Annotated in this window: 56 protein-coding genes and 2 tRNA genes (2 of these 58 cut by a window edge); 22 read left to right on the top strand and 36 right to left on the bottom strand. The window is 55.7% G+C overall.

Going from position 1 to position 56,201, the window contains the following annotated elements:
• Window positions 1-42: the start of a MarR family winged helix-turn-helix transcriptional regulator gene (locus ACZ1G5_RS08450; protein ID WP_472732416.1), read on the bottom strand. 465 nt of this gene lie to the left of the window's left edge; only the first 42 of its 507 coding nucleotides appear in the window; the start codon lies at window positions 40-42; its stop codon lies beyond the left edge, outside the window.
• 147 nt (window positions 43-189) lie between these two features.
• Here ACZ1G5_RS08450 and ACZ1G5_RS08455 point away from each other — a divergent pair, with 147 nt between their 5' ends.
• A complete protein-coding gene (locus ACZ1G5_RS08455; protein WP_472732417.1) occupies window positions 190-1,059 on the top strand; it encodes a branched-chain amino acid aminotransferase in 870 nt (289 codons plus the stop codon).
• A 600-nt stretch (window positions 1,060-1,659) separates the two neighbouring features.
• Here ACZ1G5_RS08455 and ACZ1G5_RS08460 read toward each other — a convergent pair.
• On the bottom strand, window positions 1,660-1,845 hold the full coding sequence (locus ACZ1G5_RS08460) for a hypothetical protein (protein ID WP_472732418.1): 186 nt from the start codon (window positions 1,843-1,845) through the stop codon (window positions 1,660-1,662).
• Window positions 1,846-2,072: 227 nt separating this feature from the next.
• On the opposite strand from ACZ1G5_RS08460, the gene ACZ1G5_RS08465 reads away from it, so the two are divergent.
• Window positions 2,073-2,705 carry a hypothetical protein gene (locus tag ACZ1G5_RS08465; RefSeq protein WP_472732419.1) on the top strand — a complete coding sequence of 211 codons (633 nt, stop codon included), beginning with the start codon at window positions 2,073-2,075 and terminating at the stop codon, window positions 2,703-2,705.
• Here ACZ1G5_RS08465 and ACZ1G5_RS08470 read toward each other — a convergent pair.
• Complete coding sequence (locus tag ACZ1G5_RS08470) at window positions 2,702-3,622, bottom strand: DMT family transporter (protein WP_472732420.1); 921 nt, start codon at window positions 3,620-3,622, stop codon at window positions 2,702-2,704. The two genes, ACZ1G5_RS08465 and ACZ1G5_RS08470, sit on opposite strands and share 4 nt — an antisense overlap.
• 114 nt (window positions 3,623-3,736) lie before the next feature.
• On the opposite strand from ACZ1G5_RS08470, the gene ACZ1G5_RS08475 reads away from it, so the two are divergent.
• Window positions 3,737-4,762 carry a fatty acid desaturase gene (locus ACZ1G5_RS08475; protein WP_472732421.1) on the top strand — a complete coding sequence of 342 codons (1,026 nt, stop codon included), beginning with the start codon at window positions 3,737-3,739 and terminating at the stop codon, window positions 4,760-4,762.
• 50 nt (window positions 4,763-4,812) lie between these two features.
• On the opposite strand, the gene ACZ1G5_RS08480 is transcribed toward ACZ1G5_RS08475, so the two are convergent.
• From ACZ1G5_RS08480 to ACZ1G5_RS08515, 8 genes are all read right to left on the bottom strand, one after another.
• Entirely contained in the window at window positions 4,813-5,964 is a 1,152-nt protein-coding gene (locus tag ACZ1G5_RS08480) for a PQQ-dependent sugar dehydrogenase (RefSeq protein WP_472732422.1), read from the bottom strand.
• Window positions 5,965-5,966: 2 nt separating this feature from the next.
• A complete protein-coding gene (gene queG / locus ACZ1G5_RS08485) occupies window positions 5,967-7,004 on the bottom strand; it encodes a tRNA epoxyqueuosine(34) reductase QueG (protein WP_472732423.1) in 1,038 nt (345 codons plus the stop codon).
• A 50-nt stretch (window positions 7,005-7,054) separates the two neighbouring features.
• Window positions 7,055-7,720 (bottom strand): FtsZ-binding protein FzlA, encoded by a 666-nt coding sequence (gene fzlA, locus ACZ1G5_RS08490; protein WP_472732424.1) that lies wholly within the window; start codon window positions 7,718-7,720, stop codon window positions 7,055-7,057.
• 64 nt (window positions 7,721-7,784) lie between these two features.
• Window positions 7,785-8,549 carry a monofunctional biosynthetic peptidoglycan transglycosylase gene (gene mtgA, locus ACZ1G5_RS08495; protein WP_472732425.1) on the bottom strand — a complete coding sequence of 255 codons (765 nt, stop codon included), beginning with the start codon at window positions 8,547-8,549 and terminating at the stop codon, window positions 7,785-7,787.
• Between the two features lie 82 nt (window positions 8,550-8,631).
• Window positions 8,632-13,164: a glutamate synthase large subunit gene (gltB, locus tag ACZ1G5_RS08500; protein ID WP_472732426.1), complete on the bottom strand. Its 4,533-nt coding sequence runs from the start codon at window positions 13,162-13,164 to the stop codon at window positions 8,632-8,634.
• A gap of 53 nt (window positions 13,165-13,217) precedes the next feature.
• On the bottom strand, window positions 13,218-13,889 hold the full coding sequence (locus tag ACZ1G5_RS08505; protein WP_472732427.1) for a hypothetical protein: 672 nt from the start codon (window positions 13,887-13,889) through the stop codon (window positions 13,218-13,220).
• Entirely contained in the window at window positions 13,886-14,557 is a 672-nt protein-coding gene (locus ACZ1G5_RS08510; RefSeq protein ID WP_472732428.1) for a hypothetical protein, read from the bottom strand. The genes ACZ1G5_RS08505 and ACZ1G5_RS08510 overlap by 4 nt, the downstream gene beginning before the upstream one ends.
• Before the next feature lie 97 nt (window positions 14,558-14,654).
• Window positions 14,655-16,082, bottom strand: a complete 1,428-nt coding sequence (locus tag ACZ1G5_RS08515) for an NAD(P)-dependent oxidoreductase (protein ID WP_472732429.1) — start codon at window positions 16,080-16,082, stop codon at window positions 14,655-14,657.
• 220 nt (window positions 16,083-16,302) lie between these two features.
• Here ACZ1G5_RS08515 and ACZ1G5_RS08520 point away from each other — a divergent pair, with 220 nt between their 5' ends.
• Window positions 16,303-17,106, top strand: coding sequence for an undecaprenyl-diphosphate phosphatase (locus ACZ1G5_RS08520; protein ID WP_472732430.1), 804 nt, complete (start codon window positions 16,303-16,305; stop codon window positions 17,104-17,106).
• Here ACZ1G5_RS08520 and ACZ1G5_RS08525 read toward each other — a convergent pair.
• Window positions 17,103-18,083: a complex I NDUFA9 subunit family protein gene (locus tag ACZ1G5_RS08525; protein WP_472732431.1), complete on the bottom strand. Its 981-nt coding sequence runs from the start codon at window positions 18,081-18,083 to the stop codon at window positions 17,103-17,105. The genes ACZ1G5_RS08520 and ACZ1G5_RS08525 overlap by 4 nt on opposite strands.
• A 155-nt stretch (window positions 18,084-18,238) precedes the next feature.
• Between ACZ1G5_RS08525 and ACZ1G5_RS08530 the strand changes: the two genes are divergently transcribed.
• Window positions 18,239-18,325: transfer RNA gene (locus ACZ1G5_RS08530), tRNA-Leu, on the top strand.
• Window positions 18,326-18,405: 80 nt separating this feature from the next.
• Here the strand turns inward: ACZ1G5_RS08530 and ACZ1G5_RS08535 are convergent.
• From ACZ1G5_RS08535 to ACZ1G5_RS08600, 14 genes are all read right to left on the bottom strand, one after another.
• Window positions 18,406-20,628: an NADP-dependent isocitrate dehydrogenase gene (locus tag ACZ1G5_RS08535; protein ID WP_472732432.1), complete on the bottom strand. Its 2,223-nt coding sequence runs from the start codon at window positions 20,626-20,628 to the stop codon at window positions 18,406-18,408.
• 148 nt (window positions 20,629-20,776) lie between these two features.
• The gene (locus ACZ1G5_RS08540; protein WP_472732433.1) at window positions 20,777-22,216 is read right to left on the bottom strand and encodes an alpha/beta hydrolase; all 1,440 of its coding nucleotides are present in this window, start codon (window positions 22,214-22,216) and stop codon (window positions 20,777-20,779) included.
• A gap of 32 nt (window positions 22,217-22,248) precedes the next feature.
• Window positions 22,249-23,376 carry a M56 family metallopeptidase gene (locus ACZ1G5_RS08545; RefSeq protein WP_472732434.1) on the bottom strand — a complete coding sequence of 376 codons (1,128 nt, stop codon included), beginning with the start codon at window positions 23,374-23,376 and terminating at the stop codon, window positions 22,249-22,251.
• On the bottom strand, window positions 23,366-23,761 hold the full coding sequence (locus tag ACZ1G5_RS08550; protein ID WP_472732435.1) for a BlaI/MecI/CopY family transcriptional regulator: 396 nt from the start codon (window positions 23,759-23,761) through the stop codon (window positions 23,366-23,368). Before ACZ1G5_RS08550 ends, ACZ1G5_RS08545 begins: the two co-directional genes overlap by 11 nt.
• Before the next feature lie 81 nt (window positions 23,762-23,842).
• Complete coding sequence (locus tag ACZ1G5_RS08555; protein WP_472732436.1) at window positions 23,843-24,121, bottom strand: DUF2160 domain-containing protein; 279 nt, start codon at window positions 24,119-24,121, stop codon at window positions 23,843-23,845.
• Between the two features lies 1 nt (window position 24,122).
• A complete protein-coding gene (locus tag ACZ1G5_RS08560) occupies window positions 24,123-24,920 on the bottom strand; it encodes a carbohydrate ABC transporter permease (protein ID WP_472732437.1) in 798 nt (265 codons plus the stop codon).
• Complete coding sequence (locus ACZ1G5_RS08565) at window positions 24,917-25,780, bottom strand: carbohydrate ABC transporter permease (RefSeq protein ID WP_472732438.1); 864 nt, start codon at window positions 25,778-25,780, stop codon at window positions 24,917-24,919. The genes ACZ1G5_RS08560 and ACZ1G5_RS08565 overlap by 4 nt, the downstream gene beginning before the upstream one ends.
• Complete coding sequence (locus ACZ1G5_RS08570; protein WP_472732439.1) at window positions 25,777-26,853, bottom strand: ABC transporter ATP-binding protein; 1,077 nt, start codon at window positions 26,851-26,853, stop codon at window positions 25,777-25,779. Before ACZ1G5_RS08570 ends, ACZ1G5_RS08565 begins: the two co-directional genes overlap by 4 nt.
• Window positions 26,853-27,926, bottom strand: coding sequence for an ABC transporter ATP-binding protein (locus tag ACZ1G5_RS08575; RefSeq protein ID WP_472732440.1), 1,074 nt, complete (start codon window positions 27,924-27,926; stop codon window positions 26,853-26,855). The genes ACZ1G5_RS08570 and ACZ1G5_RS08575 overlap by 1 nt, the downstream gene beginning before the upstream one ends.
• A gap of 90 nt (window positions 27,927-28,016) precedes the next feature.
• Window positions 28,017-29,753: an ABC transporter substrate-binding protein gene (locus ACZ1G5_RS08580; protein WP_472732441.1), complete on the bottom strand. Its 1,737-nt coding sequence runs from the start codon at window positions 29,751-29,753 to the stop codon at window positions 28,017-28,019.
• Between the two features lie 190 nt (window positions 29,754-29,943).
• Window positions 29,944-30,019 (bottom strand) — tRNA-Thr (locus ACZ1G5_RS08585).
• Window positions 30,020-30,063: 44 nt separating this feature from the next.
• Window positions 30,064-31,512: a heme biosynthesis HemY N-terminal domain-containing protein gene (locus ACZ1G5_RS08590; RefSeq protein ID WP_472732442.1), complete on the bottom strand. Its 1,449-nt coding sequence runs from the start codon at window positions 31,510-31,512 to the stop codon at window positions 30,064-30,066.
• Between the two features lie 11 nt (window positions 31,513-31,523).
• On the bottom strand, window positions 31,524-32,624 hold the full coding sequence (locus ACZ1G5_RS08595; RefSeq protein WP_472732443.1) for a COG4223 family protein: 1,101 nt from the start codon (window positions 32,622-32,624) through the stop codon (window positions 31,524-31,526).
• 182 nt (window positions 32,625-32,806) lie between these two features.
• Complete coding sequence (locus ACZ1G5_RS08600) at window positions 32,807-33,514, bottom strand: uroporphyrinogen-III synthase (RefSeq protein WP_472732444.1); 708 nt, start codon at window positions 33,512-33,514, stop codon at window positions 32,807-32,809.
• Between the two features lie 70 nt (window positions 33,515-33,584).
• On the opposite strand from ACZ1G5_RS08600, the gene tsaD reads away from it, so the two are divergent.
• The 5 genes from tsaD to ACZ1G5_RS08625 are packed head-to-tail and all read left to right on the top strand — an operon-like array spanning window position 33,585 to window position 36,773.
• Window positions 33,585-34,667, top strand: a complete 1,083-nt coding sequence (tsaD, locus tag ACZ1G5_RS08605) for a tRNA (adenosine(37)-N6)-threonylcarbamoyltransferase complex transferase subunit TsaD (RefSeq protein WP_472732445.1) — start codon at window positions 33,585-33,587, stop codon at window positions 34,665-34,667.
• On the top strand, window positions 34,664-35,626 hold the full coding sequence (locus tag ACZ1G5_RS08610; RefSeq protein ID WP_472732446.1) for an NAD(P)H-dependent glycerol-3-phosphate dehydrogenase: 963 nt from the start codon (window positions 34,664-34,666) through the stop codon (window positions 35,624-35,626). The genes tsaD and ACZ1G5_RS08610 overlap by 4 nt, the downstream gene beginning before the upstream one ends.
• Window positions 35,627-35,899 (top strand): YciI family protein, encoded by a 273-nt coding sequence (locus ACZ1G5_RS08615; protein WP_472732447.1) that lies wholly within the window; start codon window positions 35,627-35,629, stop codon window positions 35,897-35,899.
• Window positions 35,899-36,318: an EVE domain-containing protein gene (locus ACZ1G5_RS08620; protein ID WP_472732448.1), complete on the top strand. Its 420-nt coding sequence runs from the start codon at window positions 35,899-35,901 to the stop codon at window positions 36,316-36,318. The genes ACZ1G5_RS08615 and ACZ1G5_RS08620 overlap by 1 nt, the downstream gene beginning before the upstream one ends.
• Before the next feature lie 59 nt (window positions 36,319-36,377).
• The gene (locus ACZ1G5_RS08625; RefSeq protein ID WP_472732449.1) at window positions 36,378-36,773 is read left to right on the top strand and encodes a DUF1761 domain-containing protein; all 396 of its coding nucleotides are present in this window, start codon (window positions 36,378-36,380) and stop codon (window positions 36,771-36,773) included.
• A 236-nt stretch (window positions 36,774-37,009) separates the two neighbouring features.
• Here the strand turns inward: ACZ1G5_RS08625 and ACZ1G5_RS08630 are convergent, their stop codons facing one another.
• Window positions 37,010-37,351, bottom strand: a complete 342-nt coding sequence (locus tag ACZ1G5_RS08630) for a DUF2853 family protein (RefSeq protein WP_472732450.1) — start codon at window positions 37,349-37,351, stop codon at window positions 37,010-37,012.
• Between the two features lie 268 nt (window positions 37,352-37,619).
• On the opposite strand from ACZ1G5_RS08630, the gene ACZ1G5_RS08635 reads away from it, so the two are divergent.
• Entirely contained in the window at window positions 37,620-37,781 is a 162-nt protein-coding gene (locus tag ACZ1G5_RS08635; RefSeq protein ID WP_472732451.1) for a hypothetical protein, read from the top strand.
• Window positions 37,753-37,938: a hypothetical protein gene (locus ACZ1G5_RS08640; RefSeq protein ID WP_472732452.1), complete on the top strand. Its 186-nt coding sequence runs from the start codon at window positions 37,753-37,755 to the stop codon at window positions 37,936-37,938. The genes ACZ1G5_RS08635 and ACZ1G5_RS08640 overlap by 29 nt, the downstream gene beginning before the upstream one ends.
• A 22-nt stretch (window positions 37,939-37,960) precedes the next feature.
• Here the strand turns inward: ACZ1G5_RS08640 and ACZ1G5_RS08645 are convergent, their stop codons facing one another.
• Together ACZ1G5_RS08645 and ahcY are read right to left on the bottom strand one after the other, a co-directional pair.
• The gene (locus ACZ1G5_RS08645; RefSeq protein ID WP_472732453.1) at window positions 37,961-38,719 is read right to left on the bottom strand and encodes an extensin-like domain-containing protein; all 759 of its coding nucleotides are present in this window, start codon (window positions 38,717-38,719) and stop codon (window positions 37,961-37,963) included.
• Between the two features lie 30 nt (window positions 38,720-38,749).
• Window positions 38,750-40,135, bottom strand: coding sequence for an adenosylhomocysteinase (ahcY, locus tag ACZ1G5_RS08650; RefSeq protein WP_472732454.1), 1,386 nt, complete (start codon window positions 40,133-40,135; stop codon window positions 38,750-38,752).
• 268 nt (window positions 40,136-40,403) lie between these two features.
• Here ahcY and ACZ1G5_RS08655 point away from each other — a divergent pair, with 268 nt between their 5' ends.
• The 9 genes from ACZ1G5_RS08655 (at window position 40,404) to ptsN (ending at window position 47,921) form a co-directional block, all read left to right on the top strand.
• A complete protein-coding gene (locus tag ACZ1G5_RS08655; protein WP_472734301.1) occupies window positions 40,404-40,967 on the top strand; it encodes a YfbR-like 5'-deoxynucleotidase in 564 nt (187 codons plus the stop codon).
• A gap of 90 nt (window positions 40,968-41,057) precedes the next feature.
• Complete coding sequence (locus ACZ1G5_RS08660; protein WP_472732455.1) at window positions 41,058-43,100, top strand: putative bifunctional diguanylate cyclase/phosphodiesterase; 2,043 nt, start codon at window positions 41,058-41,060, stop codon at window positions 43,098-43,100.
• 67 nt (window positions 43,101-43,167) lie between these two features.
• Window positions 43,168-43,779 (top strand): ribonuclease D, encoded by a 612-nt coding sequence (locus ACZ1G5_RS08665; RefSeq protein ID WP_472734302.1) that lies wholly within the window; start codon window positions 43,168-43,170, stop codon window positions 43,777-43,779.
• Window positions 43,779-44,747, top strand: a complete 969-nt coding sequence (locus ACZ1G5_RS08670) for a KpsF/GutQ family sugar-phosphate isomerase (RefSeq protein WP_472732456.1) — start codon at window positions 43,779-43,781, stop codon at window positions 44,745-44,747. Before ACZ1G5_RS08665 ends, ACZ1G5_RS08670 begins: the two co-directional genes overlap by 1 nt.
• A gap of 2 nt (window positions 44,748-44,749) precedes the next feature.
• Window positions 44,750-45,352 carry a hypothetical protein gene (locus ACZ1G5_RS08675; RefSeq protein WP_472732457.1) on the top strand — a complete coding sequence of 201 codons (603 nt, stop codon included), beginning with the start codon at window positions 44,750-44,752 and terminating at the stop codon, window positions 45,350-45,352.
• Between the two features lie 17 nt (window positions 45,353-45,369).
• Window positions 45,370-45,855 carry an LptA/OstA family protein gene (locus ACZ1G5_RS08680; protein ID WP_472734303.1) on the top strand — a complete coding sequence of 162 codons (486 nt, stop codon included), beginning with the start codon at window positions 45,370-45,372 and terminating at the stop codon, window positions 45,853-45,855.
• Complete coding sequence (lptB, locus tag ACZ1G5_RS08685; RefSeq protein ID WP_472732458.1) at window positions 45,855-46,616, top strand: LPS export ABC transporter ATP-binding protein; 762 nt, start codon at window positions 45,855-45,857, stop codon at window positions 46,614-46,616. The genes ACZ1G5_RS08680 and lptB overlap by 1 nt, the downstream gene beginning before the upstream one ends.
• A gap of 236 nt (window positions 46,617-46,852) precedes the next feature.
• Window positions 46,853-47,428 (top strand): ribosome hibernation-promoting factor, HPF/YfiA family, encoded by a 576-nt coding sequence (hpf, locus tag ACZ1G5_RS08690; protein WP_472732459.1) that lies wholly within the window; start codon window positions 46,853-46,855, stop codon window positions 47,426-47,428.
• Window positions 47,429-47,456: 28 nt separating this feature from the next.
• Window positions 47,457-47,921 (top strand): PTS IIA-like nitrogen regulatory protein PtsN, encoded by a 465-nt coding sequence (ptsN, locus tag ACZ1G5_RS08695; RefSeq protein WP_472732460.1) that lies wholly within the window; start codon window positions 47,457-47,459, stop codon window positions 47,919-47,921.
• On the opposite strand, the gene ACZ1G5_RS08700 is transcribed toward ptsN, so the two are convergent.
• The 7 genes from ACZ1G5_RS08700 to cysQ all read right to left on the bottom strand — a co-directional run bounded on the left by ACZ1G5_RS08700 (window position 47,918) and on the right by cysQ (window position 55,738).
• Window positions 47,918-49,351 (bottom strand): sulfotransferase family 2 domain-containing protein, encoded by a 1,434-nt coding sequence (locus ACZ1G5_RS08700; RefSeq protein WP_472732461.1) that lies wholly within the window; start codon window positions 49,349-49,351, stop codon window positions 47,918-47,920. The genes ptsN and ACZ1G5_RS08700 overlap by 4 nt on opposite strands.
• Complete coding sequence (locus ACZ1G5_RS08705) at window positions 49,348-51,051, bottom strand: DUF5927 domain-containing protein (protein ID WP_472732462.1); 1,704 nt, start codon at window positions 51,049-51,051, stop codon at window positions 49,348-49,350. Before ACZ1G5_RS08705 ends, ACZ1G5_RS08700 begins: the two co-directional genes overlap by 4 nt.
• Window positions 51,048-52,007 carry a glycosyltransferase family 2 protein gene (locus ACZ1G5_RS08710; protein ID WP_472732463.1) on the bottom strand — a complete coding sequence of 320 codons (960 nt, stop codon included), beginning with the start codon at window positions 52,005-52,007 and terminating at the stop codon, window positions 51,048-51,050. Before ACZ1G5_RS08710 ends, ACZ1G5_RS08705 begins: the two co-directional genes overlap by 4 nt.
• 90 nt (window positions 52,008-52,097) lie before the next feature.
• A complete protein-coding gene (locus tag ACZ1G5_RS08715; RefSeq protein ID WP_472732464.1) occupies window positions 52,098-53,123 on the bottom strand; it encodes a glycosyltransferase family 2 protein in 1,026 nt (341 codons plus the stop codon).
• A gap of 11 nt (window positions 53,124-53,134) precedes the next feature.
• Window positions 53,135-54,028 carry a UTP--glucose-1-phosphate uridylyltransferase GalU gene (gene galU, locus ACZ1G5_RS08720; RefSeq protein WP_472732465.1) on the bottom strand — a complete coding sequence of 298 codons (894 nt, stop codon included), beginning with the start codon at window positions 54,026-54,028 and terminating at the stop codon, window positions 53,135-53,137.
• Window positions 54,029-54,140: 112 nt separating this feature from the next.
• Complete coding sequence (locus ACZ1G5_RS08725; RefSeq protein WP_472732466.1) at window positions 54,141-54,941, bottom strand: 3-deoxy-manno-octulosonate cytidylyltransferase; 801 nt, start codon at window positions 54,939-54,941, stop codon at window positions 54,141-54,143.
• Entirely contained in the window at window positions 54,941-55,738 is a 798-nt protein-coding gene (gene cysQ, locus ACZ1G5_RS08730) for a 3'(2'),5'-bisphosphate nucleotidase CysQ (protein ID WP_472732467.1), read from the bottom strand. The genes ACZ1G5_RS08725 and cysQ overlap by 1 nt, the downstream gene beginning before the upstream one ends.
• Before the next feature lie 110 nt (window positions 55,739-55,848).
• On the opposite strand from cysQ, the gene ACZ1G5_RS08735 reads away from it, so the two are divergent.
• On the top strand, window positions 55,849-56,201 hold the beginning of the coding sequence (locus tag ACZ1G5_RS08735) for an ABC transporter permease (RefSeq protein ID WP_472732468.1). It continues 469 nt past the right edge of the window; only the first 353 of its 822 coding nucleotides appear in the window; its start codon is at window positions 55,849-55,851; the stop codon falls past the right edge of the window.

Raw genomic sequence — 56,201 nt, forward strand, 5'->3', positions numbered from 1 at the left:
CAGAAGGCTTTGCCCCGTTTGTGGCTGCAACCCGTCACCCATGCGCGTCCTCCCCTATGTCTCACCATCACAATACGTCAGCTTTGTTGACATTCCAAGAATCAACTCTTAGGAAAATGTAGAAACTACGCAATATTATGTCCGAAACGGACCTATCAGCGTAACAAATGCAAAATGGCGGAGGGTATGATGGCCGGTGCATATGACGACAGAGACGGAAAAATCTGGATGGACGGCCAGCTGGTCGACTGGCGCGATGCAAATGTCCACATCCTGACCCATGCAATGCACTATGCATCATCCGTGTTCGAAGGCGAACGCTGCTATTCCGGCAAGATCTTCAAGTCGCGCGAACACTCTGAGCGTCTGATCAAATCAGGCCAGCTGATCGACTTTGAAATCCCCTACACCGTGGATGAAATCGAAGCAGCCAAACAAGCAGCCCTTGACGCGAACGGCCTGACCGACGCCTATGTGCGCCCCGTCGCATGGCGCGGATCCGGCGAAGACATGGGTGTCGCTGCGGCAAAGAACCCGGTCCATCTGGCCGTCGCTGTGTGGGAATGGGGAAACTACTACGGCGACGCCAAGATGAAGGGTGCCAAGCTCGACATCGCCAAATGGAAACGGCCCAGCCCGGAAACTGCACCCTCGCAGGCGAAAGCCGCTGGCCTCTACATGATCGCGACAATGTCCAAGCACGCGGCCGAGGCCAAAGGCTGTTCGGACGCCATGATGTTCGACTATCGCGGCTATGTGGCCGAGGCGACAGGCGCGAATATCTTCTTTGTCAAAGATGGTGAAATCCACACGCCGAACGCCGACGCCTTCCTCAACGGGATCACCCGCCAGACGGTGATCGGGATGCTGAAAGACAAAGGCCTGACGGTGAACGAACGGGTCATCATGCCCGAAGAACTGGAAGGGTTTGAGCAATGCTGGCTCACCGGTACTGCGGCAGAAGTCACACCTGTCGGTCAAATCGGCGACTACAACTTTGAGGTTGGCGCGATCACACGCGAGATTGCCGAAGACTACGAGAAGTTGGTTCGGGCCTGATACTGCACTAACAATTTGCAAGCTGGCGGAATCTGTACTCGAAACCGCCCCATCGTAGGCGCTAACTCCGACCATGGGGCGGTACTCTATTTTATTGCCGATACCGGCGCGTTGTTCCTACCACAACCAAAAGATACAAGGATCTTCGAAAACCAAGACGCAAAGATGATCTTCGTATGGGCCGCAAACGCCGCCGCAATCGTCAGCGTGTGCTGCAGGTGCGATCCCCATTGGGACAACAAAAGTAAGTGCGAAAACAAAATTCTTCATCCGTCATTCCTTTTCAAATATAGACCGAAAACAACACAATTGCGCCATTCAGGCGCGCCGGTGTCAAGCACAACCAAAACGTGCAGGCGCAATTTCGCCGCCTGGCCAGAAATACGACGCGAACGAGAAGTTATCGGCCCGGTCTCCATGCCCCACATTTTCGCGCTATTCATGTTGAATTGGAACACTGGATCATACCGCGTCCATAAACCCAGCATGGAAAACCAAGACGCTATTCAACACACAATTCCGCGGATTAGCCGAAAACTGGTGCGCGGGTGACACGCACTGGCGGGGGTAACAGTTGCGCTCTGACGCCCCTTTTCTTGACTAAACCCGCTCACCTCGCGCTAGTCGTGCATAGAACTTCGCGCGCAATTGCCAGGCACGCTTGCGACTGCGCCTTTGCAGCGCCACGGTCGCTGGATTGGGGCGCTTGCCATGCTCTATCGCGACTGCGCGTGCTGTCATCGCAGTTGTCACAGTCTTTGGTCGGTCTAACGTATGTTTCGTCATGTCATCCTCCGATCTGGAACACCATCATAGCACATATTTGAAAGATTCGCGCGGGCTGAACGCATCGCAATACCCTCGGATGGTTAGACCCCATTCATGTTCAAATCAGATTGTTGAGTAGAATTGTCGCGAAACTGGCAACACTGCCCGCATCATGTTTTTTGTGACTGTCAAAGTTAAGCCGGGTTCTTATGTCAGGTTGCAGCCTGTAATTGATAAGAAGTTTCATGGTATCTTTTGACAATATCAACGCGGCGCCACGGCCAGACAAACCTGCCACATCGGATCACGAGGTCAGCTTGCGCCGCATCCTCAAGTCCGCGTCACAGGACCTGTGGTTGGACACGATCCGGCGCACGCAATGGCCGTTGCACAACAAGCTCGTGCACTGGATGCTGAACCAGACAGAATGCGACTTTGCCGTTGCCTGCCACGCGCTTTATCGCAGCAATCCGGCACATCACCTTGATCAGCCACACCCCCTGCCATTGCGGCCCGACCAATCGGATATCTTTGCGTTGGTTTTGCTGAATTGGGACACCGGGTTTTACCGATCGCACAACCTGATGGTTGAAAGCATCGATGCCAATCCGCGCGTTATCGCGCGGATCAATCAAAAAGTCATGGCACGCCCTGCAGGATCTTTGCCCTTCAAAATACCAGAGGCCTTTCTGTGCCCCGTGGGTGGTATCCCGCTTTCAGTGCCCGACCATCTGTCGCCCGACAACGCCCGTCACCTTTGGCCGATTTACGCAAAACTTGGCCTCAGGGTCGATCCTGCAGCGCCGGGTGTACCGCGACAGGTTGCGCGCGCTAAATCGCTCTTGGTCAAGGTCAAGCAACGCAGCGGCATACCCTAGGTGCCGACATTGCCGGTTGCTTTACGCTGCTGCGCACGTTGCAGCCCCAGCATGCGTTCCCGCCAGATGATCAGAACACCAGCCGCGATGACAATGCCCGCACCCAACAGCATTGTGCCGGTCGGCACCTCATCAAAGATGAAATAACCAATCACCAGCGCAAGGATCATCGACGTATAATCAAAGGGTGCCACCAGCGACGCCTCTGCATAGCGATAGCTGGACGTCAGCAAAATCTGCCCAATCCCTCCCAGTAGTCCGGCCATGATCAACATCAGGGTCACTTGCCAGGGTGGCATGACCCATCCCCACGGGATCGTAAACAGCGACAATCCGGCGGACGTGATCGTGAACCAGAACACAATCGCCGCTGTCGTTTCGGTAGCGACCAGCTTGCGCACAAAGACCTGCGCAAGCGCGGCTAATACGGCCCCCATCAAGACGACAACTGCGCCCAAGGTCTCGGACACATTCAACGACGCACCCACAGACAGGCGCGGCGACAGAACGATCAGCACACCGACCATCCCCAAAGCCACCGCAGACAAGCGAAAGGCCCGTACATTTTCGTTCAGAAACATGGCGGCAAAAACCACAACCAATAGGGGTGCAGCATATCCAATCGCGGTCACCTCTGGCAGTGGCAGCAAACCCAGGCCTGTAAAGCCCAGCCCCATCGCAGAGGTCCCGACCAAGCCACGCCAGAAATGCCCCATCGGGTTTTTTGTCTTCCAGCCGTCGCGCAGCTCGTGACGGATCGCAAGCCAGCCCAGAATAATCGGCAGGGCAAAGAACGACCGAAAGAAAACTGCCTGCCCCGGCGGCACATCTGCGGACGCCGCTTTGACCAGACTGGCCATGCCCATGAACATGCAGACCGACAGTATCTTGAAAATAATGCCTCGAAGCGGCTGCATAACGGTCCCTCTCAAAGGCACACTATGCCGCGAGTTAACCACAATGAAGCCTTTTTCACTTGCTAATGACTGACGTTAGGTTATCCGAAATCAAAGCGATATAAGAAGCGGTATATGCAAGACAAAAATCAGACCCCCGCCAATATGACCCCCCGCGATTGGGTTCAGATTTTAGCAAAGTACCGTGAGCCAAGCAGCATGCGCAGCAGCTTTGAACTCGCGATCAGTTTGATCCCCTTTGTGGTGCTATGGGTGCTGGCCTGTTGGGTGGCACAATACAGCTATCTGGCGGCGTTTTTGATTTCTGCGGCGAACGGTCTGTTCCTGCTGCGGCTCTTTTGTATTCAGCACGATTGCGGCCACGGGTCATTCTATAACAACCGCAACATCAGCGATTGGGTTGGGCGCGCTTTGGGCGTCGTGACCCTCACACCTTATGATGTTTGGCGGCGCACCCATTCGATCCATCACAGTCACGCGGGTGATCTTGATCAGCGCGGCATCGGCGATGTCATGACACTTACGGTTGAGGAATATCATCAACGCACTGCATTCGGACGCTTCCTTTATCGCGCATACCGGCATCCGCTGGTCATGTTTGGCCTTGGGCCGACCTATCTGTTCTTCCTGCAAAACCGTCTGCCGCTTGGGCTAATGGATCAAGGGCGCAAATATTGGATCAGCGCGATGGGCACCAATGCCGCTATCGTCACGATCCTCTGCACCATCGTCTATTTCGGTGGCTTTCAGGCGCTTTTCCTCGTGTTTTTGCCCACAACGCTGATTGCGGCCTCTATTGGCGTCTGGCTATTCTACGTCCAGCACCAGTTTGAGACGACCCATTGGGAACAATCCGAAGACTGGCAATTACACGAGGCAGCGCTGCACGGCAGCTCACACTATGATCTGCCACCGATCCTGCGCTGGTTCACCGCCAATATCGGCATCCATCATGTGCATCACCTCTACAGCCGTATCCCGTTTTATCGCCTGACCGAAGTACTGCGCGACCACAACGAACTGGTCGAGGTCAGCCGCATGAACATCGCCCAAAGCATCAAATGCGCGAGCCTTGATCTATGGGACGAAAAGTCCAAGCGTTTAGTATCCTTCGCCACGGCACGGAAACTGGCAGCCTAACCGCAAAAATGTGGCACGTTCCGGACATGAACCGGAACTTTAACGTCAACCTAGCGGGGGGTCACCCGCAGGACTTCACCGGCGTCCAGCAGCACCAGAACCGCGCCGTCATCCAGAACCTCAACGTCGCGGATGCGGCCCACATCCGTCAGCAGGCGTTCTTCGCCGACCACGCGACCACCGTCCATTTTCAATCGGACCAGACCGCCGGGGTTCAGTGACGCAATCAGCAAATCGCCCCGCCAGTCGGCATATGGCCCGTCATAAAACATCATCCCGCCGGGGGCGATCACAGGATCCCAGTAATAGACCGGCTCCTCATAACCCTGCGCACGTGACAACCCACGCCCCACGTCCGATCCGCGATAATTGACCCCATAGCTGACAACAGGCCAGCCATAGTTCAAACCCGCCTGCGGTTGGTTCAGCTCATCACCACCACGCGGCCCATGCTCAATCGTCCAAAGGTTGCCATCTGTATCAATGGCCGCGCCCTGCATATTGCGATGACCCAGCGACCAGACCTGATTGCTCCCGCTACTGCCGACGAAGGGGTTGTCGCGGGGCTCGGTACCATCAGCGTTCAAGCGGATCACCTTGCCATGGGCCGTTGTGATATCCTGTACCAACTTCCCACTGTCACCCGCACCGCGGTCACCGGTCGTGATCCACACCGTGCCATCCGCCATCGGGATAATCCGGCTGCCAAAGTGACGACCATTGCGGGCAGGCCAATCCTGCACAAAAATATCCGTCGGACGCTGAAGCTCACCATCGCGTCCCAAAGTCGCGCGGGCCGCCGCGGTCACTAGACCACCGCGCACAGGTTTCGCATAAGTCCAGAACACCGTGCGATCACGTGCAAAATCAGGCGAGATCGCAACATCCAACAGCCCACCCTGACCGTCAGCCGCAACCTCTGGCAAACCGGGCAATGGCGCGCTGACTGTCCCATCTTCATTGATGATGCGCATCGCACCGGGGCGTTCAGTGACCAAAAACTGACCGTTGCCCAGGGGTGCGATCCCCCAGAGTCCATCCAACCCTTCGGCAAAAACCTCGACATCGACACGCGTCGTGCGCAATGCTGGCGCGCGGGTCTGGTTCTCAAACGCCGGCCGAAAATCAGCATTGGGGCGCCCTTGGTCCACTTGGGCAACAGCGGCCACAGGTAACATCATCAAAGCAAGAATACGGATCATGGTCAGTCCTCCTTTAATGCCAAGATAGCCCAGCGCGCCGCATCGGCCACCGCCGGATCAGGGTCATCAACCAAAGGTGAGACCGCCGCGACCAGTGCAGGATCACCGGAGTTGCCAATGGCATAAGCCACATTGCGCACAAACCGATCCCGGCCGATGCGTTTGACCGGAGAGCCCGAAAACAGCGTCCGAAACGCGGCATCATCCAACGCGGCCAAATCCGCCAATGGCGGTGCAATTAGATCATCCCGCGCCGCCAGTTTCGCATCACGGCCTTCAACCGCAAATTTATTCCACGGACAAATCGCCAGACAGTCATCACAACCATAAATCCGGTTTCCCATCAAGGGGCGTAACTCTTCCTCAACCGAGCCCTTATGCTCAATCGTCAAATAGGAAATGCAGCGCCGCGCATCCAACTGATAGGGGGCTGGAAAGGCCGCCGTCGGACAAATATCCAGACAGGCGGTACAGGACCCGCAGTGACTTTCCTCTGCCGCATCAGGCGCCAAATCGACCGTGGTAAAGATCGCGCCCAGAAAGAACCAATTCCCCAAATCACGGCTCAGCAAATTGGTATGCTTCCCCTGCCAGCCCAAACCAGCCGCCTGCGCCAACGGTTTTTCCATAACCGGGGCGGTATCGACAAACACTTTAATCTCGGCGTCCGGCACCTGTGCGATCAACCATCGGCCCACCCGTTTCAGGCGTTTTTTTACAACATCATGGTAATCGCGGTTCTGGGCATAAACACTGATCGCCGCACGATCAGGCTCTTCCAACACGGCCATCGGATCATGCGCGGGCGTATAAGGCTCCGCCAACATGATCACAGACCGCGCCGCGGGCCAAAGCGCTGCCGGATCACTGCGCCACGTCATCCGCTCTGCCATCCACGCCATCTGACCGTGCATCCCCGCATCAACAAACGCCTGCAACCGCTCTGGCAACTCCGGCACCGCATCAGGGCGGCACACCCCGACAGAGGCAAATCCCGCCGCGCGCGCATACCCAAAAAGCTCTTCTTTCAAGCTTCTCATGTTCGAAAATACCTCGGGGGGAGGACCGAAGGGACGGGGGCTGGCCCCCTTTAAAAATCCAGATCAGCATAATGCGCGGCGGGCTGAAATCCGGGAACCTCATCCGCCAGAATAGATCGGAATGCAGGCCGCGATTTGATCTTGGCGTACCAGTCTTTCAACACCTCATGGCGGTTCCAATCAACATCGCTGGTATAGTCGAGGCAGGACAATTGGGCGGCGGCAGCAAAATCCGCCATCGTCATATCATTGCCCGCCAGCCACCGGCGTTCATCCAGCAAACGCGCCATATAATCGAGGTGGTATTTCACCGCTTTCGCACCCGCCTTGACGTTCGTGCTGTCAGGATAGCCGGTGCCCATCACCTTGCGATACACCCGCTCACCGATCAGTTTTGCGGTGACCTCGTGATAGAACTTGTCGTCAAACCAGCCGACCAAGCGGCGAACTTCACACCGGGCCTCAGCAGTCTTGGGGAACAATGGCGGGGTCGGATGGGTCTCATCAATATATTCACAGATCGCCACACTGTCCGACATCGTGTGCCCACCCATCTTGAGCACAGGCACTTTCCCTGCCGGGTTGCGACGTAAGAAATCCGCGTCCTGCTCCCAGTACCGTTCCTCGACCAAACCGACTTCGATCTTCTTTTCCGCCAGACACAAGCGCACTTTTCGCGAAAACGGGGACAACGGGTAATGATACAAGGTATTCATGGGACACTCGCGGGATAGACTAGCCCATCAATGCCGCAAGCAGGCGTTCTGATCAATGGGGCGGTCAGTTTTCAAAGCAATCCGCGCGCCCGTCCGCCGCAATCGTCGCCGCACCACTCATGATGGATGCCGCCCGATTGCGGGTAAAACTGCTGGGGTTTGACGCCGATCTGTTCTTGGGTGACGGCAGGATCGCAGCCAGTCGCGCGGCTTGCCGTCCCGATAGTTCTGATGCATCCACGCCAAAGTAGTGGCGCGCTGCCGCCTGCACCCCAAACACGCCCTCATCAAATTCAGCGACGTTCAAGTAAATCTCGACGATCCGGCGCTTGGACCAAACCGCTTCGGTCAACGGCGTCCAAACCGCCTCAATCGCTTTGCGCGCCCAACTACGACCATGCCACAGGAACACGTTCTTGACGACCTGCTGCGATATGGTCGAGGCACCGCCCCGCCCCCGTTCCACCGCCGCCTGGATCGCATTCACATCCAACCCCCAGTGCAGGCAGAAATTCGCATCCTCAGCCGCCACAACCGAGCGCGCCATGACAGGTGCAATATCCTCAATCGCGACCCACTCTTGTTTCACAGTCACAAGGCGATGCGCCTCAGCGCGCATATAAGGTGTCGTTGGCGGATTGATGAACGCGTAAAGCAGCGTCCAAAGCAAGGCAAAGGCAAACACAGCCAAAGCACCCCAAAGAACAACCCTGCGCACAAACCGCCGTGCCCGTTGAATTGGGCCCAGCTTTTTGGTTTTCTTCGCAGGCTTCTTCTTGGGTGCCGGCTTTTTCGCCGGTTTCTTCTTCGCTGTGCTCGTTTCTGCCATCGCCCCCATAAGCCACGGCAGTCGTTAACAGGTCAAGAAGATGGACCGCCCCCGCGCGCATTTTGGCGCAGGGGCGTGTCTTTTACTCCGCAGGGATCGCCGCATCCTCAATGCTCAGCGGTGCCGGCAGATGCACCAGCATCTCTTTCGGGCAGATCTGCACAAAGTTCCCTTTCTCGAGGTCCCAATGCTGCAGCAGATCAGCGGCCTTGCGACTGCCAGTCTCTTCTGCGTGACGCTCAATCAGGCCTTTCAACTGGTCATGCCAGTGGTCCACAGTCACCGGATTTGTCACCAGCGTTTCCATGTTGATCAGATCAGCCGCTTGCCCCTTCGGGTCATACAGATAGGCCATGCCACCGGTCATCCCGGCCCCAAAGTTCGCGCCAATCGTCCCAAGGATCACAGCCACACCACCGGTCATATATTCACACCCGTTGGTCCCGCAGCCCTCGATCACGACATGCGCGCCAGAGTTCCGCACCGCGAAACGCTCGCCCGCGCGACCGGCGGCGAACAGATACCCAGCGGTCGCACCATAAAGCACGGTGTTCCCGATAATCGTGTTCTCGGACGCCACCAGCGGGCTGACCATCGGCGGACGCACGACAATCGTACCACCCGACAGGCCCTTGCCGACATAGTCGTTGGCATCGCCGGACACTTCCAGCTTCAGCCCCGGTGCGGCAAAGGCCCCCAGCGACTGGCCCGCAGACCCGCGCAGTTTCACCGTCAGGTGGTCTGGCTGCAACGCGTTGCGCATCCCGAACTGCTGCACAATATGGCTCGACGTGCGTGTGCCGATGGTCCGCAGCGTGTTCTGCACCGCATAGTCCAGCTGCATCTTTTCGCCGTCTTGCAGGAAGCGTTCCGCGTCCTTCACGATCTGCGCATCCAGCGTGTCATCAACCGGATTGCGCGGCTTGTTGCGATCATAGGTGATCTTGTTGGCCCCATCGACCGTGATCAGCAGCGGGTTCAGGTCCAGATCATCCAGATGCGCCGACCCGCGCGACACCTGCGTCAGCAGGTCAGCACGACCAATCACATCATCCAAAGACCGCGCGCCAATCGACGCGAGGATTTCACGCACCTCGGTCGCATAGAAGGTGATCAGGTTCACAACCTTATCCGCGTTGCCTGTAAACTTATCGCGCAGCGCCTCGTCCTGCGTACACACGCCCACAGGGCAGGTGTTCGACTGGCATTGACGGACCATGATACAGCCCATTGCGATCAGGGCGGCGGTGCCGATACCGTATTCCTCGGCCCCCATCATCGCGGCCATGACAATGTCACGACCCGTGCGCAGGCCACCATCGGTCCGCAGCGTGATCCGCTCACGCAGGTTGTTCATGGCCAGCACTTGATGCGCTTCGGTCAGGCCCATTTCCCATGGCAGCCCGGCGTATTTGATCGACGTACCGGGGGATGCGCCTGTGCCACCATTGTGTCCTGAAATCAGGATCACATCGGCCTTGGCCTTGGCCACACCTGCGGCAATCGTGCCGACGCCTGAAGATGACACCAGCTTGACCGTCACCTTACAACGCGGATTGATCTGCTTGAGGTCATAGATCAGCTGCGCCAGGTCCTCGATCGAATAGATATCGTGGTGCGGCGGCGGCGAAATCAGGGTCACGCCTTTGGTCGAATGACGCAGACGGGCAATCAGGTCGGTGACTTTCATTCCCGGTAACTGACCGCCCTCACCGGGCTTGGCACCTTGGGCGACCTTGATCTCCAGCTCTTCGCAAGCGTTCAGATATTCCGCCGTCACACCAAAACGACCCGACGCCACCTGCTTGATCTTCGCTGATGGATTGTCGCCATTCGGCTCCGGGTTGAAGTGCGCGGGATCTTCGCCGCCCTCACCACTGTCAGACTTCGCACCAATGCGGTTCATGGCCACGTTCAGTGTCTTATGCGCCTCAGGGCTCAGCGCACCTAAAGACATGCCGGGCGTCACAAACCGCTTGCGGATCGCAGTAATGCTTTCGACCTCTTCAATCGGGATTTCCTTGCCCAATGGCTTGATCGCCAGCAGATCACGCAGGTGGATCGGGGGGTTCGACTGCATCGACTTGGAATACTGCTGCCACAGGGCATAGGACGCGTTGTTACACGCAGCCTGCAGCATATGCATGGTCTGCGCTTCCCACGCGTGCTTTTCACCGGACCGGCGGGATTTGTAGAAACCGCCAATGGGCAGCACGTCAGAGCCACCTTTCCAGCCCTTCGCATGCACCTCTTCTACCTTGGTTTGAATGCCTGATGTGCCGATGCCGGAAATACGGCTATGCATACCGGGGAAATATTCAGCCACCATCGCACGGCTTAGGCCAACCGCTTCAAAATTCAGACCACCACGATAGGATGATAGAACAGAAATTCCCATCTTCGACATGATTTTCAGCAGACCGGCATCAACGGCGGCGCGATAGCGGTTCATCGCTTCGGTCAAGGTGCCATCAATCAAGCCACGACGCACGCGGTCCGCAATGCTGTCCTGCGCCAAATAGGCGTTCACAGTGGTCGCACCACAGCCGATCAGCACGGCAAAGTAATGCGGGTCAATGCACTCGGCGGAACGGACATTGATCGAACAGAAGGTCCGCAAACCCTTCGCCGTCAGACCAGAGTGCACCGCAGAAGTGGCAAGGATCATCGGCATCGGCACTTGATAAGGCGATTGGTTCTGATCCGTCAGCACGATGTGACCCGCACCCGAACGGACGGCATCCTCTGCCTCGGCACGAATGCGTTGCAGACCTTTGTTCAGCGCACCGGGACCGGGCTCGAAAATGCAGTCGATCACAGCGACATTGTCACCAAAGTGGCGGACCATTTCGTCAAATTCTGCATTCCCCACAAATGGGCTTTCCAGTTGCAAAATCTCGGTCTGCGAACTGTCCTCATCCAGCACGTTCTTGAGGTTCCCAAAGCGGGTTTTCAACGACATCACCCGGCTTTCGCGCAAGCTGTCAATCGGTGGGTTCGTGACCTGAGAAAAGTTCTGGCGGAAGAAATGCGACAGCGGGCGGTAGGTTTTCGATAGCACGGCCGAGGGCGTATCATCGCCCATCGACGCGATCATTTCCTTGCCGTCCTCGGCCATCGGCGCCAGCACCTGCTCCAACTCTTCGATGCTGTAGCCAGCGGCCACCTGACGCTTGCGCAGTTCTTCGCCCTCAAACAGTGCCTTTTCGGGCACGTCACGCATGATGTCATTCAGGTCGACAACCTTTTCGACCCATGCACCAAAGGGCTGTGCGGCGGCCAGTTTGTCTTTCAATTCCTCATCATGGAACAGGCGGCCCTCTTGCATGTCCACCGCAATCATCTGCCCCGGACCAAGTGCGCCTTTTTCCACAACCGTGGCTTCATCAACCGGCACCATCCCCACTTCGGACCCGGCAACCAGTAGACCATCACCGGTCACAACATAACGCAGCGGGCGCAAACCGTTGCGATCCAGACCACCACAAACCCAACGGCCATCGGTCATCGCCAATGCAGCCGGACCATCCCAAGGTTCCATCACAGCGTTGCAGTATCCGTACATATCCTGCCACGCCTGCGGCATCTCAACCGCCTGCTGGGACCATGCCTCTGGCACCATCATCGTCTTGGCCATTGGGGCATTACGCCCTGCACGGACCAAAACCTCAAACACAGAATCCAAAGCAGACGAATCCGACGCGCCCGACGGGATGATCGGCTTGATATCTTCGGCCTTGTCGCCAAACGCATTCGACGCCATGCGAATTTCATGGGACCGCATCCAGTTGACGTTACCCTTCAGCGTGTTGATCTCACCGTTATGGGCCAACATGCGGAACGGCTGGGCCAAGGACCACTGCGGGAATGTGTTGGTCGAGTAACGCTGGTGATAAATCGCAAAGGCGCTTTCAAAGCGAGCATCCATCAGGTCAGGATAAAACTCGGCCACCTGCTCGGCCAGCATCATGCCTTTGTAGATCAGCGAACGACAGGACAGGGAACAGACATAAACGCCACCAATGCCAGCAGCGGTCGCGGCTTTCTCAATCCGGCGACGGATGATATAAAGCTCACGCTCGAACTGTTCTTCGTCCATATCCTTTTCGCAACGGATCAGGATTTGCTCAATCTCGGGGCGGGTCGCATTGGCCTTTTCGCCCAGCACTTCGGTATTTACCGGCACATGACGCCAGCCATAGATATAGTGGCCCATCCGCAGCACTTCGGATTCCACAATCGTCCGGCAGCGTTCCTGCGCACCAAAATCGGTGCGGGGCAGGAACACCTGACCCACGGCAATCAGCTCACCTTCGCTGGGCTCGTGACCGGTGCGGCGGATCTGATCCTCAAAGAAGGGGACAGGAATTTGCACATGAATACCTGCGCCATCACCTGTCTTGCCATCCGCATCAACAGCGCCACGGTGCCAAACGGCCTTGAGGGCATTAATGCCCTTTTCCACCACGTCACGGGATGGCGTGCCATCAATCGACACCACAAGACCCACACCACAAGAGGCATGTTCGTCATCGTCCTTGTAAAGGCCGTTTTCAGCCATCCACTGACGCTTGGCTTCTTCGGCGGCGACCCAGGATTGATCATAGGTTGTCATTTGTATTTCCTTTCAGAGGAGCCACCGAAAAAGGTGGGCTTGATGTTCAATTCTTAAGAGATCGCGACGCCACACCCATGCTTGGGGCTGCTGCTCAGAAATCCCGGTTCACCGGGAAAGATGAATTCGACAGGTCGACTACTGCGTTCAAACGCACCGTCTGGGGTTGTCACGGTGCTGGTGCCAGACATAAAAATGCGCCAGTCGCGATTGATGAACTCGCGCCCATTGGCCGACCAGACTTCGTTACCTGACGCGTCATATGCGGTGATGTCGAATGTGGTTTCGTCCAGTGTGACGCCATCAATTGTCACCTGACGGCCAGTCAACGTATCCTGGCCGACATAGCGCGTCGTGCCGATCTCATCGGAAAGCGTCCGGAAATCATAGTCGTCAACGCCCTTGTCAAGCAGGTCGGAAAACGAAGCAGGTTCCGCAGGGCTGCTTTCCAAACGCTCCTGATGATCGCTCAATACATGAAAGCTGCTGATCCACTGCGTTTCGCTGTCAATTTCGCCCACATAGGTCATGCCCTGCTCATCAAGGCTGACCCGCCGCTGATGACCGGCTGTATCACCCTGACAGGTAAAGTGGTGATCAACCTGACAGCTTTCGCTTTGCACAGTCAGATAGGCATCACATCCAGCGGGCAAGCTAAAGGTGTGCGGTCCGTCCTGTGCCGCCGCAGGGGCCGCCAGCATGATAAGTGCAAGAACATATCTCATGGCTGAAAACGTGCATCAGTCTGGTTGCATTCATAGATCGGTTGCGCGGCAAAAAAGCCGGGCTCGCCGGGATAGATGAATTCGACCGGCGACATATCCGTGATTTGGTCAGGATCTTCCGCGGTCCACGCCTCACCAAACAGGAAAATCCGGTGCTCTTCGCTCACGTACTGGCGGCCGTTGCTTGCATCAATTTCATTGCCGTCACCATCAAGGGTCCGACCCTGAAATTCGGTATTCAACAAGGTTTCTCCGTCAATGACGGTGGTTTCGCCGGTCAGCATGTCAAAACCGACATTACGTTCGGTACCATCCTCGGTTTCAAGGGTGAAGTCCCACGTATCGACCTGATTGGCAAAAAGCTCGGTCAGTGATGCCGGATCCTCTGACGGGGTAATCAGCCGCTCGGTGCCGGTCATTTTGTAGGACTCAATCCACTGAAATTCAGCGTCGACCTTCTGCACACTGAACAGGCCAACCTGACCAAACAGCGCGATCCACTGATCACCGGGATTGTCAGCCTCGCAGGTCCAGACATTGACCATCACACATCCTTTTTGCTGGACCGTCAGCTTGGCTTCGCAGCCCTCAGGCGCGGAAAAACTTTGCTGGGCGACCACCGGGGTAGCCAAAGTCAGGGCAGTCAGGATCGAGAGCGATTTCATCATTTCTTTACCTTCCAGGTCAGTGAGTGTGACCTATTCGAAAATTCTGTATGTGCTGGTGTATGTACACCGTATGTACAGCATCTGTACGGGATACATATCACTCCGCAGCGACGTTTGCCGCCTGACCCAGATATTCAAGCATTGCGGTCGCCGCGTCACGCCCATCACGAATGGCCCAAACAACAAGCGACGCACCGCGCACGATATCGCCGGCGGCATAAACACCCTCAAGGCTCGTCGCCCCGGTGTTGAAATCCGCCTTCACCGTGCCCCAACGTGTCACTTCAAGGCCATCAACACCCCACAACTTCGGCAGGTCTTCGGGTTCAAAGCCCAGCGCCTTGATCACGATATCCGCGCCTTCAACATAGTCGGACCCTTCAATCAGTTCAGGCGCCTGACGGCCTGTTGCATCTGGCGCACCAAGACGCATCTTTTGCACCTTCACGCCAGTGCAGGGATCACCTTCAAAACCGTTAGGTGCAGAAAGCCAGACGAATTCAACGCCCTCCTCCTCGGCATTCTGCACCTCGCGCTGCGATCCGGGCATGTTGGCGCGGTCGCGGCGGTATAAACATTTCACACTTTCAGCGCCTTGGCGCACGGCAGTACGAACGCAGTCCATCGCTGTATCACCACCACCAATGACGACGATACGCTTGCCTTCGGCATTCAGCTCACCGCTGTCAAATTCCGGCACATCATCGCCAAAGCTTTTGCGGTTGCTGGCGGTCAGATAGTCGATGGCGTCCACAATGCCATCCGCACCCGCATCTGGCAGATCACGTGTTTTATAGACGCCGGTGGCGATCAAAACCGCATCATGCTTACCGCGAATGGCGTCAAACGACAGGTCTTCGCCCACATTGCAATTCAACACAAACTGCACGCCGCCCTCTTCCAGCTGCGCCATGCGCTGCATGACGATATCTTTCTCCAGCTTGAAACCGGGGATGCCATAGGTCAGCAAACCGCCGCCACGATCATAGCGATCATAAACCGTGACCTGCACGCCCTGACGGCGCAGCATGTCAGCAGCAGCCAAACCACCGGGACCAGCACCAATGATGCCAACGCTTTCACTACGTTCTGCATGGGGGCGGATGGGCTTGACCCAGCCTTCCTCAAACGCGGTGTCGGTGATGTATTTTTCGACCGACCCGATGGTCACAGTGCCGTGGCCTGATTGTTCGATCACGCAATTGCCTTCGCACAGACGGTCCTGCGGGCAGATGCGACCACATATCTCTGGGAAGGTGTTGGTTGCCTGACTAATCTCATACGCCTCTTGCAAACGACCTTCGGCGGTCAGGCGCAGCCAATCGGGGATATTGTTGTGCAAGGGGCAATGGGTTTGGCAATAGGGCACGCCACATTGGCTGCACCGGCTGGCTTGCTCGGCGGCCTTTTCGCGGGCGTACTCTGCGTAAATCTCGCCGAAGTCTTCTTTGCGTAAGTTGGGTGGACGCTTCTCGGGCATTTCCCGATCCACATTCGTAAACTTCAACATCTTCTGGCCAGCCATAGCGGAGCCCTCCCATATTCCAGAGCGAGATGCCTTTTAAGATGGTCCAAACGGAATGAAAAGGCAGTTATGCTGACCTATATAAAAGAAATTGATGCGCGTTGGGGTAGTTTGGCACGAAAATTCTTCAAATTTAGGTCCGAAATGTTACCTATATCCCCTCTTCCCCCTAAATTCAGGCAGGTTAGGTTGAACGCGGGCGAGATCAAAGACCGGATCAATGACGACATTTCACCTACTACTTATCGCCTTGATCCAAGGGATCACCGAGTTTTTGCCGGTGTCGTCCTCTGGTCATTTGATCCTTTTGCCGTCCCTGTCAGGGATGGAAGACCAAGGTCAGGTCATCGACGTCGCTGCCCATGTTGGTACGCTAGCCGCGGTCATCCTTTACTTCTGGTCTGACGTCAAACTGGCCCTTGGTGGATTACTCCGCCTGATCCGTGGCAAGATCGACACGCGGGGCGCGTTCCTCGCACTTTGCCTGATTATTGCAACCGTGCCGGTTATCATCATCGGCCTGATCCTGAAAGTCACGGGACTGTCCGATGCGATGCGCGGGATCGCCGTGATCGGGTGGGCGATGATCATCTTTGGGGTCGTGCTATATTGGGCAGATCAGAAGGGGCCAACAGAAAAAACCGCGCCCCAATGGTCACTGAAAGACGCTTTCCAAATGGGGCTGTGGCAGGCATTGGCGTTGATCCCCGGCACATCACGGTCAGGCATCACAATCACCGCCGGGCGGATGCTGGGCTATACGCGTACAGACGCTGCTACACTGGCGATGCTGATGTCGATACCAACAATCATCGCGTCTGCCGCTTTGCTGGGGCTGGATGTGATCAGCACCGGCGATACAGGCGAAATGCGCGATATTGGCATCGTGATGGGCATGTCATTTGCAGCAGCGCTTTTGGCGCTGGCACTCATGATGCGCTTGCTGAAATCGATCAGTTTCACACCTTACGTGATCTACCGGATCGGATTGGGCGTGGTGCTTTTGTGGATCGCTTATACCTAAGCCTTGAGGTTCTTGGCAGACTCTTTGATCGCGTCATATTGCCCGGAAGGACGGAAACGCCACAGGTAGTCAGGCAGCACAGCTTCCATCGCCGTAGGCCGGATGCCCAGCGCGTCAAAACCACGCGCATCGTCAGAAACTACATTATCAACGGCCAGATTGATCACCTGATCTTTGGTCACAGGCCCCTTGACTAACCCAAGCGTCAGCGCACGGCCGATCCCGAACATTGTCGCCATGATCCGCGCCATCCAGAACGGCGTATTCACGATCAAACGACGGCGGCGGATTACACCCAGCATCAGCTGCATCAACGCGCGGAAACTATGCACATCAGGCCCGCCAAGCTCATATACGCCGCCATCGGCCTGCCCCAACACACCTTTAACAGCGGCGGCGGCCACATCATCAACATAGACCGGCTGAAAACGCGTATCGGCACCGATGACAGGCAGCACAGGACCCAGACGGGACATGCCCGCAAAGCGATTAAAGAACTGATCCTCTGGACCAAAGATAATGGAAGGACGCAGGATCATCGCGGCTGGCATATGCTCCAGCACACCTGCCTCACCCGCGGCTTTTGTCTTGGAATACTGGCTGGCGGCCGCAGCATCCGCACCAATGGCAGATATATGCACCATCCGCGCCACACCGTGGGCGGCAGCGACGCGGGCAATCCGTTCGGCACCTTCGGCCTGAACAGCAGAAAACGTATTTTTGCCAACCTCATCCAAAACACCAACACAGTTTACAACCGCATCGGCACCATCGGTCACGGCAGCAACGCTGGCGTCATCGCGAATGTTGCAGAACACAGGCTCGACTTGCCCCACAACACCATATGGACGCACGAACATCGCTTCGTTTGTGTTGCGCACGGCGACACGTACGCGCCAACCCTCTTTGGCCATGCGGCGGGCAATGTAGCGTCCGACAAAACCGGAACCGCCGAAGATGGTGACTAGCTGAGACATCGCTGAACCTTCAGATAACGCGTTGACTTGGTTTACCCCCGGCCCTCAGGCCAGACAAGGCGCAATCCCGGCGATTCAAACACTGTCATGCTCTTTTGTCTTCGAATCGCGTTGACAGCAGGTGGAACCGCGCGTAGATCGCCCGAACGTGACCTGCCCAGGTGGCGGAATTGGTAGACGCGCCAGCTTCAGGTGCTGGTGTCTGTATGGACGTGGAGGTTCGAGTCCTCTCCTGGGCACCATTTCCTTTATTCTTTCGAGACGACGCCCGAAAAGGGGCAGGCCCAGGCCTACCCCTATTTTGTTGCACCCAATTCTAAGCTTAATCAATCAGCGCGTTTAAAGTCTGCGACGGCCGCATCGCAGCTGCAGCAGCATCGGCTGACGTGTTATAGTACCCACCCAAGTCGACTGGCGTGCCGCTGCCCTGTGACAACTCTGCAAGAATTGCAGCCTCTTGCGTTGCCAAACCTTTTGCCAGGGGCGCGAATTTCGCCGCAAGTGCTGCATCAGCCGATTGGGCCAATGCCTCGGCCCAGAAGCGTGCAAACCAATAGTGGCTGTGGCGATTGTCTGGCTGTCCCACCTTGCGTTGCGGGGAATGCCCTTCTGCAAGAAGTTTTTCGGTTGCCGCATCAACAGCGTCTCCCATGACGTTGGCCGCCGCGTTGCCTTTGGACGCCCCAAGGAACCGCAGGCTTTCGCCCAAGGCACAGAACTCACCCAACGAGTCCCAGCGCAGATGGTTTTCTTCGACCAATTGTTCAACGTGTTTTGGCGCAGAACCGCCAGCACCCGTTTCAAACAGACCGCCGCCATTCATCAGCCCCACGACAGACAACATCTTGGCAGACGTCCCAACTTCGAGAATGGGGAACAGGTCGGTCAGGTAATCACGCAGGACGTTTCCTGTCACGGCGATGGTATTTTCACCTTTGTAAATTACTTCAAACGACCGCGTTGTCGCGTCACGCGGTGCCATGATTTTTACCTTGTCCGCGACGCCCGCCTTGTCCAGCGCAGGCTCCACATACTTGAGGAGCTCTGCGTCATGCGCGCGGTTCCGGTCGAGCCAGAAGATCGTCTCAAACTCTGTTGTGGCCATCCGATCCAAAGCCAATTGAATCCAGTTTTCAATCGGTGCGCGACGGGCAGAGGCCATGCGCCATATGTCGCCCGCCTCAACCTTATGGCTATGCAGCACATCACCATTCCCCGCGATCATACGCACGGTGCCGCTTTGCGCAATCTCAAATGTGGTCGGGTGTGATCCATACTCTTCGGCCTTTTGGGCCATCAAACCAACGTTTTGCACAGTCCCAGCAGTTACTGGATCAAGCGCGCCGTTGGCTTTGCAATATGCAACTGCCGCATCATAGACCGGCGCATAAGAACTGTCGGGGATGACGCAATTGGTGTCATCTTCGTTGCCATCTGGCCCCCACCCTTTACCACCTGCGCGGATGACTGCGGGCATGGAGGCATCAATGATTACGTCAGATGGGACATGCAGATTGGTGATACCACGATCAGAGTTCACCATGTAAAGCGGTGGACGCTCGCCCAATAGCGCATCAATTTCGGCTTGAATTGCAGTGCCGTTCGGCATGTCCGCAATCGCATCGAACAATGTTCCAAAGCCCGCATTTGGACTAATGCCAGCGGCAGCAAAATCAGCCGCATATTTGTCAAAGATCGGCTGCAAATAAGCGACAACGGCGTGGCCAAAGATGATCGGGTCAGAGACTTTCATCATCGTGGCTTTCATGTGCAATGAAAACAATGTGCCATCCTCAAGCGTGCGCGCGATCTGCTCGTGGAAGAACGCTTTCAGCGCCGCGGCCGACATGAATGTCGCATCAACAATGGTGCCCGCTGGCATCGCGATTCCGTCTTTCAGCTTCGTAACTGTTCCATCGTTAGCGGTCAGTTCGATCCGCAATGCGCCCTCTGCCTGCGCGTCTGACAACGTCACCGAGGTTTCGTTTGAGAAAAAGTCATTGCCACTCATCATGGATACGCGGGTTTTGCTGTCAGGTGACCATGTTCCCATGCGGTGCGGATTTGCCTTTGCATAAGCCTTAACCGAAGACGGCGCGCGTCGGTCCGAATTCCCTTCGCGCAGCACCGGGTTCACGGCGGACCCTTTGATCGCGTCATAGCGTTTGCGCGCCTCGACCTCATCTGCGGTTTCGGGGGCGTCTGGATAGTCGGGGATGTCATACCCTTGGCTTTGCAATTCTTTCACGGCCTCAACCAGTTGCGGCACGGATGCAGAGACGTTCGGCAGCTTGATGACATTGGCGCTCGCCTCTTTGACGACATGGCCCAAAAGCCCGAGGTCATCAGACACCTTTTGCGCCTCGGTCAACTTCTCAGGAAACGCGGCCAGAATACGCCCCGCCAGCGAGATATCTTTGGTGCCAATGGAAATATCCGCCTGAGACAAGAACTTGCGGAGGATGGGCAACAAAGACGCTGACGCCAATTGGGGTGCTTCATCGGTCTTTGTGTAGATGATATCGGGGAGGGTCTGATCTGACATGCGCGTGTCCTCGTGCTTGTATCGTATTGCGTCGCTAGGGACGCCCAGAAACTTAGCATAAATCGCCGGGGTCCGTTTGATTCACATCACTAGTAGAACAGTCTAAGAAAGTGAATGCGTCATGGTGTACAATTGTACACAAAGTTGATCAGACACCGACAAATAAGGGAAAGCTGACGCCCAACGCCCACGCCAGTACGAGGCCTAGCGCTATTCCGGGGGCCACAGGACCAACGCCGACCGCCACCGCACGGCCCATTGTGCCGAACACCAGATAGAACAAAACCAACACTGGTGCGATCATGATCAAGAAGAATAGTCCGCCAAAGTCGAGCGCCACAGCAATGCCCAGCGACACCAAAAAGGCCGCACGTACCACAACACGCTTCAGCACACCGCCCTGTGTCGTCAGCATCGTATCGGCGAGCATGTAAGGCACGCAACCCAATGCCAATGCGGCAACGATCCAGACACGGTCTTTGATCGGCCAAAAGTTGGCGGCATATCTGTCGAGCAGAAACCCAAACAGCGCGCACCAGACAAGAAGCAATGCCACCGCCGCCCATGCGACTGTTCCGCCCCGCGCACCCCACCACCACAACAGCCCCAGCTGCATCATGCCAAAGATGAACATGTGCAGACCAAGGTAGTCGGCCACAAGAACCGGCAGAAATTCGGGCGCCAGAGGGATCGCGACAAGCGGTGTGATAAGCGCGGGCAGCAACAACACAAAAGCCAGTTTCCCATGCGCCAGACTGAAAAGGGCGACCGGCCGGCGTGGTAACCGTGCGGCTATCGGGCGGAACAACAGAACAATTCCTGCCAGCACCCCAAGAATTGCAATCCCGGTTGGTAGGATTTTCTGGTCAGACCGGCGATCATAATATTGATCAAGCCACCTCAACGCTTCGGCCCGTCCGGCACGGCTATGCAAGATGGAAACATGCTCGGTCAGGGGCCCAACGACGGCGCGACGACGGACGCCATCAGCCACGACGGTCTGGCCTTCTGTCGCATCCATGTCGACCATTTGCACCGCCTTTTTCGCGAAGCCACGCAACCCCGGCTCCCAACTGCCCGTCACGAGCAAGAGGTCGGGTGGAACATCCGCATCGATGACCAAAGAGAATGCCGAAATCAGGACGAGCGGTCCGACATCAGATCGTTCTGCCGCGACGCGCACCAAAATATCCGTAGCCATCGAGTGCCCCAAGAGCGCGACAGGTTGGTCCGCTTGCCCCAATACGTTCAGGACAGCATGCGTTTGATCCATCAGCAATCGCGTCGTGCCATCCAGTGCGTTCACGTCGCCCGACATCGGGTCAGAGTGTCGACCATGGCCAAGGAAATCAAACGCAAAGACCTGATACCCCGCGCGGGCCAAGGGCAGGGCATAGCCCTGCATCATTTGCCGGGAACCAGCAAAGCCATGCGCGACAAAAACACGCGGGCCAGTGGCATCCGGCATCGCGTATTTGGTGATAGGCGTTGGGCCAATGTCAGCGCGCGTGATCTCGACGCCGTGCCGCGCGGTTTCCAACACCATGACCGACGCGAGGCTGATCAGAATCGCAAAGATCGTCCTCATGCCACGCAACAACTATTGATCAATGATCGCAATCAGCGTGTGATCTCGCGCGAGTTCAAGCGCTCGAGGTTCACGATCGTCGAGAGCATCAGCCGATCGTGGCTCCAGTCATTTACCGGCCTTAGTGCGATGGTGGTGCAGATGACCGATGCAAAGAGCATCAGCATCATCGCAGCCCCCCAATTGCGGCTGAACGCGGTCGGGCCGCCATCAAGGACCGATACAATTCGTTGCCTGAGAAACCCTTCGGAATGACTGGCATTCGGCCGCCGGTCGATTTGAACGAATGGCACACTGGGCGTGATGATTTGATTGCGACTGTCCCCAATAAGACTTGTCTGGCACACGCGCAAAAGACACTCGCAGTAGGCACGGATGGGGTGCGTCTTGCGGCTCAGGACCTGTTGATCACAGGCAAGTTCGCGGATGCGTTCGACGTCCCGTTTGCAATAGGCGAATGCGGGGTTCCAAAAGAAGAATGGGCGTATCAGCTCTAGCACGATTTCCCACGTCAGATCACGTTGCCGCACATGTTGGATCTCGTGGCTAACCGCAATACGCACATCATTGTTCTGCGCCAAAAGCGCAGTTGGAAGCACAATGTAGTGGCGGAACAACCCACGCGTGGAAAATGGCACGCGTGTTTCATGGGTAAACCGAATCTGGATCCTACCGATACTCCGCAAGACATAGCTGCGGTGGATCATGCCCATCAACGTCAACGTATCGCGGGCATTGCGAATTACCATCGCCACAAACCCCAAGGCCAAGCCACCCAGCACGACGTAGCCAAGCCAGCCTTTGAGCATCACGATATCATGGGTGATTTCACTGCGCATGCTGAGCAGATGCTCAAACGTTGTTGGCGCCATCGCGATGTTGCCATTCAGATATTGCGCAACGAGGAAGTCTGAAAAGCTTAGCCCGTTCGACTGGGTCGTCAGGTAGCCAGATTTCTGAATGGCATCAGTCAAGTAAATGATCACGGGCGACAGGACGACCATTGCAATCAATCCGTATAACAGATGAAGTTGGGTTAAATATGCCGTCTTCAGCGGGGACCGGGCGATAAAGCGCTTTGCCCCAAACCAGACAACCGCAGCAACGAGAAGTAAGATGTTTGCATCGATGTAGGCGCTCAACAGATGTTCAGCTGTCATTGTCAGATAACCTCCTGTCCAGTAACGCCCGTATTTCTTCTAACGCTTGTTCAGACATGCCTTGGTCACTGACAAGACGCGCAACCATCGATGCAGGTGTGCCATCAAACAGCTTGTTTGACAGGTCTTGCAAAGTCTTTGATTGGTAGGTGTCTTTGGCCAAGGTCGGCCTATAGAGGAAGGTTTTGCCCTGCTTTTCGCTGGTGACAAATTCCTTTTGCTCCATAATCCGCAGGATCGTCGCAGCAGAAGTGTACGCAAGGTTCCGGTCCGGGGCCAATCTGTCCAGCACATCGCGCACAGTGCCTTCGCCCATTGCCCAAAGCTGGGTCATGAACTCCAGTTCGACCTCGGTTAGAAACTCGCTTTTCTTTTTCTGCCGCATGTTTGCGTCCCGTCACGTTTGAAGTGCTCGCCCCAAAGCACAGTAGATACTAAGGTTTTCGTAACACCAAGCCTTTTGTCGTTACACCTTCCAAAAACAGAACACACCCCATGCGATGCTGATCCCCAGTGGCGCCCAAAGCGGCATCCCAAAAAAGAACAACCAAGCCAGAAAGATATAGGCAGTCCCCAAAAGTGATAGGAACAGTCGGTCACCACGCGTTGTGGTCAGGCCGAGCGCGCCCTTGCGCTCTGACGTGCCAGGGTTTTTGATTTCAATAATGGTAATGAGGCCCATCGTTGCGAACAGGCCGACAAAGAACAGCGCCGTCGGCCATGTCCATGCCATCCAACTTAGCATATTAAACCCTTCCCAGGGCAAAGCCCTTTGCAATGTAGTTGCGGACAAAATAGATGACGATGGCACCGGGAATGATGGTCAGCGTGCCAGCGGCAGCCAACAAGCCAAGTTCGTATCCGGCAGAGGACGCCGTTTTCGTCATGGTCGCGGCAATCGGTTTTGCCTCAACCGCGGTCAGTGTCTTTGCCAGCAGCAGCTCCACCCATGAGAACATGAAACAGAAGAATGCTGCGACGCCGACCCCTGCCTTGATTGCAGGCAGGAAGATCGTCACGAAAAACCGGGGGAACGAATAGCCGTCAACATAAGCTGTCTCGTCCAACTCCTTTGGCACGCCACTCATGAACCCTTCAAGGATCCAGACCGCCAGCGGAATATTGAATAGGCAATGCGCCAGTGCCACTGCTAGATGTGTGTCAAACAGGCCAACTGCCGAATAAAGCTGAAAGAATGGCAGTGCAAAAACGGCAGCGGGGGCCATCCTATTGGTCAGCAGCCAAAAGAACAGTGTCTTATCGCCCAAAAACCGATACCGGCTGAAGGCATAGGCCGCTGGCAACGCCACCGCCAAAGAGATCACGGTGTTCAGCGACACATAGATAATCGAGTTGATATAACCCCAATACCACGTCGGATCGGTGAAGATCGTGGCGTAGTTGTCGAGCGTGAACGTCTGCGGAAACAGGCTGAACCCGGCGAGGATTTCGTTCGTGGTCTTAAAGCTCATCGCAACAAGCCAATAGATCGGCAACATCAGAAACAAGATGTAGGTGATCGGGATCAGGCTACGCTTTTTCATTGCGCATCATCCTTCGTCATAAGTGTGTAGAACAGCCAGCTCACCAGCAGTGTGATGGCAAAATAGATCAGTGACATTGCCGCCGCTGGGCCAAGATCAAATTGTCCAAGGGCGATCTTGACCAGGTCGATGGATAGCAACGTGGTAGAGTTGCCGGGGCCACCGCCGGTAAGAACGAACGGCTCAGTGTAGATGTTGAAACTGTCCATGAACCGCAGCAGGATCGCGATCGTCAGCACCTGCTTCATCTTGGGCAATTGGATGTAACGGAACACTTTGAAAGGCGATGCCCCGTCAATCTTGGCCGCCTGATAATAGGCATCCGGGATCGACACGAGCCCTGCATAGGACAGAAGCACGACAAGCGACGTCCAGTGCCAAACATCCATCGTGATAATGGTGGCCCATGCCGCAAAGGGGCTTTGCGTCATGTCATAATCAATGCCCAATGTCGTGTTCATCAGATAGCCAAGCAAACCAATGTCAGGCAGTGCAAAGATGTTCCACATCGCGCCAACCACGTTCCACGGAATCAACATGGGCAGAGCCATCAGAACAAGGCAAACCGGTACCCACGGCCCCTTGCGCGGCATCGATAGGGCAATGATGATGCCCAACGGCACCTCAATCGCGAGAATGATGCCCGTGAACAGGAATTGTCTGCCAAGTGCGGCGTGAAAACGCTCTGACGCCAGCAGTTCTTCGAACCAGCGCAATCCTTCCCAGAAGAAGACGTTGTTCCCAAAGGTTTCCTGAACCGAATAGTTCACGACGGTCATCATGGGGATCAGCGCGTTGAATGCGACCAGGACGAGGACCGGGGCCACAAAGAACCATGCTTTTTGGTTTTCGGTTTTCATGTGCTTGCTCCTGTCGTAGCGAGCCAACCATCACGGTAGAGACGCGTCTGATCTTGTTTGAAATTCAGGTGAACAGCCGCACCCTGTGCGGGTGCTTCGCCTTCTGTCACGGCCTTTATGCTGACGTCCCCGATCATGGCCTCGACAACATTGTGGCGCCCAATATCTGAGACCTTGCGCACCGTTGCGGGCAGGCCAGTATCACCCAGCGATACAAACTCTGGCCTGATGCCAATTTGTGGCGTGCCGTCTTGGGCGCTGATAACACCCTCAAGCGCGATGTTGTGGCCATGTAGAAACGCACCGCCATCACGGACTTCGGCAGGAAGCACATTCATCCCCGGAGACCCAATAAAGTGACCAACAAACGTATGCGCGGGCCGCTCGAAAAGTTCGACGGGTGTGCCAATTTGCACGACTTCACCGTCCTGCATCACAACCACTTGGTCCGCGAAAGTCAGCGCCTCGGTTTGGTCATGCGTCACATAGATCATCGTCGCTTTGACCTTCTGATGCAGTTCTTTCAGCTTGGACCGCAGCTTCCATTTCAGATGTGGGTCGATCACTGTCAGTGGTTCGTCAAACATCACGGCATTCACGTCCTCACGCACAAGGCCGCGACCCATCGAGATTTTTTGCTTGTTGTCCGGTGACAATCCCGCCGCCTTTGTCGACAGCATCTCGGTGACTTCCAGCATCTGGGCAATTTCGTTGACTCGGTTGGCCACAATATCCTCGGCCACGCCGCGATTGCGCAGGGGAAAGGCAAGGTTATCAAACACCGTCATCGTGTCGTAGATGACCGGGAACTGAAACACCTGTGCGATATTGCGTTGGTCCGGTGGCAGTGCGGTGACGTCCTTGCCGTCAAACAGGATCTGTCCTTGAGATGGAACCAGCAGGCCTGAGATGATGTTCAGCAATGTAGATTTGCCACAACCAGACGGCCCCAAGAGCGCGTATGCGCCGCCATCAGACCAATCCAGATCAATTTCCTTGAGCGCATAGTCGTCGGGTGACATTGGCTTTGGCATATAGCTGTGCCGCAGCTTTGAAAGCGTAATTTTGGCCATCAGGCAGCTTCCCCCATCACAAGCGACCCGTCGGGTGCGAAGTAAAAACATGCAGATGGATCAAGGTAGAACGCATGATCTTCCCCAATCTCGTACGGGTGAACGCCGTGAGCCAGTGACACCCAGTCCGCACCCGGCATCTGGAAGTGCGCAGAGCTTTCAGAGCCAGAAAGTTCGGTCACCAAAACGGTACCCGTGAGGGGGACAGAATGGCGCGGACTGGCCACGGGCGTTACATGATGCGGGCGGACGGCAAGAGTGTAGCTTCCATCTTGCAGCCCAATCGCTGCACCGGTGGCGGGCCAGGTGGCATCACCCATCTGGATGGTATCGCCAGTCTTGGTCACGTCGGCGGTGTTAATCGGTGGGTCAGAGAAAACAGCCGCAGCCATCAGCGACCCCGGTGTTCGGTAAATGTGGGAGGTCGTGCCAAATTGAACAACATTGCCGTCATCCATCAGGCCAGTCACACCACCCAACAGCAACGCCTCTTCTGGTTCTGACGTGGCATAGACCACGACCGCACCGCGCCCGGCAAAAAGCTCTGGCAGCTGTTCGCGCAACTCCTCACGCAATTTGTAGTCGAGGTTGGCAAGCGGTTCGTCCAAAAACACCGCCCGGCTTTCTTTTGCAATCGCACGGGCGAGTGCTGTCCGTTGCTGCTGACCACCCGACAATTCATGCGGGCGACGGTGCAACATGGGGCGAAGCTGCAGAATGTCCGCGGCCTCCTCCACCCGACCCTGAATTTCCGACTTCGCCATCCCAGCCACTTTCAGCGGCGAGGCGATGTTGTCGTAGACGGTCATGTGCGGATAATTGACAAAGAACTGATGCACGAGGCTGATATTACGCTTTTGCGTCGTCAGCTTGGTCACGTCCTGACCATCCATCGTGATCTGCCCAGCGGCAACCGGATCAAGGCCCGCCATCAATTTGATCAGGCTGGTTTTCCCCGACCCCGTTTTACCAAGCAGGACATTGAAATGTCCGGTCTCTAACGTCAAAGTGGTGGGCTTGATGTGGGTCTGGCCCTTCACCACTTTGGTAATATTCTGAACTTGAAGTGTCATTGCGGCCCTTGCCGATAAGATGTGTCGCGAGTGGCTGAAGCCCATCATGAAAGGCTTCAGCCGAAGTCGGGCAAGCGCCCAACAGGGAGGTTACTCAGACGCCCAGCGGGCAACGAGCTCGTCATAGTTGACGGTCTGACCTTGCGGTTTTTCGTTCTCAAGCGGCGGCTTTGCACCACCATTTGCGAACCAATACTCCGCTGTCTGTTCTTCATTCAGACGTGGACCACACCCGCCATAGACATTGGCGGCTTCATCAGCGGCCTGCATCCGGGACATCGTGATATCCATTTCCTCAGCAAGACGATCCATCGCTTCTTGTGGGGTGAAGGCACCCGAGTTCACGTCACCGATTTGCTGCCACCAGATCTGGGCCAGCTTTGGATAATCAGGCACGTTCACACCAGTTGGTGACCAAGCGACCCGATCAGGTGAGCGGTAAAACTCGACCAAACCACCCAACTGTGGGGCACGCTCAGAGAAGCTTTCGTGGTTCACCGTGCTGTCACGAATGAACGTCAGGCCCACATGAGACTTTTTGACGTCCACAGTCTTGGACGTGACGAACTGTGCATAAAGCCATGCAGCCTGCGCCCGATCAGACGGCGTAGAGTTCAGGAACGTCCAGCTGCCCACATCCTGATAGCCGACCTTTTGGCCTTCTTCCCAGTATGGACCATGCGGGGATGGTGCCATCCGCCACAATGGCGTGCCTTCTTCATCAACCGTGTTGTTGCCTGCGGATCGCGGGGCAACCATGTCGGCTGTGAACGCGGTGTACCAGAAAATCTGCTGGGCCACGTTGCCCTGCGCCAATGCTGGCAATGACTGATAGAAGTCATAACTGGCCGCACCCGGAGGCGCATAGGCCCGCAACCATTCGTCCCATTTGCGGATCGCATAGACCGCGGCTGGACCGTTAGCCGCACCACCACGTGTGACAGACGCACCGACAGGGTTACAAGTCCCGGCCTCCATACGGATGCCCCATTCGTCGATTGGAACGCCGTTCGGCTCGCCCACCGAACCGGCACCAGCCATCGACAACCAAGCATCGGTCATCCGCCAGCCCAGATCAGGCGCACGTTTGCCGTAATCCATGTGACCGTAGATGCGGACACCGTCGATTTCCTGGACGTCCTCGCTGAAGAATTCTGCGATGTCCTCATAGGCCGACCAGTTGACCGGCACACCGAGGGGGTAGCCGTATTTGGCCTCAAATGCAGCTTTGTGCTCTTCATCATCAAACCAGTCCTTGCGGAACCAATAGAGGTTCGCAAACTGCTGATCTGGCAATTGATAAAGGTTGCCATCCGGGCCCGTCGTAAACTGGATACCCATAAAGTCTTCCAGATCCAGCGTCGGCGATGTTGTCGCCGCCCAATCGCCCGCCATCTGTTCGGTCAGGTTGTAGGCCTGTTGCAAGCGCGAGTGTGTGCCGATCAAATCTGAATCGTTGACGTATCCGTCATACAGGTTCCGGTTTGTCTGCATCTGGGTTTGTACGGCCTGTACAACTTCGCCTTCACCAAGGATCTGATGGTTGACCTTGATGCCCGTGATCTCTTCAAAGGCGCGAGTAAGAACTTCGCTTTCGTAAGAGTGTGTCGGAATGCCTTCTGACAGGACATTGATCTCCATGCCCGCATAAGGTTGCGCGGCTTCGATGAACCACTGCATTTCAGACATTTGTTCGTCTTTGGACAATGACGATGGCTGGAATTCTTGTTCAATCCAACGCTGTGCTGCGGCTTCATCAGCCAAAGCGCTATTGGACCCCGCAATCACGGCTGAAACCGCAACTGCGGAGAGCAGATACTTACGCATCTTTTCTCCTCCCTTGAGATGTTATGAGCCGGTTTTCGCCGACGTCCTACTGTCGTCGGGTAAGGTGTGATTTGTCAAACTAAATTTTTAGTAGTTGAGTATATTTCTATCAAGCCACTGATTTTGCTAAAAATATTTTGGGGATTTATGTGAAGATCTATACAAGAATAGGTCTGGTATTCTTTGGATATGGTGCCGCTGATAGGACTTGAACCTACGACCCCATCATTACGAATGACGTGCTCTACCATCTGAGCTACAGCGGCCAACCGGGCGTTTTACTAGCATCATGCCTGATCGTCGAAAAGTCCTATTTCACCTCTTCGCCTTCGACGACTTCGGCCTCTTCAACCACCTCTGTCAACGGCAAGGCGGGTTCAGCTGTCTGCCCAACAATCAATGGCAGCATTTCTGTTCCGGCCGGCATCGCGACCTCGCTTGCTGGTGGTGTTTTCCATGTCAACGTGTCGAAGGATCCGCAGTTCGTGCATGTCGCACCCCACGTCGCGTGGATATGCTGGCAGTTGCCACAGATCCACTGCGGGCCGCGTGGCGCCGTCAGTGCTTTGGTCAACCACCCGCGCACAACGGAATCGTCCGCGCCCTCGCCCCGCTCAATTGCTGCCATCAAGGTCAGATTCCGCGCTGTTGGATCTTGTTCCACCAGATCACCCAGCGCGCGCTTTGCTGCAGGAAAATCCTCGGCGCTGATATGCAATTCCGCCATCAGCATTTTGGTCTCTGGATGACCGGCGGTTGCTTTGGTCAGCGCCTTGAAGCGTTTGAGCCGCGCGTCCGATGTCTCATCCGGTGCGATCTCTGCAAAGGCGGCGGCAATGTCTGGGTGCGGCTGCGCATTCCATGCTTTGGTCAAAACACGTGTGGCATAGCGCGCATTGCCTTCACCAATATAACCACGGGCTGCCATAATCGCGGCCGGGATCAAGTCGGGTGACAAACGGTTCGCTTCAATCGCTGCTTCGCGGGCTTCGATTGTTTTGCCATCGCTGAGGATATCGCGTGCTTCTGACAACGCCAGCACCGCATCGCGGCGCGTATGCACATCCCGTGGCAAGCTGCCATATTTCAGCTTGGCACCCAGTGTTTTGCGTGCGCCTGACCAGTCAGATTTTTCTGCCTGCAAGCGCAACAAGACATCCTGCGTCTCTTCGTGTTTCGGCTTTATCGCAAACGCTTTTTGCGCCAATGCAAATGCCGTCTCGGTATCCCCATCCGACAGCTTTTGCTTCATAATCCCACGCACACCAACAAAGCGGGTTTTGTCGTCGGCCAGCAATTTTTTGTAGGTTTCTTCGGCCTTCTGACGGTCGCCGGTCATCTCTGCGGCCTGCGCCGTCAGAAGATTAGTCAGCTGCGGTTGTTGCAGGTACTTGTCCGCCCGCGCAGCCTTCGTCAGCGCCAAATGACCCTCGCCAGACGCCAGCGCCATCATTCCCTCGCTCAAGGCTTCGTAACCTTTGCGTTCGCGGTTCCGATCAAAATAGCGCGAAATCGCAGTTTCGTCACCATTGAGAAATTTGAAAGTGGCCACACAAAACGTCAACAGCTTGAGCCCTAGCCAAACCGCAACCACTAACGCAACAAAACCAAAGACCATCTGCAACGGGCTGAGGGAAAATTCCTGACCTGCGACATCAACTGTCGCGCCGCCATCCACCTCCATCAGCTGGGTGCCACCATAGGTCAGTGCGGTGACTGCGAGGACGAACGCCATAATTTTAATGAGGGACCAAAGCATAAGGTTCGCCTTTAATTATCGGAAAGGGATGTAGACAGAATATCAACAGCGGCAATTGCGTCAGCGCGCGTTTCGGCCAGACCAAGCCATTCGGACATCTCTGCACGGGACACTTCGGGCAGTGCGCTGATCTCTGCCAAAGCATCGGACAGTCGCCCCGTACGCACGGCCGCTTCGGCGCGCGACAGCACTGCATCCGCGCTATCGCCTTCTTGTGGCGTGGTTGAACGCACATCGAATTGGCTGCGCATGAAAGCACCAAGGCCTGTGGTCTCTTCGCCGGATACACCTTCGGTACGGGCCGTTGCCAAAGCCACACGCGCAACATCGGGGAACGTATCCTGCAGACTGGCCAGCGTGGGAACGCCATCTTGGACTGCAATCAATGCATCTGGTGCGCTTTCGCCTAAAGCGTCTTCCAGATCGCCAAGTGCTGCGCCGATGGGTGCCCCGCTTTCAAGCGCCGTTTGTATCCGTGCCAAGGCTGCACGCGCCGCAGCATTGCGCGCTGCCGCTGCAGCGTTTTCCTCGATCGACGCAGCTTGCGCGCGCGCTTCGGCCAATTCGGTCTGTGCCGCACCGGCCATTTCAGCAATTTGCGCGCGCAGCACATCCAATTCGTCAGAGACGCCTTCGCCCGCTTCTGACGAAACGACAGAGGTGGCCGGGCGCTCTTCCAAGGCAGCGACTCTTGCCGAAACGTCCGACATCTGCCCCGTCAGAGACGCCAAGGTCGCTTCAACCCCGCTCAAATCCACCGTAGGTAAATCAGTCAATTGTTGTTCAAGCGCTGAAATCTGCGTCGATTGCGCAGCCAATTGGTCAGACAGGGCCGTATCAGCCGGTGGGGTGGTGAAGGTTGCCACAGCAAAACCGATCACGCCGGCAACCAGTCCACCCAATATCAGCGGAAACAAACCGCCGTTTTGCGTGGGCGCAGGTATAGGGGCAGGCTTCGGCGCATCAGGTGTCTTGGGTGTGTCTGACACCGGGACAGGTTCAGGTTTTTCCGCTGGAGACGGTGCCTCGGGTTTCGTCGGTTTTGGTTCTTTGAGGTCTGCTTTCGCGTGCACTTCCGCTGGAATTGCGTCAATCACCGGTTCCTTCGGCATGACCGATTCGGGCTGAGCGACCTCTTTTTTTGTCGTATTTTTTGGTTTTGCTGGTGTCTTGCGACCCTTGGCAGGCTGTTTCGCCACGTTTTTTACCCTTTCAGCACCCGCACCCGCCAATCTGGCAGGTGATAGCATAGACTATCGCGCATCTGCCTGACCCTCAAGCAATGCGCCGACACTTAACTGCGACCAATTTGCGCGCGCATCACACTCAAAGTTGCGTCGCGCATTGCGTCACCGTCAGGTCGCTCTGTACGTCGGATCGTACCGACCAACCCAACCGCCAGCGCATCTTGAACCGCCTCGCTCAGCACAATGGCGTGTACAGGTGCCACAAACGGTCCTTGTTTGCTGAGTATCGCCGCTGTTCGTGGCGAAAACAGGGGGAAAATGAGCGGTTCAGACGCAGAAAGGGCCGTGGTTGCCGCAGCCGAAAGTGGTTGTTCCCGCTGGTCATAGGCAATGACGTCCCGACATTGCACACCGGCCTGACCCAATCGGGCGCACACATCCCCACGCGCATGTGTGCCACGAATATGCGCAATCATCCCGCGGGGTTTGGCGGCAATGATATCGGCAACCAAACCATTTGCATCGCCCGGACCAGTGACCGAGGCAAAGCCAGCAGCACGGGCTTTCACTGCCGTCTTTTCCCCAACGCACCATGCGGTCAGCCCCTTCGGCATACCCAATGCGGCGGCAGCAGCGACACCGTTTGCGGACGTGAAGATGACAGCGTCAGGACTGGTCCATTCTGCATCGACAGGAACAATCTTTATCAGTGGCGAATGAATGATCCTTATCGGCCTGTCCCAAACCGCCGCGATGTCAGCGGCAAAGCGTTCGCTTTGTGCGGCAGGACGGGTCAGGATCAGTGTGGGCGTCATCGGGGGCACCATTGTTTGCGCGCAAATGCAATGTTACCTGCCAAAGACCAACACGCAACCGGAAGCGCCAATGACGTCCTCTTTGACCATTCTTGGGATCGAAAGCAGCTGTGACGACACAGCCGCCGCTGTCGTGCGCGGCACCGATGTGCTGGCATCTGTCGTTTATGGACAGACGTCCTTGCATGCAGACTTTGGCGGTGTCGTTCCCGAAATCGCAGCGCGGGCGCATGCAGAAAAGCTGGATCATTGCGTGGAAGAGGCGCTGGGAAAAGCGGGTCTAACACTGCGCGATATGGATGGTATTGCTGTTACGGCGGGGCCCGGCCTGATCGGTGGTGTGCTGTCCGGCGTGATGTGCGCCAAGGGTCTGTCTGCGGCAACCGGTCTGCCACTGATTGGTGTGAACCACTTGGCCGGTCACGCGCTGACGCCGCGGCTGACCGATCAGGTGGCATATCCCTATCTGATGCTACTGGTGTCTGGCGGGCATTGTCAGTTCTTGATTGTCCAAGGGCACGACCAATTCAAACGCATTGGCGGTACGATTGACGACGCGCCGGGCGAAGCGTTCGACAAAACAGCGCGTTTGCTTGGCCTGCCGCAACCGGGTGGACCCTCCGTCGAAGAATCCGCCAAATCGGGCGATCCCAAACGCTTTGCCCTGCCGCGTCCGCTGCTGAGCCAGCCGGGGTGCGATATGTCGTTCTCGGGTCTCAAAACCGCGATCCTGCGGGCACGTGACGCTGTGGTCGTAGAGGCCGGTGGGTTGACGGTGCAGGACCAAGCGGATTTGAGCGCAAGCTTTCAGGCGGCCATCTCTGATGTCCTGGTCGAAAAAACGCGACGCGCGCTGGATGAATACCTTGGCTTTAGCCCCGCAAAACCCACCTTTGCGATCGCGGGCGGGGTTGCTGCGAATGGGACGATCCGATCTGGATTGATGCAGATTTGCGCTAAATTGGACACTGATTTTGTAGCTCCTCCTTTACACCTTTGCACCGACAATGCCGCAATGATTGCTTATGCAGGTCTCGAACGCATGGCAGCCGGTGAACGTGATGATCTGACGCTTTCTGCCCGTCCGCGTTGGCCTTTGGACCAGCGGGCCGCGCCCATGCTAGGGTCAGGCAAAAAAGGAGCAAAAGCATGAAGATCGGTATTGCAGGAGGCGGGGCGTTTGGCACGGCGCTGGGCGTCGCACTGGCGCTGGATGGCAACCAAGTACAGCTTTGGGCGCGCAATCCTGATGCGATTGCGCAGATGCAAGATCGGCGTAGCAATCCAAAGTTGCCGGGAGTGGAATTGCCCGAAAACATATCGTTTTCTGCTGTGTTAGAGCCGCTTTTTGCTTGCGATACGATCCTGCTCGCCATTCCTGCGCAGACCCTACCCGCCTTCCTGACAGAACACGCGGATAAACTGGATGGCAAGTATCTGGTCGCCTGCTGCAAAGGCATTGACTTAAAGCGGATGACCGGCCCAGCCAGCACGCTCCGCGATTTGGTGCCGGATGCAGTGGCCGCGATGCTGACAGGGCCGAGCTTTGCCGCTGATATTGCAAGGGGGCTGCCCACTGCCCTAACGCTGGCCTGCGCTGATGATGAACTGGGCGCGATCCTGCAAACAGCCCTTTCAACGACCAGCCTGCGTATTTACCGCACAACAGACACTGTTGGGGCGGAATTGGGTGGCGCGCTCAAGAACGTCATGGCCATCGCATCGGGTATCGCGATCGGGGCCAAGCTGGGCGAAAGCGCGCGTGCCGCCCTGATCACGCGCGGCTTTCCCGAAATGCAGCGATTGGCGCTGGCCGTGGGCGCACAGCCCGACACGCTTGCGGGGTTGTCGGGGTTCGGTGATCTGGTGTTGACCTGCACCTCTGATCAATCGCGGAACTACCGCTATGGACTGGCGCTTGGAACGGGCGCGGATTTTGATCAGAACACCACTGTCGAAGGGGCAGCCACAGCGCGCGCCGTGCGTCAGTTGGCGCAAGAACTGGACATTGATATGCCGATTTGTAGGGTTGTTGCAGATCTGACAGAAAGCAAAACCGATGTCGCGACCGCGTTGAACACATTGCTGTCGCGCCCACTCAAGGAAGAATAAATGCGCTTTGCCCTGATGACAAAAGACAAACCCGGCGCGCTGCAAACACGCATGGACAATCGCGAGGCGCATTTGGCCTATATCGCGGAAACCGGCGTGGTCGAAATGGCGGGCCCGGTTCTGGACGATGACGATCAGATGTGCGGATCGCTGATTGTGCTGGAGGTTGCGGATCTGGCTGCGGCACAGGCCTGGGCCGACAATGACCCCTACGCCAAGGCGGGGTTGTTCAGCGATGTCACACTGCGGGCATGGAAAAAGGTGATCGGCTGATGGCCTACTGGCTGTTCAAATCAGAACCGGATGTCTGGGGCTGGGACGCGCAGGTCGCCAAGGGTGACGCGGGCGAAGAGTGGGACGGCGTGCGGAACTATCAGGCGCGCAACAACATGCGGGCAATGAAGTTGGGCGAAAAGGGGTTCTTCTATCATTCACGCACCGGGTTAGAGATTGTGGGCATTGTTGAGGTTTGCGCCGAGGCGCATCCTGACAGCACGACAGATGACGCCCGTTGGGAATGTGTGGATATCAAGGCGGTTCGACCTTTCAAGGCGCCTGTAACACTCGAAGCAATCAAAGCGGAGCCGCGACTTGCCGACATGGTGCTGGTCAATAACTCGCGGTTGTCTGTCCAGCCGGTAAGTGATCAGGAATGGCAGATCATCTGTGAGATGGGCGAAACAAACCCCTAGCCTGCGACAATCTGTCAGGCGATACTGATCCCGCAAACCAATGACTTTGGGAGGGTTCAATGGGTCTTGTTTCAGTAATCGTCGCGGCCATTGCCGCATTCGCCTTTGGCGCAGCCTACTACATGGCGCTCGCCAAACCTTGGATGGCAGCGGCGGATATCGCAGTTGGGGAAGATGGCAAACCGGTTGATGCCGAAAGTCCGGTCCCTTACGTCATCTCGTTCATCTGCATTCTTCTGGTTGCCGGCATGATGCGGCACACCTTTGCCTTGTCAGGAATTGAGACCGTCGGGAAAGGCTTTCAGTCGGGTCTTGGCATCGGACTATTCTTCATCACGCCTTGGATCTTTATCAATACCGGATATTCCAACCGGCCGTGGAAGCTCGCCATCATTGACGGTGGCTACGCAACCGCGGCTGCAACCATCATGGGTATTGTCCTGACCGTGCTGTGAACAAAAAAGGGGCTCGGACGATGTCCGAACCCCTTTTCACCCCGCGTGCTCCTTTACCACCGCACGCAACTGAATTCTGGTTCGAACCATTCTGGCCCGCATCTTTGCTTAACGGATTATGGCACGCTCAGGCAATCATTAAGCGCTTCGAAAGCAATTCAAATTAACCCTAACTGCGGCAATAGAACGCAAAACGCCCGCCAAATGGCGGGCGCTTCGAAAGCTGTCTGAGCAACTTAGCCGTAGACGGATTCTTTGCTAAAGTGCTTTGTCAGCATGTAGTACACCACAGCGCGGAATTTATTGCGCTCTGACTGGCCGTAGGTGTCAAGAACGGACGCGATAGCGGAATCAAGTTCCGGGCCATCTTTCAAGCCAAGCTTCTTCATGAGGAAATTATTCTTCACGGTTTCCAGTTCGGCAGGTTGGCTGCCGGCCACGGTCGAGGCGTCTGCGTTGTAGATTGCGGGACCGCACCCGATGGTTACCTTTGTCAAAAGGTCCATATCTGGCGTCATACCACATTTATTTTTGAGGTCGTCCGCGTACTTTGCAATCAAATCGTCTCTTTTACCCATGAGAATGTCCCCGATGTTCCAGTTTTTGTTTCACGCGCGGCGCGATTGGCCGCGGTAGCAGCACGTTAATGTGACTGGCTACGGCAGGTAAAGAAAAAACCCTAAAGACGGCAATCTTTCGCTATCCGCAGTCGGCGGATCACCACGAAATCGCAAGCAACGACCACGCTATGCACGCCGTGGTCACGCAATCGTTCACGACCTCGCCGATCTGTTTGAAAGACGCTCCCGCAATCACTTGTATCGTAACAAAAACAGGCCAACGGGAATGCAACTGAACTCTTTGATCATCGCAGCACTGGTTGGAACAGCGCCTGCCGCGACTGTCGCCCAAGACTGGTCTGACCCCTACGCCGGATTTCAGGTTGGTGGCTCCGATATCGACGTTGATGGCCCGTCCTTTGGCATCTTTGCCGGAGCTTGGCGATGACGATGGCTACCTCTATGGGATCGGGTACGATGTCCCGGTCATAACAAACATGCGTTTTGGCGCCGAAGTTCTACAGCATAAATTTGAGGATTATGTAGGCAGTGGCCGCGATGTGAATGTGACGATCTTCAAAGCACGGGTCGCGTTCAGCTTTTGATCACAGGGGGCTAGCGCCACCGCTATCGACATAGCCCCCAACCACGCGATTGCAGATGAAAGTGATCAGCGTGCAGGCGGTTATAATCAGGCGACAAAGTCAGACTGAACCACTTGCAGGCGCCATCACGCACAGCCCGCAAAAAATCGGCCTTAGGACCCACCGGCTCCCAGTCTGACAACAGCCGGATCCGCGTACCATCCGCCAAACCAAAGCCGGAAATATCGACCGCATCGGCCGTGGCATGTGTGCTCATCCGTGTTGAAAGGCCGGAAGTGGTTCGCATTGCCCGACAGCTGTAACTGCCAAAATGCGAAATGCTACTGACCGAAGTGCCCAGAAATTCCTGCGCCGCCGGTTGCAGACTATGGCGTTCCCACATCGCCATACGCAACGCGATTGCACAGCGCGTCTCAATAGGTGCCAAACGGGCATCGCCTACCGCACGCAGATCGACCCGATCGCGGATAAAGCACTGTTCGCTCTCTTCCAGCGGCGTCAGCGGCTGCAAAGCGGCTGAACCTTGCAAAGCAGCCAGACATTGGTTGGCGGATGCCACGGCCCTATTCAATTTCCAGCCCGTCAACGGCGTCACCGGGTCGCTGATCAGCAGCGGCTGTATTGGGTTCCATTCACGCGGCAACGGTGTGTCGGGGTGCACAACGGCCTGATACCCGCCAAAGGCCAGCATGCTGGCAAATAGAAACGCAGCCAGACCGCTGATCAGGGCCCAACTGCGTGTTTTCTGCTTGGTCTGCGTCTTTGCGGCCTGCTGCGCCATTTGTTGTCGCTTGGCATGCCGCATTGGCGTTTAGTACCGGTAGTGCTCTGGCTTGAACGGGCCTTCGACGGTGACGCCGATATAGTCCGCCTGCTCTTTCTTCAGTTCGGTCAGTTTCACACCGATCCGTGCAAGATGCAGACGCGCAACTTTTTCGTCCAGATGCTTTGGCAGGATGTGAACACCAATGTCATAGGCGTCGCCATTGTTCCACAATTCCATCTGCGCCAGCACTTGGTTGGTAAAGGACGCTGACATCACAAATGACGGGTGCCCGGTGGCATTGCCAAGGTTCAGCAAGCGCCCTTCGGACAGCAGGATCAAGCGGTTGCCAGACGGCATTTCGATCATGTCGACCTGTTCTTTGATATTGGTCCACTTGTGGTTCTTGAGCGCTGCAACCTGAATTTCGTTGTCGAAGTGGCCAATGTTGCCCACGATCGCCATATCCTTCATCTCGCGCATATGCTCGATGCGGATAACGTCCTTGTTGCCTGTTGTGGTGATAAACACATCTGCGCTGTCCAGCACATCCTCAAGCACGACAACTTCGAAACCATCCATGGCGGCCTGCAAGGCGCAGATCGGGTCAACTTCGGTGACTTTCACACGTGCGCCGGCACCAGCCAAGGACGCGGCAGAGCCTTTGCCCACATCGCCATACCCACAAACAACAGCAACTTTACCAGCCATCATCGTATCTGTCGCTCGGCGGATACCGTCGACCAGCGATTCCTTACAGCCGTATTTGTTGTCGAACTTCGATTTGGTCACACTATCGTTCACGTTGATCGCGGGGAACGGCAATTGGCCGTTCTTGTGCAGATCATAAAGGCGGTGCACGCCGGTTGTCGTTTCCTCGGATACACCTTTGATCGCATCGCGTGTCTTGGTAAACCAACCGGGGCTGGCGGCCATACGCTTGGCGATTTGCTTTTTGATGACTTCTTCTTCCTCGGACTGCGGGACGGGGATGATATCTTCGCCTGCCTCGGCACGGGCACCCAATAGAACGTAGAGGGTCGCATCGCCACCGTCATCGAGGATCATGTTGGGGCCTTCGGGGAACATGAAGGATTTATCCAAGTAGTCCCAATGTTCTTCCAATGATTGACCCTTAATTGCGAATACAGGCGTACCGCCTTCGGCAATTGCCGCAGCCGCATGATCTTGGGTCGAAAAGATGTTGCATGATGCCCAGCGCACATCGGCACCAAGGGCCGTCAGTGTTTCGATCAGAACAGCGGTTTGAATCGTCATGTGCAATGAGCCGACAATCCGCGCACCCTTCAACGGCTTGGCTTCGCCATACTCTTCACGCAGGGACATCAGGCCCGGCATCTCTGTTTCGGCGATGTCCAGTTCTTTGCGGCCGAACTGGGCAAGGGCGATGTCCTTGACGATGTAATCTTTCATTGCTGCCTCCTGGCGCGCTATTGATCCGTTTGCGTGGCTGATAGCAGGGCTTTCCCCCTGCGACAATGGCAGCAATGTCGCGTCTGCCATGCCGAATATTCACTTCCTGATAGGACCGATACAACCGAACACTTAATCATCGGTGCATGATTTTGAACGCAACCACAGCTCGTGTTGGTTTACGACTTAGCCGCGGCAATCTATGTCACGAACAACGGTTTTTCTTGGAGAGCGCATGGCCAAAGCACAACCCAGAGCCTGGCAACGGATGCTATCGGGACGCAGGCTCGATCTGCTGGATCCCACACCGGTCGATATTGAGATCAAGGACATTGCGCATGGCCTTGCGTTTGTCGCGCGCTGGAACGGGCAAACCAAAGGCGACTTTGCATATTCTGTTGCCGAACACTCGTTGCTTGTGGCAGAAATTTTCATGCTTCAGAACCCCAAAGCGCCTGTGAAATGGCAACTCGCAGCACTTTTGCATGATGCACCAGAGTACGTGATCGGCGACATGATCAGCCCCGTCAAAGCGGCGGTTGGTCCGGGCTATGGTGCGCTCGACGATCGGCTGACGGCGGCGATCCATCTGCGTTTTGGTTTACCAGCGCAGGTTCCCGCAACCGTCAAACGTCAAATCAAAAAGGCCGATAAACTTTCTGCATGGTTAGAGGCGACCCAGATCGCCGGGTTCACCAAAGACGAAGCCGACAAGTATTTTGGCAAGCAAGATCCGAACCTGACAGATAGCTTGCAAATCAAACTACGGCCGCCGGTCGTTGTGCGGGACGGTTTTATGGCACTCTATCACGATCTCGCAGCGGGACTCTGACAAGGTCCGTCCAGTTTTAATCGACTTTTCGCAACGCTCCCTTAATCAATCGATGGAAATAATCCCGCAATACTCTTGCAGGATTCGCAAATGTCCACGCTCAGAAGACTGGCCGAAAACGCTTTAGAACGCATGTCATCGCGCAAACCTGAACGTTTGTGGACTCACTATTGTTTTGCTCTGGTCGTGGTTCTTGGGTTGATTATCACAACTCATATTCTGAACCGCACCGTCATCGACCGCGGCTTGGTGGCCGCAGAGAGCATCAGACAAAGCAATACTCAACTTCAGATTGCCCAGGAAATCGTCCGTAAAACGGAACATTTGGCCGATGAAACGCTCCCCGACTTCACATCGTTCAACAAAGCGATCCTACAGTTCGAGGCTGTGCATGAAACCTTGCTCACGTCTCAGGTGCAGTCTGACGACCTTAGCAAACATCTTTTGGGCGGAGACCGGCCAGTGGTACAGGGTGTGCGAGAATTCGTCACTTTGGCAAAACAGTTTGCTACCGGTCCGCCGGAGCTGAGACACGCGTTAAGCACCAGGATCAATACATTTTTTGATGCGGGCGGCCTGCGTGATGATTTGTTGAGAACCGCAGAGCTGTTTGCCGAGCAAGTTGAAGCGGAGGCGGGGTATTTCACGCGGCTTCAGCATGCAATGTTGGTCGCTTCGGCGCTTGTACTTGTTGCAGAAGCCGTGTTCATTTTCTTACCGGCGCAAAGTTCGGTCTATTTCACCATGCGCGAAATGCGGCGCAAAGCTAGCGAGCTTCGAGCCTCGCAAACCAAGCTGACCCATCTCAACAACCGGCTCGAGCATATGGTCAGGCATGATCAGCTGACCGGCCTTCCGAACCGCGCCTTTCTTACGGAATACCTTGCCGATAGTGCCATTGATGGCCTTACAAATGACTGGAGCCTATTTCTTATTGGTCTCGATGATTTTAAGTCGGTGAACGATCATATGGGCCATGAAACCGGCGATGACCTTTTGATCGAAGTTAGCCGGTCTTTGCTAAACTGTGTCGATCACGACAATGTCGTAGCGCGTGTGGGCGGTGATGAATTTGTGCTCATCTCTGGCGAACCATCAAAGCAGTTACTTCAGCGCATCAAGGCATCCTTCGAAGATCCTTTTGAGATTCACGGGCGTCGCGTTGGTATCAACATCAGCATTGGCCACCTGCTTGTTGGTGACGGTAGCAGGCAGCCTATGGATATTCTTGCTGATGCCGAAATCGCTTTGCAGTTTGCCAAAAACGCTGGGGGCAATAAGGTGCAAGCTTTCACTCAGGATCTGCGTGACGATTTGAGCTTAATGCAAAAGCTGCAACTTGATCTGCGCGACGCCATTGACAATGGCGAAATCGAACCTTGGTTTCAGCCCCAGGTTCGGCTTGCAGACGGTAGCCTGCATGGCGCAGAGGTATTGGCACGTTGGCGGCATCCGACACGCGGTTTGCTAACCCCAGATGTCTTTCTGCCTGCCGCCGAAAGAGCGGGGCTTATGGTGGATCTGGACCATGCCATTTGGCAATCCGCGATGGAACAGGCATCACAATGGCAACTGTTGGATCTGTGGCGGCCGTCGATTTCTTTGAACGCCGCCCCTGATACGATCGCCGATCCGCATTTGGTCGAACGTTTCTTGCTGGCTCTTCAGCGGTCGGGTCTGACACCTGACCAAGTCGTTGTTGAAGTGCTGGAAACCACTTTGATCAATGGCAAAGACGACATCGCGGCCATCAACATAGATAGCCTCGCGGATTGCGGTATCGCGCTTGAGCTGGACGATTTCGGAACCGGTTACGCGTCACTGTCGAAGCTGACCCAACTGCCGCTTGCTGGCATAAAACTTGATCGATCCCTGATCTCGCCGCTTCCTGATCAGGCCGCTGACAGCGTCGTGCGGGCTATTCTGGCGCTTGCAACAGAGCTGGGCCTGCATGTTGTCGCAGAGGGTGTCGAAGAAAGCGCGCAAGCCATGCACCTGAGCGATCGGGGCTGCGGCGTCGGACAAGGCTATGGTTTTGGAAAACCAATGCCTGCAAAAGACTTTACATCATGGCTGGCCATCCATGGCAAAACAAGTTTGCAAGCCGGACCAGATATGGCTCGTTTCGCCTGAGCCACTTGAGGATCGCCGTGACAAACCGTATCTGCTGTGGGACAACGGCACAGCAAAAGGGCGTCCTATGGCCAATCACCTCTACCAGAATGATCTGCCGGATGAGCTTGATCTAGGCCCGATTGTTGCGATCGACTGTGAAACCATGGGCTTGAACCCACACCGGGATCGTCTTTGTCTGATCCAAATGTCCGGCGGCGACGGGGACTGTCATCTGGTTCAGGTGGCCCCCGGCCAAACCGCTGCGCCAAACCTTTGCGCCATGCTGGAAAATCCCGACGTCCTGAAACTGTTTCACTTTGGACGTTTTGATATCGCGGCCCTGCTTAACGCATTCGGAGCGCTGACGGCACCGGTCTATTGCACCAAGATCGCCTCAAAGCTGGTGCGAACCTATACCGACCGACATGGGCTGAAAACCTTGCTGCAGGATATGGTGGGCATCGATATCTCGAAGCACCAGCAACAAAGCGACTGGGGTGCCACCGACCTGACAGACGCACAGTTGGACTATGCGGCGTCCGATGTCTTGTATCTGCATCAGCTCAAGGACAAGTTCGACACGCTTCTGGCACGCGAGGATCGCGCCCAAATCGCACAATCCTGTTTCGCCTTTCTGCCAACCCGGGCCAAGCTTGACTTGGCAGGTTGGCCTGACATTGACATTTTTTCACACTGATGGCTGATCACGCAAAATTCCTGTCGGCCGCCCAACGGGTCATCACTCAGGAAGCCGAAGCCCTCAACGTACTCTCGGCCGAACTGGGTGACAGCTTTGCAGAAGCAGTCGAACTCCTTTTGAATGCAAGCGGGCGTGTTATCGTGTCCGGTATGGGAAAATCCGGCCATATCGCCCGCAAAATTGCGGCCACTTTTGCCAGCACAGGGACCCCGGCCCATTTTGTGCACCCTGCCGAAGCAAGCCACGGCGATCTGGGCATGATGACGCGCGGCGATGTTGTGTTGGTTCTGTCAAATTCCGGCGAAACACCTGAATTGGCCGATCTGGTCGCTTATACCCGCCGCTTTGGCATTCCTATGATCGGCGTGGCCAGCAAACCACAAAGCACGCTTTTGCAGCGTGCCGATGTGGCCATCGTATTGCCCAATCTTGGCGAAGCCTGCGGCACCGGTGTCGTCCCCACAACATCCACAACGATGACCTTGGCGTTAGGCGATGCGCTGGCCGTAGCGCTGATGGAACATCGCGATTTCACGCCAGAAAATTTTCGCGAATTTCACCCCGGTGGTCAGCTGGGCGCACAACTGTCCAAGGTGTCGGATCTGATGCATGTCGCAGATGCAGTGCCCCTGGTGCCCGCCCATACACCGATGGGCGACACGCTTTTGGCAATCAGTCAAAAGGGCTTTGGCGTTGTCGGAGTTATCGACGATGGCGGTCGGCTGATTGGTATTGTCACGGACGGTGACTTGCGGCGGCATATGACCGGTTTGCTTGACCGGATCGCAAGCGAAGTCATGACAGCCCAACCGACCACCGTCGCGCCGGATGCTTTGGCCGAAGAAGCCGTCGCCCTGATGAACGACAAGAAGATTACCTGCCTTTTTGCGGTGGATCCTATGGGGCAGGGACAAGTCGCGGGTATACTGCATATCCATGATTGCCTGCGCGCAGGGATTGTCTAGGCGTGGCTATCGCGGGCAATCTTCATTCCCAAATCGTAGGGTGGGCCAAGATCATTCTGCCGCTCTGCGCATTAGCGCTTTTGTCGACGCTTTTCCTTTTTGCGCGCACGACGACCGAACCCTCTGACATCGCGCTGGCAGAGGTTGAGGCCATTGCGCGCGAACAAAGGGTCTCTGCCCCCGAATTTTCAGGCGTCACCGATGACGGTGCGATCATCGTCATCTCGGCCAACGCTGCGCGGCCCGATGTTGAACGGCCGGACACGGTGACTATCGATGACATACAGATGCGCATGGATAGCCCTAATGGTAACACCGTGGAAGTTGCGGCAACCCTTGGGGAATTGGATGGCCGCGCCCGTTTGGCGCGCTTTTTGGGGCTGGCCAGATTGCAAACATCTGACGGATACCAGATGGAAACCAACGGTCTGATTGCAGAGTTGGATACCGGGCTTGTCACGTCGGACGGGTTGCTGGAAATCCGGGCGCCGTTTGGTCAACTCACCGCAGGTAAGGTTGAATTTCAAGTTGCGTCAGAAGGCCGCCCGCAGGAGATGCTGTTCACCAATGGGGTTCGCCTGCTATACACCCCGCAAACCCCGTGACGAAGGATTTCACGCCGATGCTAAGACAGATCGCGATTTGCGCATCTCTGATGATAACCTCTGCGGGGATCGCATTGGCACAAACGAACGTCGATCTGGGCGGCATCGCGGTCGACACATCAGCCGCCGTTGAAGTGACAGCAGACAGCCTGTCGATTGATCAGGATACGGGAACCGCTATTTTCGATGGCAATGTCATCGTTGGGCAGGGCGATCTGCGCCTGACCGCTGGTCGCGTCGAAGTTGTCTACGGCACAGATACATCAGAAATCGCGCGCCTTGTCGCATCAGGTGGTGTCACCTTTGTAACAGCCGATGAAGCCGCCGAGGCTGAGCAAGCTGACTATGATATCACAACCGGTCTGTTGGTTTTAGCCGGTGATGTCTTGTTGACTCAGGGCCCCAGTGCGATCTCGGCGGGACAGATGACAATCAACGTGACCGACGGCACCGCCACGATGGACGGCCGGGTGCGTACCGTGCTGCAACAAGGTGACAACTGATGCAGGACAGCCCGCAACTTTCTGTTCAAGATGGCGATGTCGGCCTGCAGATTGTCAATTTGCGCAAAAGCTATCGCAAACGCCCTGTCATTCGCGACGTCAGCATTGACCTTGGCCGTGGTGAAGTTGTTGCTTTGCTTGGGCCGAACGGGTCGGGCAAAACCACCTGCTTTTATTCCATTGCTGGCCTTGTGACACCCGAAGGCGGACGCGTGGTCATTGATGGGCGCGAAGTAACGACGTTGCCCATGTATCGCCGTGCGCAAATGGGCATCGGTTATCTGCCGCAGGAAATGTCGATTTTTCGCGGCATGTCGGTCGAAGACAACATCATGTCGATCCTCGAAATCAGGGTGCCAAACCGGCATCGCCGCCGCGAGCGCCTTGAAGAGCTGCTGTCGGAGTTCTCGATCGAGCATTTGCGGCGCGCATCGGCCATGGCACTGTCGGGGGGCGAACGGCGCCGGGTTGAAATTGCGCGCTGTCTTGCCGCTGGACCAAAATATGTGCTGCTTGACGAACCGTTTGCGGGTGTTGACCCGATCGCTGTTGGCGAAATCAGACATCTGGTCGCTGACCTCAAGAACCGCGGTATTGGCGTCTTGATCACCGATCATAACGTGCAGGAAACGCTCCAGATTGTGGATCGCGCATATATTCTGCATGACGGAAAAGTACTGATGAGCGGGACAACCGAAGAGGTCATCCAAGACGAGAATGTGCGCCGCGTTTACCTCGGTAACAATTTCCGTGTGAACTGATTCTTTTTGGCACAATGGCCATGCGTCATTGACAACACACCGGGTTTTATCGCCAAATGTTGGGGATGATAGTCCCGATTTCTTTCCCCGCATCGTCGCTGGCACACTGCCGGACAATGTGGATAAGCTTAATAAAATCGGGATGTTATCGTGATCCACTCATATGACATTGCCCAATTTGTTCCATTTTTTGGGCTAGTTTTGTTGGCAATATCATTACCACTTAAGGAGAAACGATGCGTTACCAGATCAGCGGAAAGCAAATCGACATTGGTGCAGCCCTGCAAACCCACGTGAAGACCGAGTTGGACGATATCCTGAGCAAATATGCCGGACGACCGACCGAAGCTTACGTCGTGTTTTCAAAGTCTGGCCATGAATATGTCTGCGAATCTGTTGTGCATCTATCCACCGGTTTGAACGCGCAGGCGACGGGCAAAGCGACTGAAATTTATGCAGCTTTCGATGCCAGTTCCGAAAAAATGGACAAGCAGTTGCGCCGTTACAAGCGCCGCCTCAAAGACCACCACAAAGAGCGTTCACAGCCAGTTGAACTTTCAGACGCGGGGTCATATATCCTCGAATCAAGGGAAGAGTCGGACGAAGCTGAACACGACTCGGTCAGTGGAATGATCGTCGCTGAGATGGAGACGAAAATCCCGTCGTTGTCTGTTGGCGAAGCGGTCATGCAGATGGAAATTGCGAGTGCTCCGGTTTTGGTTTTCCGGAACGAAAAACATAGCGGAGTAAACGTCGTGTATCGGCGTGACGACGGAAACATCGGCTGGATCGACCCACGTACGTCGGGCTAACCAGACTATCAATTGAAAGACACGATCAATGCAACTTGGCACCATTCTGAAAACGAATGCCGTGAAGACGATTTCTTCTTGCACAAGCAAGAAGCGTCTTTTCCATGATCTGGGTGAATTGGCCAACACAAGCTATGGGTTGGATCCGACGACAGTCATCGAAGCATTGATCGAACGCGAAGGCCTTGGACCGACGGGTGTTGGACAAGGCATCGCCCTTCCACATGCGCGACTGGAAGAAGCCAAAGAAGTGTTTGGCCTCTTCCTGCGTCTTGAAAAGCCATTGAACTTTGATGCCGTTGATCGTCAGCCTGTTGATCTGGTTTTTGCATTGATCGCGCCAGAAAACGCCGGCGTGGACCATCTGAAAGCGCTGGCATTGGTGTCGCGGACGCTGCGTGACCAATCTATTTGCGCGAAACTGCGTGCCAACAGCGACGCAAGCACCCTGCATACAATTTTGACAGAGGTTGAAGCGTCGCAAGCCGCCTAAGCCCAATTCGCAAAACCAAATGCCGCATAGTCACGCGCGTAAGCGTCGCGCGCGGCCTCTTCGACATCTGCATCATAGATCGACATCAAACGCGCCTGCCAACGGTGCGACGGATCTTGCAGCGCGGGTGACTTTTCTATGTCCAAAGTCTTGGCAAGATGCCGAAGCTCAGCGGCCAGGCTGTCCTCACGCATCACAATATCCGGCACAGCAAACTGCGCCATGCCTTGCAAAAGTGTCAGCTGGCTGGCCCATGATGGATCAACCCGAATGCTGGTTTGACCTGCAAGATTGGTTTTCAGAAACTTCAAAAACCCCACAAAGGCCCGTTTGTGCGCCTTGTCCGAATATGTGCTCTGATCGCTGAGGTCGGGGGCCGTTTCCGGGATTTTCAGCTTATGCACTCTGATCAGGTTGGCGCGAATTTCCGGCAGGCTACGCGGACCATCCAGCAGAATGCGGTCGCAAAAGGCGGCATGAGCGCGCGCCATCGGATGCCGCAAAACTGCAAAGCTGCGATGCATACCTTTTGTCTCTTGCCACTGACGCAGTGACTTCTGAGAAAATTTTTCAATCAAAGCATCAACTGCGACGCCGTCCAAATCAGCCAACCACTTTTTGACCGCTTTGTCCGGGCCAGACCGCAACGGCATATACAACACACCGGACCGCGCGGCAGCCACGTAGGTTGGAATGGCCGGACCGCGATTTGGTTCAAAGTTGGGGGTGCGTCCCAGATCGAACCGATCCAGACGAGACAGCGCCGTTTTCATGTCGTCAAAGTTGCTGACCTTCTGGTCCAACGGCTCCGGGTTTTGTTTCTTCAGCTTCTTGTTCACATTCGACAGGCGCGCATCGGTGCCCAGAAACCGTGCCAACCCGTTCAAAACATCAACATCACGCAAGTCATCATAGTTGATGTGAAACGCGGTTTGCCCGCTGATCTGTAAAGCATGCTGAATACGGACCTGAAAGGCTTGGATGGCCTCCAGATGAGCCTCAAAATCCGCTGGATGAAACTCCACCGACATTGATTTGGAATGGGTTGCGTTTGTCAGTTTCCATTGGCCCGTCGCCTGCGCGATTTTCCAACTGACAAAGCTGTCCAAAGGGTTGCGTGTCAGGATGATCTTGGCACAGCGCGGATCATCAATGCAGACGTGCAGCACGCGCGGATCATGGTCATGAAAGAACCGAAAACCGGCAATACTATCGCTTAACTTGATTTTCTCGAGTAACGCGATTGGGTCCTTCTCGCGTGCATCGCGATCCACACCCAGCAAGGCATCAATCTTGGGGTAGGCCACGAAAGATGGATTGAAGGCCTCGCCGTGGCAGCTGACGCCGTCCAGCATGTTGATGTTTGCCTCAAGCAGGTTGGACCCGGTCCGCATCTCTGCCAGCAAAACAAAGTAGTCAAATCTGCTCATTCGCCACTGATCACATAAGGTTTGCGACGCGGTTCCGCCGTCGACTGCCGCGTATTCGAGGCAGTGATATCCCCGGTCAGAAACGGATGCATCCCTTGGTTTTTAAGATCCTGCAAAAAGTCAGGCAAACCGGTCAAATCCGGCATCTTGGGTACCTCTTTCAGTGCATTGCCCCGGTGCCCGGCAATATCGTCAATGATAGTTTGCAGCACTTCCATCGGTGCCTCGATAAAATCCGCCAGCGTCATAATCTTGATCCGCGCATGTGCGTCGGGCGAGCGCAGTACTTTCAGGAATTTATCCTCGATCCTCTGCAAACGCGCGGCTTCGGCCCGAACCTCACTTGCGGACCGCCCCGATGCAAACAGCGGAATGGACCATGCGCCAGAAACAACCCAGATGCTGGCGTTGGTATCCTTGGCAAGTGTCCATCGAATCTTTTGCGTGTCGGCTGGCCCGAACTGAAAACAGTGATGTTCATCGCGGGCATTCCAGATCAGGTTTGTGAGGAACATCTTGCCGTTATAGTCGCGCAGGCGCGCACTATCGGACAATCCACCGCGATATACTTCGCTTTCGTCAGCGAAATGCGCACGATCTTTTGCAAACAGATGCCCGTGGACCTGCGCGCCCGTCTGTTTGGTTAGCCAACTTTGGAAATCTGGAAACACATCACTCAGGCCCTGCAAAACCGCATAGGGTGCCGCAGCGATAGCATTTTGCCGATCCACACTCGGGAAACGGCTTTGCATAAAGAGCCCTTGCCGCCCGCGCGTTCGCCTATCAACGGCTTGGGAAAACACCCGATCGACAGCGCCGGAATTAGGTTCTGCTGCCGCACGCATGGTGTTCGGCGGCAAAGGAAAGGTTTGATAAAGCAGCTCTGCGTCATGCCAGATCTTTCGCGCGACAAAGCTGTTTGAGCGTTGCAAAAGCTCCAGATGATCATCAAAAAAGATATGCGGCTTACCTTGGAAGTCGAACTTTGCCAGTGTCAGCGACCGGCTTTCAACTTTGCGGGCATGCAAGCGCGTTAAGGTCTGGTAATAGCTTTCGTCAGGGATCCAGACTTGCCGGAAATAGGCATCATAGACCTCGCGCTTTGGGTCTTGCAGGATCGCGTCGAGTGTTTGCCGGGTAAGGCACCACCATTGCGACCCCATGTGCGGGGTTATCTCGTCCGGGATTGCGCGCCGATAGCCGACAAGTTGCTGTAGGCTGACAAAGGTATCGAAAAGGCGGCGATGCTTCTTCCAAGCAAAGGGAAACCGCAATGTAAAACGCTCGCGATCCAAGCCGCCAACTGTCCAGGGCACGTCCGCTGTCGTCGCGCTCTCGATAAAATCTGTGTCTGGATGGTCATCCAGATAGCTGCGAAGTTCTGCGATAGGTCGTAGGGGCAGACAAGAACCCGAGGCCAGATACGCATGCTGCACATCCGGAAAATCTTCGAGCAAAAGCGTCGCCGCTTCTTGCGATGCAGCCACCATGCCCCATGTGCCCCACTCACACCGATGCCGGGCGCAGAACCGCACATCGGCAAGGTCAGAAAGCGCGTTCACAAAACCATCATACTCGCCCGCCGGCACGTTGCTATCGACATGCACCACAACAGGGCATCCAGCGTCGGCCCAATGGCGCACCATCTGTTCCGCCCGGTCGAAACCAGTGTGCACCAGCATGATGACTCCCAAGCTCATGCCCAGTTTCCTTTGGACATCAGGCCCAAAATTTCAAGCTGTCGCCAGTTGATGTATTGCTCGCTCCATTGGCACCACAAGTCGGGGTCGGTGCCATGGCGTTCTGCATAGGTCTTATACTCGCGCCCTGCCTGATAATGCTCGCCGCGCCTTGCTTCTTCGGTGGCGCGGTCGTTGAAGGTGTTCAGAAACTTGGCATGCAGCAAGATGCCAGAGGTCTTTTCGCCACCTTGCTGATCATAAACAAGGTTCAACCCGCGCGGCAGCATCATATGGGTGGAACTGACATAGGCGTAGGGTTTGCGCCATTTCACGAACGGGATTTTGTTCAGCGCCGGCGCTTGTTTGGGCTTGCTGGCAAAGAAGTTGCGGGCGCGGGGTCCGCCTTGAATCCAGAGGTTCTTGAGCAACTTATTCTTGGTCATAATATAGTTGCCGGGGTCAAACCAATTCGCTGTCTCAAACGGATCATCACCGCGGGCGTACTGGGTTTGGCCAACGGGTCCCTTGGGATACATATCCAGCAGCATCGCCCCGAAGGACCGCGCGCCGGACGCATCCAGCCAATCGGCCAAGGCCCGAATGGGCCGAGTGTCGCAGAACGGGTAAACAAAGAACTCGTCCACATCGACGGTCAGGGCCCAATGCCCATCTGCATATTTGCCCTGTAGATATGTCAGCCAATCGACACCATAGCGCGCCTCGCCATAAGGCGCATCCGTTTTCCAGAGAGAGACATCGGGCTGTTCCAGCGCGTAAGCATGACCCGCATCTTCGCTGCCATTATCAATCATCAGGAAGTGGTTGATGCCCAATTTACGATAGTAGTCGAGAAAGAACGGCAACCGCACGTCTTCGTTGCGAAACGTGCAAAAAAGCAGGATGTCATCAGGCGCGATGCGGTCGGTCCGGTCAGCGGCAGAAGTCAGCTCGCGGCCCTTGCGCAAGGCACGCATCCGCCACCTCTTGCGCTGCCACCGCAGCCGATATGATGTCCAAATGCCCAAGCCGATCTTTACCTATGCCTACCGTTGCAGCACTGCATATCAGACCCAACGCCCTTTTGACATCAGCCCAATGTCGACAAGTTGGTCTGCACCTTCGTATTTGGTCGCCCCTTCATACCAAAGATCTGCGTTTTTGGTTAACCGTTCATGATAGTCGGCGTAGAGTGCGGTATTCTGAAAGTGCTGCCCGCGTTGCAGTTCTTCCTTTGATTTGGCGGCGATGATTGGCAGAAATTTGGTATGTAACAACACACCACTTGTTTTGCTTCCGCTCTCGAAGTCAAAAACGTCATGCAATCGCGTCGGTAATATCTGATGGGTTGAAGTGACATAAGTATAGCGGCGCGACCAACGCACCAAGGGCGTCTTGTTCAATGTTGGCGCGCGCGCGGGTTCATCGGCGAAGAATACACGTTCACGCACGCCGCCCTGTATCCATAGATTTCCATAGTAGCGATGCACTTGATGACGGTAATTGCCAGCATCAAGCCAGTTCAAGGTCTGCGTCGGATCATCGCCCGGTTCATAGGTAACATCGGCCAGCGGCCCTTTGGGATAAAGGTCCAGCATCATGGCGCCGAATGACGCGCACTCTTGATCATCCAGCCAGCGGGTAAGTGCCTTAAGATCGCGGGTGTCATGTGACGGGTAGATCAGCAACTCATCCGCATCGACGGTCAAACACCAACGCCCGTGCCCATGCTGCCATTGCAGCCAACCCACCCAATCCATGCCAAAGCGGGCCAGGCGATAGCTGTCCGCCGTGTGCCAAACTGAAACGTCGGGCTGTGCGGCAAGGTATTCGGCGGTGCCATCATCACTGTCGTTGTCGACAAAAAGGAAGTGGTCAACACCCAGCCTGCGATAATGTTCCAGAAAGTAGGGCAGCCGTACCATTTCATTGCGGACCGTTGCAAAGGCAAGGATCGCATCGGGCGCTATCAGGTTCGTACGATCAACGGCTGCGGTGATCTGCCGACGCTTGCGCCATATCCGAAATAGAAACCGCCTGCGTTTCCAACGCAGACGGTATGCATGCCAAAGGCTTTTGGGCCCCACGGGCATGTGTCTTCACCTTACTGTGCGGCCTTGTTGACCGTATGCATCTGGGCCAGAAAATCCGCAAACTCATCGCGCAATTCATCGCGGGCAAGGGCAAAAGCAACCGTCGCCTGCAAGAACCCTGCTTTGGAACCGCAGTCATAACGCTGCCCGTCAAAGCGATAACCAAAAACATCGCGACCCGAGTTGATCTCTGCCGCAATGGCGTCGGTCAACTGAATTTCGCCGCCAGCCCCGCGCCCAACAGTTTCCAGATTAGCAAGAACCTGTGGTGTCAGAATATACCGGCCAATAACAGCCAGATTTGATGGCGCCGTGCCAGCAGCCGGTTTTTCAACCATGCCCTTCGCTTTGACGATAGGACCGTTTTGTTCCGCCACATCCAAAACACCATAAGACGAGGTCTGCGCGGGCGACACTTCCATCGTCGCAACCATCGCACCGCCGGTGTCCTGATAGGCCTCGATCATTTGCTGCAAGCACGGCTTTTCCGCTGCAATGACGTCATCCGTCAGGATAACCGCAAAAGCTTCATCACCGATCAATTTGCTGGCGCAAGATACGGCATGACCAAGGCCCAGCGCCTTATGCTGACGCAGGTAGGCGATCGTGCCGCTGTCCATATTCGTGTTACGCAGAATTTCTAGCAATTCTGTCTTGCCGGCCTGTTCCAGAGACGCTTCAAGATCAGGAGCAAGATCAAAATAATCTTCGAGCGCAGATTTGCCGCGCGACGTGACAAAAATAAAATCTTCAATACCGGCTGCGCGTGCCTCGTCGATCGCATATTGGATCAATGGACGGTCAACCAATGTCATAATCTCTTTAGGGACAGACTTTGTCGCGGGAAGGAATCGCGTTCCCAAACCTGCCACTGGAAAAATCGCCTTTGAGACTTTTCTATTCATAACAACACCTTTGTTCTAACTACTAGCACAAGCTAGACCGCTAAGAAGTCCACAATAAGACAAAACAACTACAATTGCTGATGGTGGTATACCTTACCTGCCTCAATTGCGTCTATTTTTGCCCCATTTCCAGCAACATCGCCTCGATCCGAGGCACGTCTTCCGGATTGTTCAACTCCCAGAACTGACGGCCCTTGGCGGCAACCTCTACACACAGCATCGGCACACCCCGTTCCAAGAATCGTAACTGTTCCAGCCCTTCAAGTAGTTCCAACGGGCCTGCTGGCCAATTTGTATAGGCGGCAAGCGCCTTTGGTCTGTATGCGTAGACACCGACATGATGGAAAACCGGTGTTTCATCGTCGTCGCCAAAAGATTGCCCCGTGAAGGGAATCACCTCTTTTGAGAAATATAGCGCATTATTGTCAGCTCCAAAAACGGCGGTTGTTCCACCGACGCGACCTTCCCGACGATCCTGCAACAATCCATTCAGGGCGCGCCCCTCGGTACGCAACACCGGCGTTGCGACATCTGCGCCCGGATTGTCACGCAACCCTTGCACCAAATCCTCGATAAACCACGCAGGCGTCAGTGGCGCATCGCCCTGCAAGTTCACAACAATATCATACGCTTCGCCAAGATTGGCGAGCGTTTCAGCGCAGCGTTCCGTTCCGTTTTGGCAGGTGGTCGCCGTCATCACAACCTCTGCACCAAACGCCTTGGAAGCTTCTGCGATGCGGTCATCATCTGTCGCCACGACGACTTTATCGATACCCGCCACCTCGCTGGCCGCATCCCAGGAACGGCGGATCAGGCTTTTGGCTTCACCGCTTGCGCCACGCAATTCGACCAATGGTTTTCCGGGGTAACGGGACGACGCGTAACGCGCCGGTATCACGATGAGAACTGACATCAGGGTTTCTCCAACGCAACACCGGGTGCGTAAGCGATGAAAAACGGGTTTTCAAATTCCGGTTTGCCGTACCCAAGCGGTGTATGATCGTCAAAGCGTACGACGTCACCGCCCGCGCCCTTCAAAACGGCGTGCCCTGCAGCGGTATCCCATTCCATCGTGCGCCCCAAGCGTGGATAAAAATCAGCCTCACCCGTCGCGACAAGGCAGAACTTTAATGAGGATCCCGCGCTTTTCATGTCTGCCGTTTTGTATTTCGCAATGTAGTCATCTGTCGCCTGATCATGATGCGACTTGGAGGCAACCACCAACAAGGCCGCGTTGTCGGGCGAAGAGACCGCTATGGGTGCTGTCTGCCCGACCTGCTCTTTGGCGAATGGCCCGCTTTCTTCAACCGCCTGTCCTTCGGCATCTGTATAGAAAAGGCGGTCTTTTGCAGGGGCATAGACAACACCGCGCACCGGTATGCCGTCCTCGACATAGGCAATGTTCACGGTAAAATCGCCGCGCCTTTTGATGAATTCCTTCGTGCCATCCAATGGGTCGACGATCAAAAAGGTACTCACAGATTGTCCGTGCGAGGCGGCTTGTTCTTCCGTCACCAACGCCACATCAGGAAAGGCCGCGCGCAGGCCGGCGCTGATGATCGCGTCAGCGGCTTCGTCCGCGATCGTCACGGGGCTTTCATCGCTTTTGGAGCGCACTTCGAAATCGTCCGCTGCATAGATTTCCATGATCTTGTCACCGGCCTGCAAAGCTAGTTCGCGCATCACTTGGGTCAGCTTGTCGAAGTTCATATTACACCACCAATTATCAAAATCCCCTGATCGGGCCGTTATGGTGTTTCGTCAAGCGATCAGCAAGGTTATCGTGCGAAACAAGACACTGACCCTTACACGGACCAGCAATGTTCGAATCGCCCATCCACAAGTCATCGGCCCGCGGCATGATCGGCATGGCCGAGGTGATTTATCACACCATCGTGCGACGTGCCCGCAGCGGGCATCGCAGCGCGGTGATCGCGGTCGCACTGAATATTGTGCAAGGCGCGGTAATGATTGTGGCCTTCGTGATTTTCTATCAAATTCTGGGCCTGCGCAGCTCGCCAATACGTGGCGATATGATGCTGTTCATCACGACAGGTATCTTTGTTTATCTGACGCATATTAAGACCGTGAACGCAGTCATGGGCGCCGCCGGGCCCACCTCGCCCATGATGTTGCATCGCCCGATGAACACAATCGTCGCTATCGTCGGGGC

This window comes from Yoonia sp. JB2-21 (genome assembly GCF_055693545.1).

What these genes read in the sequence shown, in the direction of transcription:
- fzlA (WP_472732424.1), bottom strand. Translation starts at nt 7,720, where the DNA reads ATGAATACCTTGTATCATTACCCGTTGTCCCCGTTTTCGCGAAAAGTG.
- gltB (WP_472732426.1), bottom strand. Translation starts at nt 13,164, where the DNA reads ATGACAACCTATGATCAATCCTGGGTCGCCGCCGAAGAAGCCAAGCGT.
- ACZ1G5_RS08655 (WP_472734301.1), top strand. Translation starts at nt 40,404, where the DNA reads ATGCTATCGGGACGCAGGCTCGATCTGCTGGATCCCACACCGGTCGAT.
- ACZ1G5_RS08625 (WP_472732449.1), top strand. Translation starts at nt 36,378, where the DNA reads ATGGGTCTTGTTTCAGTAATCGTCGCGGCCATTGCCGCATTCGCCTTT.
- ACZ1G5_RS08570 (WP_472732439.1), bottom strand. Translation starts at nt 26,853, where the DNA reads ATGGCCAAAATTACGCTTTCAAAGCTGCGGCACAGCTATATGCCAAAG.
- tsaD (WP_472732445.1), top strand. Translation starts at nt 33,585, where the DNA reads ATGACGTCCTCTTTGACCATTCTTGGGATCGAAAGCAGCTGTGACGAC.
- ACZ1G5_RS08715 (WP_472732464.1), bottom strand. Translation starts at nt 53,123, where the DNA reads ATGCCCGTGGGGCCCAAAAGCCTTTGGCATGCATACCGTCTGCGTTGG.
- ACZ1G5_RS08680 (WP_472734303.1), top strand. Translation starts at nt 45,370, where the DNA reads ATGCTAAGACAGATCGCGATTTGCGCATCTCTGATGATAACCTCTGCG.
- ACZ1G5_RS08635 (WP_472732451.1), top strand. Translation starts at nt 37,620, where the DNA reads ATGCAACTGAACTCTTTGATCATCGCAGCACTGGTTGGAACAGCGCCT.
- ACZ1G5_RS08710 (WP_472732463.1), bottom strand. Translation starts at nt 52,007, where the DNA reads ATGCGTGCCTTGCGCAAGGGCCGCGAGCTGACTTCTGCCGCTGACCGG.
- ACZ1G5_RS08595 (WP_472732443.1), bottom strand. Translation starts at nt 32,624, where the DNA reads ATGCCGAAGGAACCGGTGATTGACGCAATTCCAGCGGAAGTGCACGCG.
- galU (WP_472732465.1), bottom strand. Translation starts at nt 54,028, where the DNA reads ATGAATAGAAAAGTCTCAAAGGCGATTTTTCCAGTGGCAGGTTTGGGA.
- ACZ1G5_RS08565 (WP_472732438.1), bottom strand. Translation starts at nt 25,780, where the DNA reads ATGAAAACCGAAAACCAAAAAGCATGGTTCTTTGTGGCCCCGGTCCTC.
- ACZ1G5_RS08480 (WP_472732422.1), bottom strand. Translation starts at nt 5,964, where the DNA reads ATGATCCGTATTCTTGCTTTGATGATGTTACCTGTGGCCGCTGTTGCC.
- ACZ1G5_RS08660 (WP_472732455.1), top strand. Translation starts at nt 41,058, where the DNA reads ATGTCCACGCTCAGAAGACTGGCCGAAAACGCTTTAGAACGCATGTCA.
- ptsN (WP_472732460.1), top strand. Translation starts at nt 47,457, where the DNA reads ATGCAACTTGGCACCATTCTGAAAACGAATGCCGTGAAGACGATTTCT.
- ACZ1G5_RS08670 (WP_472732456.1), top strand. Translation starts at nt 43,779, where the DNA reads ATGGCTGATCACGCAAAATTCCTGTCGGCCGCCCAACGGGTCATCACT.
- ACZ1G5_RS08475 (WP_472732421.1), top strand. Translation starts at nt 3,737, where the DNA reads ATGCAAGACAAAAATCAGACCCCCGCCAATATGACCCCCCGCGATTGG.
- ACZ1G5_RS08520 (WP_472732430.1), top strand. Translation starts at nt 16,303, where the DNA reads ATGACGACATTTCACCTACTACTTATCGCCTTGATCCAAGGGATCACC.
- ACZ1G5_RS08575 (WP_472732440.1), bottom strand. Translation starts at nt 27,926, where the DNA reads ATGACACTTCAAGTTCAGAATATTACCAAAGTGGTGAAGGGCCAGACC.
- lptB (WP_472732458.1), top strand. Translation starts at nt 45,855, where the DNA reads ATGCAGGACAGCCCGCAACTTTCTGTTCAAGATGGCGATGTCGGCCTG.
- hpf (WP_472732459.1), top strand. Translation starts at nt 46,853, where the DNA reads ATGCGTTACCAGATCAGCGGAAAGCAAATCGACATTGGTGCAGCCCTG.
- ACZ1G5_RS08615 (WP_472732447.1), top strand. Translation starts at nt 35,627, where the DNA reads ATGCGCTTTGCCCTGATGACAAAAGACAAACCCGGCGCGCTGCAAACA.
- ACZ1G5_RS08665 (WP_472734302.1), top strand. Translation starts at nt 43,168, where the DNA reads ATGGCCAATCACCTCTACCAGAATGATCTGCCGGATGAGCTTGATCTA.
- ACZ1G5_RS08465 (WP_472732419.1), top strand. Translation starts at nt 2,073, where the DNA reads ATGGTATCTTTTGACAATATCAACGCGGCGCCACGGCCAGACAAACCT.
- ACZ1G5_RS08535 (WP_472732432.1), bottom strand. Translation starts at nt 20,628, where the DNA reads ATGTCAGATCAGACCCTCCCCGATATCATCTACACAAAGACCGATGAA.
- ACZ1G5_RS08455 (WP_472732417.1), top strand. Translation starts at nt 190, where the DNA reads ATGGCCGGTGCATATGACGACAGAGACGGAAAAATCTGGATGGACGGC.
- cysQ (WP_472732467.1), bottom strand. Translation starts at nt 55,738, where the DNA reads ATGAACTTCGACAAGCTGACCCAAGTGATGCGCGAACTAGCTTTGCAG.
- mtgA (WP_472732425.1), bottom strand. Translation starts at nt 8,549, where the DNA reads ATGGCAGAAACGAGCACAGCGAAGAAGAAACCGGCGAAAAAGCCGGCA.
- ACZ1G5_RS08630 (WP_472732450.1), bottom strand. Translation starts at nt 37,351, where the DNA reads ATGGGTAAAAGAGACGATTTGATTGCAAAGTACGCGGACGACCTCAAA.
- ACZ1G5_RS08540 (WP_472732433.1), bottom strand. Translation starts at nt 22,216, where the DNA reads ATGAGGACGATCTTTGCGATTCTGATCAGCCTCGCGTCGGTCATGGTG.
- ACZ1G5_RS08555 (WP_472732436.1), bottom strand. Translation starts at nt 24,121, where the DNA reads ATGCTAAGTTGGATGGCATGGACATGGCCGACGGCGCTGTTCTTTGTC.
- ACZ1G5_RS08725 (WP_472732466.1), bottom strand. Translation starts at nt 54,941, where the DNA reads ATGTCAGTTCTCATCGTGATACCGGCGCGTTACGCGTCGTCCCGTTAC.
- ACZ1G5_RS08460 (WP_472732418.1), bottom strand. Translation starts at nt 1,845, where the DNA reads ATGACGAAACATACGTTAGACCGACCAAAGACTGTGACAACTGCGATG.
- ACZ1G5_RS08600 (WP_472732444.1), bottom strand. Translation starts at nt 33,514, where the DNA reads ATGACGCCCACACTGATCCTGACCCGTCCTGCCGCACAAAGCGAACGC.
- ACZ1G5_RS08620 (WP_472732448.1), top strand. Translation starts at nt 35,899, where the DNA reads ATGGCCTACTGGCTGTTCAAATCAGAACCGGATGTCTGGGGCTGGGAC.
- ACZ1G5_RS08700 (WP_472732461.1), bottom strand. Translation starts at nt 49,351, where the DNA reads ATGAGCAGATTTGACTACTTTGTTTTGCTGGCAGAGATGCGGACCGGG.
- ahcY (WP_472732454.1), bottom strand. Translation starts at nt 40,135, where the DNA reads ATGAAAGATTACATCGTCAAGGACATCGCCCTTGCCCAGTTCGGCCGC.
- ACZ1G5_RS08515 (WP_472732429.1), bottom strand. Translation starts at nt 16,082, where the DNA reads ATGGCTGGCCAGAAGATGTTGAAGTTTACGAATGTGGATCGGGAAATG.
- queG (WP_472732423.1), bottom strand. Translation starts at nt 7,004, where the DNA reads ATGAGAAGCTTGAAAGAAGAGCTTTTTGGGTATGCGCGCGCGGCGGGA.
- ACZ1G5_RS08510 (WP_472732428.1), bottom strand. Translation starts at nt 14,557, where the DNA reads ATGATGAAATCGCTCTCGATCCTGACTGCCCTGACTTTGGCTACCCCG.
- ACZ1G5_RS08560 (WP_472732437.1), bottom strand. Translation starts at nt 24,920, where the DNA reads ATGAAAAAGCGTAGCCTGATCCCGATCACCTACATCTTGTTTCTGATG.
- ACZ1G5_RS08610 (WP_472732446.1), top strand. Translation starts at nt 34,664, where the DNA reads ATGAAGATCGGTATTGCAGGAGGCGGGGCGTTTGGCACGGCGCTGGGC.
- ACZ1G5_RS08505 (WP_472732427.1), bottom strand. Translation starts at nt 13,889, where the DNA reads ATGAGATATGTTCTTGCACTTATCATGCTGGCGGCCCCTGCGGCGGCA.
- ACZ1G5_RS08590 (WP_472732442.1), bottom strand. Translation starts at nt 31,512, where the DNA reads ATGCTTTGGTCCCTCATTAAAATTATGGCGTTCGTCCTCGCAGTCACC.
- ACZ1G5_RS08525 (WP_472732431.1), bottom strand. Translation starts at nt 18,083, where the DNA reads ATGTCTCAGCTAGTCACCATCTTCGGCGGTTCCGGTTTTGTCGGACGC.
- ACZ1G5_RS08645 (WP_472732453.1), bottom strand. Translation starts at nt 38,719, where the DNA reads ATGGCGCAGCAGGCCGCAAAGACGCAGACCAAGCAGAAAACACGCAGT.
- ACZ1G5_RS08545 (WP_472732434.1), bottom strand. Translation starts at nt 23,376, where the DNA reads ATGACAGCTGAACATCTGTTGAGCGCCTACATCGATGCAAACATCTTA.
- ACZ1G5_RS08580 (WP_472732441.1), bottom strand. Translation starts at nt 29,753, where the DNA reads ATGCGTAAGTATCTGCTCTCCGCAGTTGCGGTTTCAGCCGTGATTGCG.
- ACZ1G5_RS08550 (WP_472732435.1), bottom strand. Translation starts at nt 23,761, where the DNA reads ATGCGGCAGAAAAAGAAAAGCGAGTTTCTAACCGAGGTCGAACTGGAG.
- ACZ1G5_RS08705 (WP_472732462.1), bottom strand. Translation starts at nt 51,051, where the DNA reads ATGAGCTTGGGAGTCATCATGCTGGTGCACACTGGTTTCGACCGGGCG.
- ACZ1G5_RS08470 (WP_472732420.1), bottom strand. Translation starts at nt 3,622, where the DNA reads ATGCAGCCGCTTCGAGGCATTATTTTCAAGATACTGTCGGTCTGCATG.